Below are 57,671 nucleotides of genomic sequence, written 5' to 3'. Positions count from 1 at the left end.
GCTATGACTGGTGTATTTTGCCAATTATCGCCGCAAAATATTACGTTTGTTGCTACTGACGCACATAAGTTGGTACGTTACAGAAGAAATGATGCAAAAGCAGAGAAGGCATCTTCATTTATCCTTCCTAAAAAAGCTTTAACACTTTTAAAAGCGGCGCTGCCTAGTAGCGATGTCAATGTATCTTTAGATTACAACGCTACAAGTGCTTTCTTCAAGTTTGAAAATATCAATTTGATTTGTAGATTAATTGACGAACGTTATCCTGATTATGAAGCGGTTATTCCTGCGAATAATCCTAATAAATTGATTATTGATAGAGCTTTATTCTTAAATACACTGCGTAGAGTGGTAATTTTTGCTAATAAAACCACGCATCAAGTACGCTTAAAAATAAGTGGAAGTGAGTTGAATATTTCTTCGGAAGACCTAGATTTTGCAAACGAAGCTCACGAACGTTTGAGTTGTCAATACGATGGGGAAGATTTAGAGATTGGATTTAATGCTCGTTTCTTAATTGAGATGTTGAATAACCTAAGTGGCGAGGAAGTAACATTAGAACTTTCAACACCTAATAGGGCAGGTTTATTGATCCCTCAAACTAATGATGAAAACGAAGATGTTTTGATGTTAGTGATGCCTGTAATGTTAAACAATAGCTATTAATTTCAAATTCAAGTATACGATATAGCCTAAAGCCTGAGTTTAATTACTTAGGCTTTATTTTTATGATTGATATTAATTAGCTTCGCTAAAGTTTTTTCAGTATAAACTTTACACAAACAAAACAACAATTTAACAAATTAAAACTTAAGTGTTTGTTTGTTTCCTTATTTTAGCGCCAAATTTAAATACATTGGAAATACTAGATTTATTTGTAAGATTACTTACTGATACCAAAGATACCTTAGTTACGATTATCCAAAATTACAAGACTTGGACTTACCTGATTTTGTTTATCATCATTTTCGCCGAAACTGGTTTCGTAGTAACGCCATTCTTGCCTGGAGATTCAATGCTGTTTGCAGTTGGCGCTTTAATTGCAGGTGGAAATACAGGATTAAGTATCTGGTTGATGTGCTTGCTTTTAACGGCTGCGGCAATTCTTGGAAACACCTTAAATTATCGTTTGGGTAAGTTTTTTGGTATCAAAGTTTTTAAAGAAGAGAATAAAATTTTAAAATTAAAATACTACCATCAATCACACGAGTACTTCGAAAAACATGGCTCAAAAGCTATTGTATTTAGCAGGTTTTTGCCAATTTTTAGAACTGTGGCTCCCTTTGTAGCTGGTGCAGCTCGAATGTCGTTTGGAAAGTTTACCGCCTATAATATTATTGGCGGAGCCGCTTGGATATTTAGTTTGTCTTTTGCTGGTTTCCTGTTAGGAAAAATCCCTTTTGTCGAAAAGAATTTCGAAGTAATAATTGTGATTATTGCTGTAGGAACTTTTGCTCCAGTAGTAATGGCCGCAATTAAATCGATGTTCAAAAAGAAACCTATCGAGCAACAGCTAGATGAGGAAATCAAAAAAGATTAAACTGACAGGACATATTTTATCCGTGGTGCGGATTTTTTAATATAGTTTGGTTTAAAGTTCCCTGCCAATAACCTGGCCTTCCTGGTACTTTTTGTTGATCTTTTCTGCCTGCTGTTTATCTTCAATGGTGGCCTCAATCTTGATCATATTTCTTAAATCTGGTTGTCCAGCATCTACCCAAGCGGAGAACCAAAACGAGCCAACTTTGATAATGGATGACTTCATCTGACGTTCCACCATTCCATTCATCATATCTTGATAAGCCTTTGTATAAGCCACAGAGTACTGCTTAATGATGTTTTTACCCCTCATTGAAAAATCATACTTACGGTCGGCAGGGAATGAGGCATTAAGCTTTGCTTCGAAGGTTAATACGGTGTCTACCATAGTGTGGGATTTCTTTACAATTTTCCAAGCTTCTTTTAAAGGATCGTCTATGTAAGCGGCTTTTCCAACTAGTAAGTTGTAGTCTTTCGCAAAAAGCTCTGGTATCCTGCTTTCCCAAAAGCCGTGTATTCCAGTTTGATTGGTGAGCTGCCCATTGTGGTTGGCTGTTGTGTGTAGCGGCACATGTGCATCGGCAACATAGTGTCCAAGATCTGCTGAATATCTCAGGATTTTTGAAGAGTCACGTTCTTTGAAAGCTCTCACTAAATTGTTGTAGGTTCGTTGGATTTGCCAAGGCACCATTCCGTCACTTGCAATTTTCTTGGCACCGTACTTGTTTACAGCGTCGTTCCACTTTTGAGGGATACTATCTATATGTTGCTCATAATTTTCTACGTCAAGATAGTGCCGCGGGGCTTCGGCCGTATCTGCATATCTGCGCTTGTCGGGGTCAATCGCATGTTCTGTGATATATTTGTGATTATTTTTATAAAATCCAATCATGCCTTCGGGCAAGGTAAATATTGCCAGTTGGTTGATTCGCTGATGGGCAAAAAATCCCCATGAAGTAAATAAAATAACTAAACCAATAAGTAGTGGGTATAGGGCTAATTTTTTCATCTTTACGTATTAACGCACTAATTTACGTAAAAAATAAAGAATTGAATGAAACAGTGCTAGTAAGCCCTAATCATCTTTTTGATATCAGTGAACAGACCCGATTTAGCTCTAATTTTGTAGATGTAAATTCCTGGAGGTTGTCTGCTAAGGTCTATTTTTAATATGTGTTTTCCGATTTTTAATTGTGCGGTAGTAATGGTAGATACCATTTTTCCTTGCAAGTCAAAAATATCTAAAATGAATTCGTCGGCTTGTGGAGTTACGATATCGATAGAGGCGAAACCATTCTTCGTAGGATTTGGATACGTCTGAGAAGCAGAATAGGTTGGGAATTCAGCTCGCAAATCTGTAGCACCAGTATTTTGGTCTGGCATAGTCACGAATTTTTCCGAAATGATTCTATTGATAACTGCGTATAAAGTGGTAGCAATTAGCTTGTTGCCCTTTTCATTAGGATGGACTATGTCTTGATATAGGCTAAAATCTCTTTTGATTACTGCATTAAGGTCCGCTAAATCAATATCATATTCTTTAGCAAGCTTCTTGTAAACGGTATTGATTTTTATAACCTGACGGTTGAGTTGTTTAACATTATCATTATTTCTGTCATCAAAAAACTGAATTGTGCAGATAATAGGAGTGAGTTGTTGGTTCAATGCGGCAACTATAATTTGCCTCATATTGGTTTCTGTTTCTTTCAGTGTTTGCTTTCCAGCTTCAATTTTAAGTGCATCATTAGCACCTGCTAAAATCACAATAAAGCCAGTTTTATTTGTAATTACCCCTGAAATTCGATTTAAGCACTCGCCTGTGGTTTGTCCGCCAATGCCATGATTTTCAACGTTAATCACTTCTTTTTTATAACAATTAAGGAACATTTTGGTTAAGGGTATTTGGAAATTGGTTCCATTTATTCCCTGAACGGTGCTTGCTCCAAAAGTGATGATGTTGATACTATCCTTTGCGTAATACTTTGCAAATTCCGGGCAGCTGCTTCGTATCGTTTGCGCATAGCCCATCCCCAAGCAAAGACTAACTTGCAGAAAAATTAATAGGCTAAATAGTTTGTTCATTAAATAGGAAACGGCTGTAAGTTGTTATACGACAAATATATAATAAAAAGATATTACTAATGTAACGAAAATGTAGAAATTAAATTATAGTTATTTTAACAAATTTCAGTCATCCCAAAATCCCTATATTTGTTGGCAAAATATAACCTTATGCAAGAAATAAAGAAATATGTTGAGGAGAATAAGCAGCGCTTTTTAGATGAACTTTTTGAGTTGTTGCGTTTTCCATCTGTAAGTGCAGATCCTAAATATAAAAATGATGTGCTACAAACGGCTGATTTTGTTGCGCAAAAATTAAAAGATGCTGGGGCTGATAACGTTGAAGTATGCGCCACCGCTGGTTATCCTATTGTTTATGGTGAAAAAATAATTGATGCAAGTTTACCTACAGTGCTCATATACGGGCACTACGACGTTCAGCCGCCTGATCCATTGGAGCTTTGGAAAACGCCTCCTTTTGAGCCAACAGTACGCGATGGTAAAATTTATGCCCGTGGTGCCTGCGATGATAAAGGTCAGTTTTATATGCACGTTAAGGCATTTGAACTAATGATGCAAACCAACTCCTTAGCCTGTAACGTAAAATTCATGATTGAAGGCGAAGAGGAAGTTGGTTCTTCCAATTTATCTACTTTCGTAAAGGAAAATAAAGAACGCTTGAAAGCTGATGTAGTGCTGATTTCCGATACTTCTATGATCAGTATGGAAAATCCTTCTATTGAAACTGGCTTGCGAGGATTGGCTTACATGGAGGTTGAGGTAGTTGGTCCTAATAGAGATTTGCACTCGGGAGTTTACGGCGGTGCGGTTGCAAATCCTGCTACCATTCTTTGTAAGATGATTGCTTCATTACATGATGAAAACAATCATATCACTATTCCAGGGTTTTACGATAAAGTGGCGGAGTTAACGCAAGCTCAACGCGATGCATTAAATAGTGCACCATTTGACTTAGAGGATTATAAAAAAGACTTAGATATTGCTGAGGAATGGGGCGAAAACGGCTATTCTACGCTAGAACGCACCGGCACTCGCCCTACGTTAGAAGTAAATGGCATTTGGAGTGGATATATTGGTGAAGGGGCAAAAACTGTGTTGCCGAGCAAGGCTAATGCAAAAATATCAATGCGTTTAGTTCCTGATCAACGCTGGAGTGAAATTAGTGATTTATTCACTAAACATTTCGAAAGTATTGCGCCAAAGGGCGTAAAGGTAACTGTTACACCACATCACGGAGGAGAACCAGTAGTTACGCCAACTGATGGAGTGGCGTATTTAGCGGCCGAGAAAGCAATTGAAGAAAGTTTCGGTAAAAAACCTATTCCAACAAGGGGGGGTGGTAGTATCCCGATCGTAGCTTTATTTGAAGATGTTTTAAGTATTAAAACCGTATTATTTGGTTTTGGTTTAGACAGTGATGCTTTGCATTCACCAAATGAGAAATATGATATTTATAACTACTACAAGGGAATTGAAACATTGCCTTTATTCCATAAGTACTTTGCTGAATTAAGTAAATAGTTCAGTTTAAAATTATTTATTAGCCTTTCTGTATTTTACAGAAAGGCTTTTTTTTTGATTTATGTATTGTAGCATTTTATCCTAATTAAAATTAATTTTTATTTCAAAAATCATTTATTTAAATTTCCATTTCTTAAATAAAGTTTCAAATGATAAGTAGTTTGTTTTTATCTGGAAGCCTGAGAACAAAGAAGGTTTTCATTGTGCCAGTACTAGCCTTTTCCATTTTAATAGGCTTAAACACCAAGCGTTTTATAGGTGCATTCTCGAATACGGCAAGTACTTCGGTTGTAAGCGTTGAAGATCGTTATTTTCAGATTGCAGTTTTAGGTGATACACAGTACTACACGGCCGAAAGGCATAACGGTAAGATGGAGATGTTTTACAATCAAATTGATTGGATTACTGCCAATGCCGAAAAGGAGAAAATTGCATACGTAGTGCATGTGGGAGATATTACTGATCATGGAGATAATAAACCTTTAGAATGGGAGCGAGCCAAAGATGCAATGTATCGTTTGGAGCAGCCTAGACCAGGTTTGCCGTTTGGTATTCCTTATGGTGTGGCCGTTGGGAATCACGATGTAAATCCAAATGGTAATCCAAACGGTACTAAAGTGGGCTATACAAAATATTTTGGTCGTAAACACTTTCAAGGCAGACCATATTATGGCGGTGCATATAACAATGATGATGCTAACGACAGTCACTTTGACTTGTTTGAAGCTAATGGTGAGAAATTTATTGTATTGTATTTGGTGTTTAATGATCCAGCGAGGAAAGAGTTTTATGATGTGGCGTTGGAAGAAAAAGTGTACAGTTGGGGCGCTACGGTATTGGCAAATAATGCCGATAGAAAAGCAATTATAGTAAGCCATAGTATGTTGAAGCCAGACACATCTAGCACAAGTAATTACGTGGCTGGCGACGGGGCTAAACCCAAATCAGGAGCGTTTACTAAACAAGGTAAGCGTATTTATGATAAGTTCAAGTATTCTCCCAATGTGTTTATGATGCTTTGCGGTCACGTTAGTGGCGAAGCACTCAAACAGATGACTTTTGAAGGGAGAAAAATCAAAATATTATTAACCGACTATCAGGGAAGAAGAAATCCAAATTATACCGATAAGGACAGGAATGGCGGCAACGGTATCCTTAGGTTAATGCGGTTTAACCAAGACAAACAGGTGCTTAGTGTTAGAACTTTTATTCCAAACCCGAGTGGGATTGTAGAAGAAAACGATGACGATAGTAACTTCAGTATTCCATTGTACCAATAAGCCTTAATTCCAGCAGCCTTATCTATTTGAATTAATAGGCATATGGATGGCTGCTAAGCTTTGTTTTGTAAAAGTTAATATCAAATATGAAAGGTTTTTTTAGAAAAACGATAATTGTCGCCGTCCAAGTGTTTCCTTTGTTGAGTTTTGCTCAGAGCAATGAAATACACGTGCTCAAATTTAAAGATGTTAAAGACGTAAGTACATTTTTTAAGCACAGTACTGTTAACTTTCCAATTGTTAGTGGCCATCGCGGTGGAATGACAAAAGGTTTTCCCGAAAATTCTATGGAAACTTTTTCGAATACGTTAAAATATATGCCTTCGTTTTTTGAGATAGATCCGAGGTTAACTAAGGATAGCGTGGCGGTACTAATGCATGATGCAACCTTAGAGCGTACAACTAATGGTTCTGGGAAGTTGTCCGATTATACCTATGCTCAATTGCAAGATCTTCGATTAAAAGATCCAGAAGGCAATTTAACTAGTGCCAAAATTCCAACTTTAAAAGAAGCTATCTTATGGAGTAAAGGCCGCACCGTGCTAAACTTAGATAAAAAGGATGTTCCATTGGAAATGACTGCACGTATTTTAAAAGAATGCAATAATGAGGCAGTGATGCTTACAGTGCACAATGCGAAGCAGGCGAAATTTTATTTTGATCAAAATCCGAATTGGATGCTTTCTGTTCATATTAAGACAAAAAAGGCCTACGATGAATATGTGAATGCTAACATTAATTGGAAAAATATTATCGCCTATATCGGTCCGGAATTCACTACCGAAAATAAAGAACTGATGCGACTACTTCAAGCAAAGGGAGTGATGGTGATGATTTCGGCTGCACCAACATATGATAAGTTGCTTACTCCAGAAGAAAGGGCTAAAGCGTATGTAGAAATTTTCAAGCAAGGGGCCGATATTTTAGAATCAGATTTGCCAGTAGAGGTAGCAGAGGCCATTAAAGATTTAGTGCCTTTGAAGACGCCTCAGCATAAATATTTAGGAAAATCCAGCTTATAATTTTAAAACGTGATAAGATGTGCTGCTGCATTAGCTTTAGGCAATAATAACCTTTACTCCTTTTTCTTCTAGTTGCTGCACAAATATTTCGGGGGCTTTATCGTCTGTAATAACATAAGATACTTGTTCAAAGCCACAAACCTTTCCGAGGCCACGCTTATCGAATTTTGTACTATCAGCAAGTATTACTACAGTTTGGGCTGTTTCAATCATTTTTTGATCCAAGGCGGCTTCTGTAAGATTTGTAATTGAAAAACCAAAGTCTAAATCAATTCCATCTACTCCTAAAAACAATATACCACAAGAAATTTCTTCTAAAATTTTTTCTGCAAAGTTACCTGCAACCGACGAAGAGTTTGCTCTTATCATGCCACCCAGCTGCAACACTTCTACATTATTTCTATTGCTCAATTCCAGTCCAACCTTTAAAGCAGGGGTAATCACTGTAATATGTTCTGATGGATTTAAAAATCTTGCAATTTCAAAAACTGTAGAGCCAGAGCCAATAGTAATCGAATCTGTATTTTTAATTAGCTTAAGTGCAACCTTCGCAATTCGTTGCTTTTCGTCAGCATTAATCAGTTCTTTTTCGTAAATACTTCTGTCGCTGGCGTAAGGATTTTTAATTGAACCGCCACCCCTTGTTCTAAAAAGAAGATTTTTATCTTCTAGCATTTTTAAATCTTTTCTGATAGTAACGCCTGAAACCTTCATTAAATCTACCAGTTCAATAATGCTCACCTTACCATCTTCCTTTAGCTTTTTGAGGATATACTCGTGTCTATCAGTTATATTTTTCATTTTAATAATAAGTTGTGGCGCTAATATATAGATTTATCATTGCATAAAAAAAGCGCTATACCTAACCTGATATAGCGCTTACATTTGTGTGTGAATCTCTATTTTACTTTGGCATAATCAGCCGAATTTCTTTTCTCAATTTCAGTTTTTGCTGCTCTGAAATTTTTAGTGTTTATAGATGCTAACTCATTAGTAGAGATGGCGTGTAATTGTGTAGCACCATTTAATTTTAATGCTGTTTCGTTGCTCAGTTTGGTGTATAAACTCTCTGTTCTAGAGGTGATATCAGCTTTGGCATCATCTTGTAATATGATTTGTAGATGTTGTGCATTTAGTGTGTTTTTGGTGTTTACTACTGCATTTCCAGAAACATCAATTCTATAAATGTTGGCTACATAAACAGTAACTTTCGCAGTTTCTCCGCTTTTTTTGCCAGACACATAAATGGCGTCATCTGTACTGTAAACTTTGGCTTTTGAAGTGCCTTCGTTAGCGTATAACTTTCTGCTTTCGTAATCTTGTACTAAGGTAACTTCAACATTACCTGTTACGATTAATTTCTTTGGTGCCTGCTGCTCTTCAATTTTTTTATACTTGTAAGAAGAAGCGATAGGGTTTGTTGCATCTTTTGCATTAACTGATGTACTGATGGCTAAGGCTAAAATTCCGATAGCGAATAGCGAAGTGGCTCTTTGTTTCATAATTGATTTGTGTTTTTAGATAAGACGCAAACCTTTCCAAAACGTTGCAAGCATCAACATCAATTTCGACAAACAGTCGTTTTTTTTCGACAAACTCCGAAATATTTCGTAGATAATCTTGTTACATCGTCCAGCTCTCACATTTTTCTAAAAAGAATTCATCTGCCTCTGCACCAATACCAGGTGTGTCTGGCACATCCAACATAAAACCCTCGTAAGTAAGTCCGCCAACTACCGGATCAACTAAGTGTCCCAAAAGGCAGGTATCTAAGTCGAAATAAACGACATTAGGACTTGCTAACGCAAAATGTAAATTGGCAGTTAAGGCTAAACGGCTTTCTAGCATACTGCCGATCATACACTTTACGCCACTTTGTAGCGCTAATTCGTGTATTTTTTGAGCTTCTAAAATACCGCCAGATTTTGCAAATTTGATATTCAAAAAAGTGGTGGATTTAGAGTTGATCAATCTCCTTGCATCATGGTGGTTGTAACAACTTTCGTCAGCCATTAATTTGATAGGCGAATTGGTGTTTAATTCCGGTAGTTTGTCATCAAACCAAGTACGCATAGGTTGTTCGCAAAATTCAATGTCGAATTTTTTGAGTTCTGTTAAAGCAAATAAGGCATCATCAAAACTCCAGCCTTGGTTAGCATCTAAACGCAGTGTAACCTGATTGCCAACTGCTTTTCTAATAGCCGCTACTCTATCAATATCTTCATGTACTTTTTTGCCCAGTTTAATTTTAATAATGTTACAGCCGTTGGCTACATGTTCCTTTGCTTTGCTGGCCATAGCTTCAGGCGTTCCTATGCCTAAAGTCATATCCGTTTCTATGGTGCGTTTTTGACCGCCTAAAAACTGATAGAGCGGCTGGCCAGCGTTTTTTGAAGCAATATCGAATAAAGCCATATCAAAAGCACTTTTTATAGTAGGGTTATGAGCTGCATAACCTAATAAATCATCCATTCTTGCCGGAATATCCAAAGGATCCTTACCTTTTAAAATTTGAGCAAAATCTTTAGCCATTGCTAAACAGGTCTCTTGAGTTTCGCCAACAATCATTGGAAAGGCAGAACATTCACCACTACCATGGATTCCAGCATCCGTAAAAATTCTTACTAATACATTTTGTGCGAAGTGCATAGTACCTGTAGCAATCACAAAAGGTTCCATAGGAATACTAAATCTGTAAATTTCGGTGTGGGTAATGATCATGATATTGCGCTTATATATTTAATGGGTGATATTTACTTGCAAATTTATTTTTCCAGTTCAAACCTGATCTTGCGATAAATCCATGTGTTGAACATTTGCAACTAAAGTATAAAAAACAAAAACTAAATAGAAGCAGCTTTGTAGATAATTTATAATTTTACGAGCTTAAGCTTCGGTTTAAATCTTCTCTTTTATTCAAAAAACAACATCATGCAACAAGCCAATAACCTTATAAATGCTTCGTCTCCGTACCTTTTGCAGCACGCCTACAATCCGGTAGAATGGCATGAGTGGAATGAATCATCACTACAAAAAGCTAAAGCAGAAAATAAGCTGATTATTGTAAGCGTGGGATATTCAGCCTGCCATTGGTGCCATGTAATGGAACATGAGAGTTTCGAAAGTCACGAGGTGGCCGAAGTAATGAATAAGCATTTTGTTTGCATTAAAGTAGATAGGGAAGAACGTCCTGATATTGATCAGATTTACATGATGGCTGTGCAGTTGATGAATGGCAATGGGGGTTGGCCGTTAAATGCCATTTGTTTGCCTGATCAGCGTCCGGTTTACGGTGGTACATATTTTAGGAAGGCAGATTGGATAAATATCCTACTTAACTTAGCGAATTTGTGGGAAAAGGAGCCAGAAAAAGCGGTAAGATATGCGGATAGGCTTACTGAAGGATTGCAGCAAGCAGAGCTAATAGAAGTCGCCAACACTGACCTTACTTTTAATCAACAACAATTAGAGGAAATAGTACAACCTTGGAAACGGAATTTCGACGCTATTGAAGGTGGCTACAATAGAGCGCCTAAATTTCCTCTTCCAAATAATTGGACTTTTTTGCTTAGATACGGTCATTTAAGCAATGATCAATCAGTGATGATGCAGGTAATGACTACTCTAGAAGCGATGGCTACCGGCGGTATTTACGATCAAATTGGAGGTGGTTTTGCGAGATATTCGGTAGATAACCGGTGGCATGTACCGCATTTTGAGAAGATGCTTTACGATAATGCACAATTAGTGAGTTTATACGCTGAAGCCTACCAGTGCTTAAAATTAGAACCGTATGCCCAAGTCATTAGAGAAACTATTGGATGGATTGATAGAGAAATGACGTCGCCGGAAGGGTTGTTTTATGCTGCACTGGATGCCGACAGCGAAGGCGTAGAAGGCAAGTTTTACGTTTGGAGTGCAGAAGAATTTGACAATGTGGTGGGTGAACACCAAGAATTGCTCAGGGCATATTTTGACGTAACCGAAGAGGGTAATTGGGAAGAAGAAAAAGTAAACGTACTAAGACGTTTGCATAATGATGAAGCATTGATAACCGAGCATAAGTTAACTAAAACCACCTTCGACGATATTATCGAAACAGCAAAAAATAAGTTGCTTGCTGTAAGAAATAAGAGAGTTAGACCAGGATTGGATGATAAGTGCCTTACCGCTTGGAATGCTCAAATGATTAAAGGTCTTGTGGATGCTGCACAAGCTTTAGCTGACGATACTTATTACGAAAGAGCCAAAAAAGCAGCGAACTTTATCCTAAATCACTTAGTGGATGAAGATGGAGGTCTGTATCGTAACTACAAAAATGGTAAAGTAAGTATTAACAGCTTTTTGGACGATTATGCCTTTTTGATCGAAGCATTGTTAGCACTTTATGAAGTAGATTTTAATGAAGCTTGGCTAAATGAAGCAAAAGAACTTACCGAATATGTATTGGCAAATTTTGTGGATGAACAAAATAACATGCTGTTCTATACTTCTAACAAAGGAGAGCGTTTAATTGCTCAAAAGCATGAAGTGATGGACAATGTAATTCCTGCATCTAATTCAGTAATGGCGCAAAATCTGCATCGCTTAGGTTTGCTATTTGATTATGAACGCTATTTGCAAACAGCTTCTATAATGTTAAAAGCGGTGCAACCTAGAATTAAGTCGTACGGTTCCGCCTATTCTAATTGGAGCATACAGTTACTTAATGAGGTATATGGCATCAATGAAATTGCTATTGCCGGAAAAGATTTTAGATCGGTAAAACGAGATTTTGATCAGCACTACATCCCTAATAAAATTTACTTGGCTGGATTGAAAAGTAATTTGCCTTTGCTGCAACATAAGCAAAGCAAAGAGACTAAAATTTATGTATGTAAGAATAAAACTTGTCAGCTTCCCGTTGCCACCATTGACGAAGCTTTTGCACATATTTCTTGATTTAGTATTAAAATTTCCAGCTTAAATAAGTAGCCATGTTACTGGCGTTGGTTTTGGGGTCGTAAAGGTATCGAACACCAATAGCTGGTCCCACTCGTACTAAACCCAGTTGGATATCGCCAAAAAAGGAAGTTCTTATTTCCGAAAAGCTTTCCTTTACTTGTTCTAAATCTTTGTTAAAGTCGATATCGGTAATAACGCCGTTTGCACTAACCGTTCTAAGCTTATAGCGCAGTTCGGGAATGGATCTGCGATAAATATCTACGCCTATTAAAGCGCCAATTCCCAAACCAATGTATTTATTGACGTTATAGCGTATTTGCGCTGGAACAGCGTTGATAGTTGTAACTTTAACCCTTTTATAGGCTTGTTTATCTAAAATCTGATAAGCATTATTGTTAATAAGGGTGTCTTTTCTAATTGATGTTTCTGCTGGCAATAAAAAGGTAGCTTCCTTAAATGAATTTAAGTACAATTCTGCTTGCCAATAGTATCTATGAGAGGCATATGGTGATAATGTAGCGCCTAAAACCACATTTTTTTGATTGGTATAATTGGCATTATCTGTTTCAAATGGAAAACCATATCCGATAATTATTCCAGGGGATAGCCCCATTTTAAATTTGCCAGTCGCTCGGTTAGTGTAAATTGGCTCATTCTTGTCAAAAACAATCGCTGCGCCACTTTTTATAGGCAGTTTAGGTGGTTTTTCCTTAAATCTTATTTTGTACTCCACAAAGCCTTGTGTCGAGTCTGCATCGTTAACACCTTTTTGTTGTGTGCCAGGTAAGTAAATATTTGAGAACACAAAATGGACACTATCGCCTTTCATAAAAGTTTTTAAGCAGCTTTGATTGTTATAGGCTGAATCGCAGCTTAAAACTTCGGGCTTTGTTTTAATCACTTTTATCGTGTTTGCGTCAAATACTTCTGCTACGTTTACCCCTACATCTATTTTTTTTGCAGGACCTTTTCCGGTATTTTGAAAGCGCACTTTGTAGGTTAATTCTCGATTCTTCCCAGTTAGCCTATAGTTCATCCTAGTTTTTCGGAGTACCATTTTATTGGGATCATGTGAAGCAACTATTTGTAACTCCAAGGTGAAAAGTTCAGTTTCCACCAAAGGATTGTCTGGAATGAACGCTCCCGAAATTCTGACCACGGCGTTTGTATCTTTTAGCATTTCAGGAGTGGTTTTAAACTGCATGAAAACAAATCGCTCTTCATTTTGCTGCAAGTCATTAAACTTCCAACTTTGTTGATTTTTAAACGCTTTTGCCTGATCTTTCAACAGTACTTTTTCAATTGGCGTTGCAATTCCACCCTCCAAAGAGGCATAATAAATAGGGTCTTTACTTTTGCGGTAAAAGGCATTACCAAGAATTGGTTTTGAGTCGGTTATTTTTTCGTTATTGTAGGTTCTTACCGCCGCAAGTTCAAAGTTTTTTTGATTAAATTCTACATCATTGTACATGATGGATATGGTGCCATTTAAACTTTGCTGGCCATTTTCCCGTTTGTTTCTGTAGCCAAAAACCAACATCATCTCATCTCCGGGTTTAGGCATACAATTAGTTTTCATCTCTAAATTGCCGCCCATTTTAAATAAATTGTAATTGGAAGCGAGCATTGGTTTGGTTACGGCAGGCTTAGGCAAGGCTGGTGGTCTAATAATTGGTTTTGGCCTTGTAGGAGGTCGTTTACCATCATCGTAATTATTCGTTGCAAAAAGTCGTACCAATATGGAATCTCGGCGAGTGTTGTAAATATGATCAGGGCTTTCTTCGAAGCTGAAAGTCCCATCGCCAAACTCCCAAAAATAAGTATAAAAAGGAGCGGGTGCGCCTGCAATTGGGCGTAAAGGCCTTAACTCGCTAGTAAATTTGGTTACGCCATTTTCTGTTTTATGATGGATAACTGCGGGCACGGTATCGCTGGGCAAAACCTGGGCATTCAATTGAATGAATGAATAGCAGCATATTAAAAAAGTACAGATTTTTTTCATGGCTGAATAAATATACTAATAATTATAGGTGTTTGCGCTAGTGATGTTGTAAATTAAAACCTCCTAAAACTTCGCACTCGTGGCACTGAATTTAATACCACGAGTTAGCGAAGCTTTTGTTAAAATTGGGATATTTTAATAATTATTCAAAGATGTAATTACTTGTTGTATGCCCGCTTCGGTGGTTTCAGCAAGTGTTAATGTAACTTGTTGATTAGCGGTAATCGTTGTCTCTTGTTCGGCGTAGTAATATTTACCATCTTTAATTGAAAAAGAGATGTATTTTCCTTGCACTCCAACAGGCATCATGTTCTCATAACTTTTCACTGTATTTGGACCATCAGTGTTATAAAGTTGCGCTACAACATTGCTGCCTTTTGCACAGAAGAATACGAAGGTTTCTCCAGTAAAGCCCATAAATGTGGCAAAGCTCCCCGGATTATTGGCTACAGTAACTTTGGTGGTGGTTTTAGGATTGCTATAGCTGTAAAAAACGTCACAGTTAATCCAGCCTAAATTACCCATTTCGAAATTGTAGAATCCTGCCACTGGATTGCTCTCTCTTTTGATCCCTGCTCCATTCGCATTTTGAGCAGGCGCTTGCCATGCCATTTGATTTACGTTGTCTACTTTTTCTACACCTTCCCAAATTTGGGTTGAGCGGCTGTTAGTTGTTGGTAGTGCTATCTGAATATTTACAGCCAATTGTTTATCTACACTTACGCCGTTAACTGCAGCATTAAGAAAAATGAAACCATCCGACTCCAAAGGGGCGCCGCTGATGTGGTTGGTGTTGGTGCCGCTGAATAATACCTGACTTCTTTTCAAGAACTCACCAGCGGTAATTACTACATTCCCAGTTACTACATTTCCGTTCATTTTAAATGCCCCAGCTGGGATAGAAATTTTTGTTCCTCCTTTTAAAGTGATGTTGTTGGCAACGCTAGCATTAATTTCCAAGCGTTCAGCCTGAGGGCCATAAAGTGCAGTAAACTCCTTTGCGCTATACGCTAGGTTTCTACTGTTTCCATCTTTTTTGCAAGCTTGGAATATGGCACTAAAGGTTAACACCATTGCCAAACCAAATAGTGGTTTAATTAATTTACTTGCTAAGGTATTTTTTAAGTTTAAGGTTTTCATAACATTTGTTTTTAGTTGAGCTTACTCTATTCTGGCTTTTCAGCATTCGCCATTTAATTGCTTTTGCTGATATATAAAGTACGCTTTGAAAATGTTACCCCTCTTTTTGAAAAAAAATTAAATGAACCTGTTTTGGCCAAAGGAATGAGTTAAATGGAGGTAAGTGTGGTGCAGCTGTTGCTTTATGTGGTTCTAAATGGAATCAACTTAACAACTTTCGATTTAATTATTAAAACCAAAGCTTTTAATTTTCCGCAATAAGTTTTAATTTTAAATAAAGCAAATTTAATGACCAAAGGAGTTCATGAAGATCAACGTTATGTAACAGCACTTTTGACTAACGATGTGAGTTTAATTAACGACATTTACAAGAAATGTGCTTCTAAGGTGAAATCGTTTGTGGTTTTTAATAGTGGTAGCGCTGCAGATGCTGCAGACATATTTCAGGAAGCATTGGTAGATATTTATAATCAGGCGAAATATAAAAATTTGCAGCTAAGTTGCCCGTTTGAGCCGTATTTACTTCTGATTTGCAAAAGGAAATGGCTTAATGAATTGAAAAAAAGAGCTGCTAGCCCGGTAACAAAAGTGGACGATAGTTTATTACATATTGGCGAAGATACATTTGCTGAGGCCGAGGCACTTGAACTACAAAAAGAACAGGCTAAAATATTTTTAGCCGCATTTGAAAAATTAGGTGAACGTTGTCAAGAAATTATTAGATGGAGTATGAAAGGCGATGCTCAGGAAAAAGTTGCAGAAGCATTGGGCGTTACCTACGGATATTTAAGGAAAAAGAAGTCGGAATGTATGGCGAGCTTGGTTAAATTAATTGATAAGAAAAATGACTGAGGACAAAATTTTATGGACTGCCAGATACGCTGAAGGTGATTTAAGCGAGGAGGAGACTTTGCAATATGAAGACTTGTTAAGGCACGACCAAGAGTTGAAAGAACATTTGCTTGATTACCATGACGCTCATGGAAGTTTGCGTATGTTCATGGCTTATGACAATGAGCGCAATGCACTTGTTGCAGGTATCAAAGAGCTAAATGATAAGTATTTTATAAGTGAAGCGGAAACCGAGCCTGCTCCAGTTGAAGTAAAAAAAATAAAAACTGTAAAGTTAAGTGGTTATTTACGGTGGGTATCTGGCGTAGCTGCGGTATTAGTGGTTGGTTTGTTGGTATGGTCGCCTTGGAAAGCTGATTTATACGAGCAATACTATGGTACACCAAGTATGTCTGTTACTGAAAGAGGAACTTCAAAAACCGATTTAGATGAAGCGGCAGCGCTTTTCAATGCAAAAAAATATAACGAAGCGAAATTTCTATTAGCAAAACTTCATGCCTCAAATTCATCTAACGCAATAATAACCTATTATTTCGCTATTAGCTTACTAGAAACAGATGAAGTTGCAAAAAGTAGGTTGTTACTGGAAGATTTGTTTCAAGGAGAATCAGTTTATAAAAATGATGCTGCTTATGTAATGGCGATGAGCTACTTAAAGGAAGGTAAAGAGTCAGACGCTAAATTTTGGCTAGAAAAGGTAGCTAACGGCACCGTCCAGTACGAAAAAGCGCAAGAACTTTTAAAGAAGTTGTAGTAAAAAAGGGCAGCCTAAAACGTTAGCATTTGAGGCGTTTTGAGACTTACCCTTTTAACTTATTAATTAATCCTAAATTTACCAGCTACATCCATAGCTGAGTTTCTTTTATCTAGAAGCGGCGTTTAAGCCTGCTTCCATTTCCTGATAAGGCATTTCATATTTTTTTGCTCGGTTAATGGCTAATTGCATCATTTTTTTATAGCCTGAATTATTACCGAGTTGTTTGTTCAAGGAGGCTGCATTTTTGATGATTTCCATGCTGCTGTTTTCATTGATAATAGCATCAGCCCATTGCAATAGCAACTTTCCCATAGTGCCATTTAATTGTTTTTTTGCTGCCATATTATTTGCCAATGCGGTGAAGTGATATTGGTACAGTACTGGATTTTTAATGGCGAACTCAAGATAAGCTGCGGTATCTTTTTTCATCTCTAAATAAAACTTACTACCTAAAGTTTGTAGGTTAATTTTCCATCTATCGGCAGGGAATTTTACTTTGTAACCAGACAGAAATGTTTCAAAATCATTGTCGGAACTAGATGAATTGAGGTTTGCTTGCAACTTCGACAGTAGCGCTTTATCCACCACAGGTTGTAAAACTTCTTCGCCGTACAAGCTGGAGTAAGTGCTATAATCGTTTAAAATTTCTTCAGAAACCTTTTCGTTGGTGCTGCGAGAAATTAGAAATGGCAACAAGCTATTGGTAGCTTTAAAATCTTTAAGTGCATCGCTGTATTCTTTCAAGTTGGTTGCATTGATACCTTTACGTGTTTTGGCAAATTCTAGGTAAAAACCAGGATAGTTTTTTTCATTATATGTAGCGGAATAGCCTGCGTGTATCAAACCTTTATCGCCTTTTGATTTAGCATCGTGTAAAAAAGTGATGAGGTCGCCCGGATCTTTAAATCCAGATACTGAAGCAACTAGATTTCCTTTACTATTCAATACTAAAAAAGTAGGAAAACCATTGAGTATATGCTGCGCTTTGATGGTGTCGCCAAGCTTTTCTGTAAACACATTCACTTTTAGCATTACAAAATTTTTTGTCATTTCTTTACTCACGGCAGTGTTTGGAAACACATCCTTGTCCATTTGTTCGCATGGGATACAGCCAGTAAAATAGGTGTCGATGAAAACCAATTTGTTTTCCTTTTTGGCTTTATTTAATGCTTGATCTAATTCGCTTTGCGCAAAGCTTGATAGGCTTGTAATAAGCGCAATTAATATAATGGTTAGCCTTTTCATTTTTGATAATTAAGGGATTGACTTTAAGGGTTAATGATTTTGAACGAAACTTTATCTTTTGGAAGTTTTTTTAACTCTTCGATTTTTTTCGGGTTTTGAAGCAGCTGCTGGCTGTCAATGCCGTTAATGCTAGTTATTCTTGCACCTTTTGGTATGATGCTCTCGGTATTTGCGCTGTTGACAGTGCCCTGTACTTCCAATTCGCCTTTTAGATTAAACCCTAGCACATAGTTGTGTAGCGAAAAATTCATCGGATAGTTGTAAGTATGATTGGGAACCAAATGGATTTCATTTTTTTTACGGTTGATGGTAAAATTGTAGCGAGAAATGATACCCATGCCGATGGAACCATCAAAGCCGGGGTTCCAGTTTTCATTTTGTCCGCCACCGGCCATTAAGGTAATAGGCATATTTTTGATGGCTGCGGTGTTAGCAAACGAAAAGCTACTGGCGTTACCATTAAAAGTAGGAGAGGCTACACCCATGCTCACCGTTGAGGCTTGGTATGCTGACTGAAAGCCACTGACTAGCAACTTATTCTGTCTTACAAATGGCCTGAAGCAAATTAGATTATAAGATGCTCCAGTATCGAATACGAAGTTTCCAGTATAGGTTTTACCGGCAACAATTTCTACATTACCCGGAATAATAAACAAGCCTGCCGGAACAGTGATTGGCACAATAGTGCCGCCTTTTTCGTAAGTGTATCCATCAAATTCGTACAGGGAAAGTTGATAGTTGTTGAAATCGATCTTGGTAATGTAGCGCTTTGTCATGGTGTTACCAATAATGCCATCCAAGCCTTTATCCATTTGGGGGAAAATAGCAATGCCTTGATTTTGGAGTGCAAAGCCGTTTTCAAAATGCACTTCGTTACCATCAGAAACGTTGATTTGCATGGCACCACCAACTACAGAAGCGTTGTTGCTCCTAGTTACCTTCAGTCCAATGGTATCTGCAAGTTGCTTGCTCAGTGCCATTCCATCAGCTCCGGTATCAAAAAGTAACTTTAATGTTTTACTGCTGCTGTTGATTTTTATTTTTAATACAATAGCGCCGTGTACCATTTCAAATGGGATGGTGGTGACAGCGTTTTGAGCATTTGAATTAACGAAAAATAAGAGCAAAGCAATGGCTAGGTGCGTTGTTTTTAGCACTTTAATCATGAGAAAAAGTTTTGCAAAAGAGTTGATTTAAGCCCTACGAATTTCGTAAGGCTTTGGGGTAAAATGTTTATTTAGCGGCTTCGGCTAGTAAAAGTTCCTTTAATTTAGGGTTAGATGGACGAGGCGCATCAACATTAACTATCTTGCCATTTTTATCGAACACTAAAAAGCGAGGAATGGTATTTACTTTGTAGTATTTCGAAAATTCGTTGTTTTGCCCAGCGTAAAGTTGCATGCCTCCCAAACCTTCATCTTTGATCATTTTTAGCCACTTCTCTTTGTCTTTATCTGCATCTGTAGATATACTTACAATTTGAACCGGCTGGCCTTCCATATCTTTTTCCAACTGTTTTAAGTGAGGGAACTCAGCTCTGCAAGGACCACACCAAGTAGCCCAGACATCAACTAAAACAACTTTGCCCTTTAAACTAGCAAAAGAAACCTCCTTTCCATCCTTATCAGCATAGGCAAATTGTAAGCCATCGGTTCCGGGTTTGTAAGTTAACAGTGGTGATAGAAGGGAATTTTCTTTTTCTTGTTGAGATTTAGTTACGATGTACTTTCCAAATTGATTTGTAATAGCCTTAAAATCATCATAGCTTTTGTACCGCGTTAGATTTTCCAGCACCAAATCTCCTTTTAGTGTATCATTGGGTACATAAGATGCAAATAACGCTAAACCGTCAGCACCTGGCTTGTAGGCTTTTTTATCCTGGCGCATATTGATGCTGATTAGCGCCGTAAGTGTGCGCAATCCGTAAGGGTAACTGTAAACTTTTTGGGTGGTTTTCGCTATTTCATTTGCTTTAATTGTGCCGTAAAAATCACTGTACTCGTCTAAACTTGGATGTGCAGAGCGTGGCGTATTGATGAAATTGGTTGCATAGCTGATCAAATCCAATTGCATAATGTCTTTGATCTGTTTATCAAACTTAGGATTGCCAGTGGCTTTTCCGTTTAAAAAGGTTTTCGATTTAGCTACAATGCTTTCCTGTTGCGGGAAATAATCCATAAATGTGCTTTGTACCTTCATGAAATTAATCGCCTTTTGATATAGCGGACTAGTCAAATCTTTCCATTGTTTCAGCACAATATTTTCTTTTGAATTGAGCTTTCCATTTAAGGTATAAGAGGTGTCGCTTAAAGTAATGTCAAGTTGCTCGCCGCCCTTAAAATAAAACAGGTGATTATCATTTGGGGAAAGTTCATTGCCAGTTCCAACTACGTAAATGCCCTCATATTCTGGATAAAACAGAAAACCGAATTTCTTTTTTTGTGGCGATGCATTGGCAATTTCTACTGTTTTACCTTCCACCACTTTAAACAGTTTTACCTGCTTTGGATAGCTTGTGTTTAGCGCTCCTTTGATTTCTACCGGCGCTTGAGCGTGTAAAGTACCTGCAAAAGCAAAAGCTAATGCGGTATTTAAAATAAGTTTAAAATTCATTTGTGTGGTGTTTATTACCTGCTAGGCATGCTAGCAGGTAAGGTGATTTGATTATCTTTCTCTGTAAGTTAGGCTCTTGATTCTTCCAAAACCTGTGTACGATTTATCTAAAACTAGATCTCCGTTTACGCTAGGCACTACGTAAATGTTTAAGCTGCCTTCAGTTCCATCATTTTTTGCTGGATCGTATAGTCCCACCATTAACTTGTTGCCGTCTTTATATTTAGTGGTACTTTTGAATTCATGGAAATTGAGGTACGATATTTTTTTACTGCCAAAATCAACCATTAGTTTAGTGGTTTTATACACCATATCGTATTGATACAATTTTGATCCTACGGTATAAAAAATATAACCAAACTCTGGGCTTACCGCATAAAACTCTGCGTTGGTGAAATCGGTTGCCGTAATTTCTGCATAATAAGATTGTGCGTTGTTAGCAGGATTAAATCGAGCTAAGTACCTCTTTCCATTAGCTGGATCTTTCAACACAGCGAACACTTCCCCTCCATTGAACGAAACCCAACGCATGTAAACCAAATCCATTCCTGTGCTAAAGCTGAATAGTTTCTGCGCACCTGTAGGGTCGGGTAGGGTAGTGCTGGTAGCCGCAGTTCCGCTGTGCCTAACAAAGCGTCTGTTGGTTTTATCGTAAAATATGGTTACTCCCGTTGATGAGGTATGGTTGCCAGCAATAAATGGAGCTACATCGAAGCCTCTTTGCTCTGCATTGATATAGTTAATCGGTGCCGAATAGTAGATGTTCTGTACCCTTTCGTAATAGTAAGCGTTGTTTTTTCCAATCATGTACGAGGCATTACCACTCCTTTGTTGAATTACATCAGCATAGAAGCCCTGCGGCACATCGCCAAACATTTCATAGGATAGTCCCATGGTTTTAGTCCATTTGAAGCTATTAGGATCAACCTTGGTAGTACCTTGGTCTGTTCCAAAATATAAGCCGTAGCTAATGGCGTCAGGTCCTATCAATAAACCAGTACTATAAGTGTAGGTCATTACGGGTTTGCCTTCCAGTTTCAATGCAGAGCCAGTGGTGGCTAATAAATCAATTATCAAATCGAAACCATTGTTAGCGTTTAAGGATAACATATCCACACGAGCTTTGCCATTAGCCTCGTTCATCATGATCCAGCCTTCATTAATCTCGTTTACTACTTTTAGCGTGAATTTGTTGGAATATTTCACTCCAGTAGCTTTATCCGTAATGGCGTAAAACGCTTGGTAAGTTCCCGCCACCACTTGCATTACCATATCAAGGTTTTTTGTATTGGCAAGTGTAAAAAGCTTTTGTCCACCCAAACCATTTGACCCAATATAGGTCCATTCGTAAGTGTATTTATTTTCGTCGAAATTCGGATCTAGCGTAAACTTAACCTCGGGTACAACTTTTATAGCTTTGCCGTATACTGCAGATATTTCGGCGGGTAAGCCGTTGATTTCTTGAAGCTGGTTTATTGCTACATATTCGTAGTTGCCAATGTCTTTCTTGCAGGATATTACTGCAAAAACGCAAAGCATCAATAAAAGCGAATGATTTATTTTCAGTTTCATAACTTTAATTGTAAGGTTTGACTTATTGTACTGATGCTCCCATGATCATTTCAGAGCCATCATCTTCATATACTGTTTTACCTGCGGCTTTTTGATCATTTAGGTAACGCTGCATGAATTTGCCATAAGCTGTACTTTCAGCTATGGATACAGACGTATCCAAATAAGCCGGTTCTATGCCTAAAATCTCGGCCATTAAAAGCAGCTTTTTACGTGTAAAGACTCCGAAATAAGTATCCAGCCATCTGCCTGGTTTTTTAATGATGTCGTTTACAAACCATCGGTAATTAATTAGCGATATTTTTTTATTGCTGGAAGTAAGAATTTTATATCTCATTTCTGTCGAAAAATGCTCGTTTTCCTTTAAATCAAAGCTTAATAAAAATGTTTTTGCTTGCAAATCTGCTGTTCTAAAGAATTTGATTTTAACGGTATCTGCCAATTTATTTTTCTTGATCGCAAAGTTGGAGTTGAGGATTTGATAATGTGTGCCGGCGATGGCATCTGAACTAGGGTTTACTACCAGTGTGTAAGGCCTATCTATTTCCGATTTAGCACCTACAGCAGTTACTATCATATTTACAATGGAGTCTTTAGCCTTGGCTAAACTAAAAGACATGATAGTGGAGTCTCTTAATACTTCTCCTGTAAATGCCGGTAGTCTTCCAGCTTCATTAAAGTAAACTGTAGGTTTGCCTTCGTATTTCTGTAGTTCTTTTTCGCAGCTTACAAACGTGGTTAGTGCTGCTAATCCCAAAATATTTAAAATTAGTTTTCTCATTATTTTAAGGTTTTTGGTTAACGATATAGTGCTTCTGACTGAGGCATGGGAACTGCATAATTCACGGTAACATTTCCACTTGAGGCAGCTCCATTAGGTATCGAAGTAATATTTCTTCGTTTGTAATAGTAGAATAGCTGTCCTTCGCCAAAAAATTCCTTTTGATATTCTTTTTGTAATTCGGTATTTACATTGACTGTGGTTGTTAAAGCCGTTAACCCGCGGTTAGCTCGAACTATGTTTAGGTATGCGATACCATCGGCAGCAATAGGTTCTGCTTCGGCAGCTATCAAATAAACTTCGCTAATTTTCACCAACGGTATTGTAAACCTAAAAAGCTTGTCCTTATCTATCACATCCGCATATTTGTAAAAAGTTTTATAAGCTTTTACACCAGTTGTTGGAATCTGCCAATTCAAGTTAAAACGATAATCGTTCTCATTACTTTCGTAAACCGTATTCAATCTGGCAGTAATTGGCGCTAAAATGTTCGCATCAGAAACCCCTGGATCAAAAAGCGCCAAATAACGGGCATACAGCTGCGTGTTCGTAATGCCAAACATCATTTCTGTAGTAAATACGCGGTCTGGATTTTGTTTTTCGCTTAGTGCATTGGTTGCAGTGGTCCAAGGAAAAACGTTAGCAACGGCAATTACATCTTTGGCGTATTTTAAGGCATTAACTTTGTCGCCGCGGTATAAAAATACCCTCGCTTTAAGTGCTTTTACAGCATAGTAATTTAGCCTATAGTTTCTGTTGTTCTTTAGAAAATCAACTGATGCATTTAGTGGTGCGGTATTTACTCCGGCAGTTACAATTTCATCTTCGGTTAACAAGCTTTCAGCTGTATTTAAATCATTAATCACTTTTTGTAAAAAATCATTAGCGGGCAGCAATGGATTAACACTTGATTTGGAACTTTCGTAATAGGGCAAGCTTAGCTTTACAGAATCGGCGGTGCTATATCTTGGTCCGTACAAACGCATGATGTCGAAATGTAGAAATGCCCTCATAGCAGTAGCCTCGCCTTTGTATATTTTTTCGGTTTTGGCGTCCAGCACTCCAGGGTATTTGGCTAAATTTTCTAAAAATGTATTGACGTTCAGAATGGTAGCATAGGAATTAGTCCAAATATTTTCCAATCTCGATTGAGTAGGATTATCCGTGTAAGCATAGCTAGCTATTTTGGTAAGGCTATGTGTGGATGATATATTGTAGCGCTGTGCTAAAATTTCGATGGTAGATAAGGTTAAGTTATCACCATAGAGGTTATTGTTTGATAAGTTGATGTATAGCCCATTTAGTACTGTTTTAATTCCTTGTTTAGTGGAAAAGAGCTGCGTTTCCAAAACCTTGTCTTCCGGTTGTACATCTAAAAATTTCTTACAAGAGGATAAGATGCCAATGGTAGCAATTAGTAAGGCCATTATTTTAATAAAATTTCTTTTCATGTTTGTAATGGTTTAAAATGATGCTCGCAATGAAAAAGATACTGTTCGTGCAAATGGATAATCGATACCACGTTCTCTTCTAATGGTTGATAAGTAAAGGAAATCGTTGGCAAGTGCGTTGATCATTAACGATTGCATACCCATTTTTTTCAACCAAGGCTGTTTGTCGAAAGTGTAGCCAATGTTTAATGATTCGCTGCTAAGCGTATTTTCTTTTTGCACAAAACGTGATGATATTGGAGTGGTTGCAGTTTGCGATATGCCTTTAAACTGGGAAATGTCTCCGGGGCTTTTCCATCTGTCATAAAGTGCTCGCTTGTCTTGATTGTTAGCGATGCTGGTGAAGCTGATATTTTCTACTTTGTTGAATAAGGCATTATTGAAAACATCACCACCTAAGCGATAACGGAAACCAACAGCGAAGTTGAAACCTTTATAGCGTACACCAGTTGAAATTACACCCTCTGCAAAAGGCACAGTATTGCCTACATTTGAGATGTTTGCGGTGGTATAATCATAACTGTATTGGCCATCTTTCGTTAAAAACACTTCTCGGCCGTTGGCAGGGTCAATCCCTAGCGATTTGATAGCCCAAATGGCTTCGGCACTGTTTCCATCAATATAACGTACCAAAGTTTTGTCGTTTTCCTGCTGTTTATTCAGCGTGCTTAGAATGTTTCCAAAACCTGCATATCTGCTTTTATAACTTGAAGCGGTTAAACCAATGTTCCAAGTGATACCTTTCGCTAAATTATAGATAGGAAAGAAGGTCAATTTAGTCTCCATCCCTTGATAAGTTAAACTGCCGATATTATAGGGATACTTGAATACACCCGTTGAGGACGGTAGATCTACCGGTACAATAAGTGGATTGGTTTTTTTATCATAAGCGTTGATGTAACCTACGAATCTGCCTTTAAATAAGTTGAAATCTAGCGATGTACTAATCTGTCGGGTTTTTTGTGGCGCCAGATTTGGGTTGCCTAAAATGTCTAAACTTACGCCCTGGCCAAATTGATTGTAGTTGGTATTACTGTTGTAACTGTAAATAGAAACAGAGCTGATGTTGGCAAAATTTTGATTTCCGGTAATGCCGATATTTCCGGTAAGCCTAAGTGAATTGATCCAGCTTTTATTCTTAATAAAGTTTTCGTTGTGCAAATTCCAACCCAAACCGAACGAATAATATGGAGAAAACTGCTTGTTGCGGCCATACGCTGTTGAACCATCAATACGGTAAACAAAATCAAAAAGATATTTATTTTCGAAAGAATAGTTAGCGGAAACTGCGGAGTTTAGCGAGCGATAAATACCGCTTGATGCAATTGGCGCACCATTTAATAAGTACGAGTAGGCAAATCTCGGATTACCTAAGCTTCCTTCTGGAAAACCTTCAGCCACAGTTCTGTATGCGCTAGCGTTATTTTCTGAGATGGTATTACGCCAATTGGCCGTAATGCTGTGCTTTTTAATTGTTTTGGAAAAGGTCAACATTAAATTGCCCTGGTATGAGAAGTTATCAGTTCTATCGTCTGTATATTTTCCTTTTCTTAATACTGGAACATCTAAAAACATGCCCATTTCTGGAGAATTATACACCTTAGCTATCGTGCTACCCTTGGTAATTTGGAGTGCTCCCGTTAGTCTAAAAAGTTTGCTAATGTCGTAATTGGCATTTAGGTTATTTTGCACCTCAACATTTTTTGAATTGTTGTATTGGGCTTGCATCGCATCAAACAACGGATTGGTCACGTACAGATTAGAGCCTATGCTATTTGCTTGCCTACTTACTTCCAAATAGCGGTTATCATAATTTTTTTCGAAATAAGGGTTCGCATTAACATAGTTAGAAAACGAACCATAGTTTGACTCTGAAGTTTTGTTTCCTCTAATGTAAGTGATGTTGTTAATGTTGATTTTGTTTTTGCGGTAAGATAAATTGATGCTACCACTGTAGCTGTCTCTTCCCGAACCAATCATGGCACCTTTACCTGTGCGGTAGTTCATCCCAACATTGTAGGTAAAGTTATTGTCGCCACCAGAAGCGTTGATAGATGAGTTGGTAGAATATCCATTTTGCAATGGTTCGCTCAGCCAATAGCTGTCAACACCACGCTTAACAGCCGCTAAATGGGAGGAGTAAAGGTTGTCTAAATAAACAACCAAAGCTGGGTTGGATTCATCACCTTTATACCTGCCTGATAAACGCTCAAACTCCAGTTTTTCAGCGGCGTTCATCATGTTGTAAGCCGTTAGATCGGGCATTTCTAATCTGAAATCTTGGGTATAGGTAAATCTTAATTCGCCAGGTTTCGGTTTTACTGTTTCAATTACAATTACACCGTTAGATGCTTGCGAGCCGTATAAGGCTGTGGATGCGGCATCTTTTAATATGGTAACCGATGCTACGCGGTTCATGTCCAAATCTACAATGGTTTGTAAAGAGGTTGGGAAGCCGTCCAATACAAATAGTGGTTGGTTAGGATCGTTACCAAACTGATCTCGTAAAGTTGCGCTTGGAATGCTACTTTTTCCGCGTACTTCAATCACCGGCATTACATTGGGATTGGAACCAGCCAGGTTATTCTCAATTACTAAAAAAGCTGGATCAACGGTACGTAAAGCTTGGATCACGTTGTTGTTGCTGATTGCTTTCAGGTCGTCGCCGCTAAAAGTTGCCGTAGTACCGGTAAAGCTATCTTTATTTCTGTTGATGCCGGTACCCGTAATTACCACATCTTTCATGGTGGTTTCTTTCTCTTTTAGTTTGATGAGTAGCGGCATTTTTTTGTCTTTCAGTAGCACTTCTTGGGTTTCATAGCCAATGAAGCTTACAATCAATGTTTGATCATCAGCTGCCGAAATCATGAAATTACCATTGCCGTCGCTGATGGCGATAGGTGCGGTGGGCATACCTTTAACCCTAATGGATGCGCCCGGGATAGCACCGCCTTTCTCGTCGGTAACTTTGCCGGTAACAGTTTTTTGCTGCACTAAGACAGTGTTGGGCTGACTGTTGTATCTCAAAACAATTGCTTTTTGATCGATAGTATAGCTTAGCGGCTGATCTTTAAAGGCAATTTTTAATACTTCTTCTACCGGTACATTTTTTACGCTGATAGATACTGGTTTGGTATTCTTCAACATTATGTTACTGTAAAAAAAATCATAGCCGCTTTGTTTTCTGATTTTGTGCAGAATGCTTTCAAGCGAAGCAGATTTTTCATTGATGGTAATTTGAGCAAAGCTAGCCGCACTGCTTTGTAGAATTACCGTTGTTAAGATGATTAAGGTCAGTTTCAATTTTAACAGAATTCTGGCATGTAAACGACCATCACGACCGTTTTTAAATGTCATGTGAAAATTCATACATTTGTTTGTGTTTAGGTGTTGTTAGTTAGTTAAGTCAAAATTTCAGACAGTAGCCTAAATTCAGTTGTCCAGAGGTGTTGCGACCATCTCTGGATTTTTTTTGGACTACCGTATTATATCAAATGATTATTGCATCACGGTGATCCTCCTTCCTTCAACTTTAAAGTTAACCACTCCAGTTAATTCCATTATTTTTAGCACTTGTGTGATGTTTTTAGATCGCGAAATAGAACCTGTAAATTCCAGTTTGGCTAAGTTTTGAGGGTACGAAACCTCTACGTTATACCATCTAGACAGCTTACGCATGATGGTTTCTAGCGGATCGCTATCAAAAATGAAATCATTATTTACCCAGTCTACCGCATTTTCAGCATTGCAGTTAGCGATATCGATTCTATTATCTTTAAGTTTGGCTTGTTGGTTTGGCGTTAGCAGCTTTTGTTGACCGGCAGCAAGTACTTTTACGCTGCCCTCCAATAAGGTGGTTGTGGTAAAAGCTTCATCAGTGTAGGCGTTAATGTTGAAATGTGTACCTAAAACTTCTACCGTTTGCGTGGCCGTGGTAACTTTAAAAGGCTTGTTTGGATTATGTGCAACTTCAAAATAGCCTTCGCCATCTAACGCTACTATTCTTTCTTTACCTGCGAAATCGGTTGGGTATGTCAAGCTGGATTTGGCGTTAAGCCAAACTTTGGTGCCGTCACTTAAAGTTACGTTGTAATAGCCTCCAGCTGGGATACTTAAGGTATTCCAAACTACTTTTTTATCGCTGCTTTTATCATCACCATAAACAATATTGCCTTCGTTGGTTTTAACAATACTAGTGCCATGGTCATTTCCTAAAACCCCGCTGTTAATATTCGTTAAATCAATTTCTGTCCCATCAGCTAAGGTTAATACGGCTTTGTTACTGCCCGGTACAATCATTTCTTGCTTGGCTAACTGAGTATTGCTGCTGCTTTTGTGGTTGATGTAATGATATCCCAAAATGATGCACAACAAAATACTTGCGGCAACGGCAATGTGCCTAAGCCAGCGCATTGGATTTAGTTTGATTGTTGTTTTTTCTCTATCCTGGTGCACAGGTAGTGTTTGCCATACGTTGTTTTTGATCTCTTCTACTTCCGCTGCTGTCAGGTTAACCTCGCCTAGTTCTCCGTCCAAATACCAGGTATGCAACTGCTCAAGCTCTTGCTCGGTGCAATTTCCCAAGGCATATTTATTAAGTAGTTCTTCCGCTTCAGTGCTATTCATCATATGTTAAGGAGTTACCTTATTATAATACAAGACGGAGAGCGCTAGCTTAGGGGGTATAAAAAAATAAAATAAATTAAATGGCAAGGAAAAGCATGGTGCCTAATTTGCTTCGGAGGATTCTTAAAGCATTGTTAACCTGTTTTTTAACTGTTTGTTCAGAAAGGTTGAGCTGCTGGGCAATTTGTTTATGAGTTAGCGATTTTTTTCGGCTGAGTTCAAATACTTCACGCATTTTTTCTGGTAATTGTGCAATCCCTTTTTCAATTAGCTCAGCTAGTTGTTTTTCTCTAATTCGATGGTCGGTAACATTGTAATTGCTGTTTAAAAAACCTTGCAACGAGTTTACATATTTGTCTCGTACGTGTTGTTTGGCAATATGATCTAGTATTTTATTTCTAACACTGCTGTAGAGATAAGCTGTTAAATTGGTATGGATTTGAAGTTCGCCACGTTTATTCCATAGTTGAGCAAATAGCTCATGAACAATATCCTGTGCTTCTTCTTTGTCGTTTAACTTCTGTAACGCATGAATAAAAAGTGGGTGGAAGTACCGATTATAAATTACAGTATAAGCTGCGGTATCTTCATTCTTTAGCAATTCCAAAAGTTCTACGTCCGAAAACGAGCTGTAGGATAACATGGTTAGCAATAAAAATTACGGATACCGAAGCATCCATGCCTTATAAAGTAGTTAAATAGTTTTGAGCGTGGTTGTTAGCCAAAGGTAACATAAAAGTTGTATTAAATCATCAAAATTTGAAATGTGATATTGCACCATTGGATGTTGATGTGAAATAGTAGTAGAAAGTTTAAAAGAGGTATATATCCTTTAAAGCTCACCATTATAGCTTAAAATAAAGATTTCACGGTAAATGTCTACTCTATCGCCTACATCAAGCTTTGCCATTAATTTCATGTTGAGATAATACTCAATAATCTATATCTCCCTATAATCTTAACTTGCTTTTACCCGAATTTTAGACTACTCCAAAATTTTATAATTATGTATTAAAGTATGCAGTAATAAAACTTAAAGTGTGCCGATATTGAATGATTTTACAAGTTGTACGTTAATTATGTTGTTGAAGTCAAGTTTTTCAAATTGAGATTTAAACTTTAGCAATGAATTTGTGTTTGGTAAATAGATTTTTTGAAACCGAATATGATAAGTAACAAAAATGTTATATTGAATTTCCAATAATCATTTCTTAATCTTATTTTGGCTTAAAATGATAATTGCCATTTTTTGTTCATACTCAAAAAGTTAAGTTTGCACCAATCTAATAAAGTAACCTCTAAATGATTGTTCGACAAAAGCCTATAAAAATTAACTGGTTTGTTCTAAATCCCAAACTTACCGCATCATTTTTTTTCATTGTCCTTATTGGGATCATTTGCTTAATAGGCCAACAACGTTATGCTACTATAAAAGAAAGTCGCGAACGGGAGGCTAGAGCTATGCTCGAAAGTGTAGAGCTACGGCTAGGGCAATTACTGAAAGGCAGCCAAAACATCACGTTAACGTTAGCGCTTACCGTAGATCGAAAAGGAAATCCTCAAAATTTCGAGCAAATAGCTGCTGAAATTTATAAAGGAAATCCCTATTTGCAGGGAGTGCAGCTGGCGCCCAATGGTGTAATTAAATACATGTACCCCTTAAAAGGTAATGAACGAGCCATCGGACTAAATGTGCTTGAAACTGGGATACAAAATAAACTTGCTGCAAAAAAAGCAATTGCCAAACGTAAAATTTACTTTCAAGGGCCTGTAAATTTAGTGCAGGGTGGTCAGGGCGTAGTGGGGCGGCTTCCTGTTTTCATAAATAATAAATTTTGGGGCTTTGCCGCAGTGGTCATTAAACTGAAAGAACTTTTAAAAGCCGCCGGGATAGATAATAGTAAGTATCCATATTATCAATTTCAATTTTCGAAGATCGATCCGTTAGATGGAAAAGAAGAATTTTTTCTGGAAGGTGCCGATCAAACCGATAACACCATTGAAACACGTACGTTTGAAGAAGGAGATTGGAAGATTTACTTGACTGATATACGGAGTATTTATACCGATTATTCCCTAATCGCTCTTCTGACATTCGGTATAATCCTAACTTTTTTATCTAGCTACCTTTTATTGCGTTTGTTAAATAAACAGGCTCAACTATATTTAACCTTGGCTAAGCAAAGCGATATGCTTATTGATGCTGAGAATAAGTACAAAACAATTTTTGACAATGCCGCTATTGGAATTGGTAAAGTAAACTCGATAACCGGTGAATTTTTAGAGGCAAATGCGTTTTTGTGCAACCTACTTGGTTATTCTCTTGAAGAGCTAAACAAAACCAAAATAAAAACGCTCATTTACGAAGATGATTTAGCTGCCGATGCACAAAATTTTAAACGCCTTCGCAATGGAGAAATCAGGCAATTCTCCTCGGTGAGAAGGTATGTGAATAAAGACAATCAGCTGATTTGGGCAAATGCCATCATAAGCCCACTTTGGCAAGCTGGCGACAGTCCGGATAATCATATCATCATTGTTGACGACATCACGCAGCAAATTGTATATGAAGAACAGCTCATTGCATCGCAAAAACACATAGAAGATTTAGTAAATTCAATTGAGGGTATCGTTTGGGAAGCGTCTGTCGACGAGCAATTCACTAATACTTTTATCAGCAATAAAATAGTTGATATTTTGGGCTATACGCCTGAGGAATGGTCGGCTGAGCCAGGTTTCTTCTTCGAAAAAATGTATCCTGAAGATAGAAAAGGAATAGAAGCCTATTTAAAAAAGGAGCTTTTCGAAAAAATGCATCATGAGCACGAGTACAGAATGATTGCGAAAGATGGATCTTTAGTTTGGATTAGAGATAGTGTAAACATCGTACCAAATTTGGAGTCACCACAAAAGCTTCGTGGAATTATGATGGATATCACGGAAATTAAGGAAGCAGAGGAAACACTTCACAAGTCCTATGAGCTGGTGAATGAGCAAAATAAGCGTTTACTTAATTTCTCCTACATCGTTTCACATAATTTGCGTTCGCATGCAAGCAATATCGATGGAATCAGCGCCCTGATTAGTAATGCTGAAACTAATGAAGAAAGGGACGAAATGATTAAATTACTGCGTAAGGTGGTAATTAATTTAAACGATACTTTATACAATCTAAATGCAATTATAAATATTCAAACCAGCATTAATTTAGTTAAAGAACCACTTAATTTGCTTGATTACATAAATAATGCTATTCATACGCAAGAGGCTCAAATTTTAAGTAAAGGAGCCACGATTATTAATCAAGTGTCGGATGATATTTTTGTTTATTTTAACAAAGCTTATCTGGAGAGCGTTTTGCTTAACTTGGTTTCTAATGCATTGCGCTATAGCCATGCCTTGCGTACACCAATAATCACAATTAGTGGCCAGTCTATCGGAACTGGATACATATTAAGTATTAGCGATAATGGTGTTGGAATTGATCTTGCTAAAAATGGCGAAAAGTTGTTTGGTTTGAACCAAACTTTCCATGGTAATAGTGATGCCCGTGGATTTGGACTTTTCATTACTAAAAACCAAATTGAAGCAATGGGGGATAGTATCGAAGTGGATAGTGTATTAGGTGAAGGCACTACTTTTCGTATCATCTTCAAATAGTTGTAACAGATTGTTCATGCCATGGGCATAGTTTTTTCAGGCAAATTACTTGCGTATCTTCGAATAATTTGATAAAGCTTGTTAACTTGTAGTTAATCAAAACTATTGAATATGTTGCAACAGCAGTTGTTTGAGAAGGAATTATCTGTTTCAGGTAGGATAAAGGCCATTATTGGTGGATCAATTGGTAATTTGGTAGAATGGTACGATTGGTATGCTTATGCCGCATTTGCCATTTACTTTTCAGGATCTTTTTTCCCAAATGGTGATCAAACCGCTCAGTTGTTAAATACAGCGGGTATTTTTGCGGTAGGCTTTTTAATGCGTCCTGTAGGCGGATGGCTTTTTGGATCCTTAGCAGATCGCATAGGTCGCAAAAAAGCAATGACCTTGTCGGTGTTGTTGATGTCTTTCGGATCATTGCTAATAGCCCTAACGCCAACTTATCAAAAAATAGGAGTAATCGCACCGGTCATTTTATTGATTGCTAGGTTGCTACAAGGATTAAGTGTAGGCGGAGAATATGGCGTTTCGGCAACCTACCTGAGCGAAATGGCTACAAGTAATAGGAGAGGATTTTATTCTAGTTTCCAGTATGTTACGCTAATTGGCGGGCAACTTTCTGCACTCGGTGTACAGCTAATCTTGCAAAAATTTATTCTGTCTGAAGATGCGCTACATGCGTGGGGTTGGCGTATTCCTTTTGTAATAGGTGCTGCATTGGCTATTGTGGCGTTATATCTGCGAAAAAGCCTGCATGAAACTGATGCATTTCAACAAAGTCAACCAACTGCCACTGAACCGTTGAAAAAGAACGGGTCGTTAAAGGAACTACTTAAGTATCCAAAATCATTGTTAGTTGTAGTAGGTTTAACTTTGGGAGGAACTCTGGCATTTTATACGTATACCACTTACATGCAGAAATTTTTGGTTAATACAGTGAATCTAACCAAACAAGAATCAACCTTACTATCCTTTGTTTCGCTTTTTATCTTCGCTTGTTTACAGCCGCTTTTTGGATTGCTTTCTGATAAAATTGGTAGAAAACCTTTACTGATAGGTTTTGGCATCGCTGGAACCGTGGCTACCGTACCACTGTTACAAGGTTTAAGTAAAGCAAATAATTTATGGGAAGCTTTTATATACCTTATAGTCGCATTGATTATCGTTTCCGGGTACACCTCAATTAATGCCGTGGTAAAAGCAGAGTTATTTCCAACGCACATTAGAGCTTTAGGTGTGGGTTTGCCTTACGCAGTTACTGTTGCAGTATTTGGTGGATCGGCTGAATACGTAGCCTTATGGTTTAAACAACAGCAGGTGGAGGAATATTATTATTGGTACATCACAGGATGTATTGCTTTTTCTTTGATTGTTTACGTTTTTATGAAAGATACCAGCAAAAATTCGATGTTAAAAGATGCAGCATAAAAAAAGCGGCTTAAAGCCGCTTCTCTTATTTTTGTACCACAATGTGGTATTTTGCTTTCGTGGTGCTCGAGCTGTCAAACCAAATCGTATAAACTTTTCCGGCCTGCAATTCTGAACCAGCAATGGTAGTTACCTCCAATGAACCCGACATGGTAACGTTTAAGTTGGTGTTGGCATCAATAGTTTGATAAGCCGACGCAACCCTAAATGCAAGTGCCGAAATTAAATTGGTGCCTGTAGTAGTAGCTACATTAATAGTGCTGCTCAACATTGGCGCAACGTTAATAAATCGTACCCTCACTTTTCCGCTAGTAGTAGTATTATCATTTGCATAAGTACTTACTGCTAAATTACCATTAGCTTGCTTCACTAGGAAAGCAGTTTGCGATGAATTAGCATTTGCTTCCACATTTGCCGATGCAGTAACGGTGGCAGATCCAGTGTTTTTGAAAGAAATAGTTTTGCTGCCCGACGAAGTGGAAATGTCAGTTAGTGCACTTCCGTATGCTACCGCAGAAGTGTTCACTTTTAAGTCGTTAATGTAAACGTCTTGTGCTGCCGAGCCTTCAACAGTATTTACAAACGACAATTGGGTGTTCATCATCATATCGTCGTTGTCGTCTTTTTTACAAGAGGTAATAGATAGTACCACGGCAGCTGCTACAGCCAAGCGGGTGGTTAAAAAGTTAGTGTTTATTTTCATGACTCATTTTTAGTTTAATGATATGAATGAGCCAAAAAAAATGCCGCATTAAGCATGTAAATAAATTATCAACTTAATGCCACTAAAAAAGCGTATTTGTCGCAGCGTAACTAAGTATTTTTACTTGCTTTAGTTGCTTTTAATTGTAACAAAAACCATACACTATGTTGGTTAAATTTTGTTAGAATTAAATTCCACCTATTCTTTTTTGTATTTTTAGAAGCAATGCTTTTAAAAGTTTTACAATATATCGGTTTAGTTTTGCTAATTCAAAGTAACAGTTTTGTATTTGCGCAAAACAGTGATCGCTCCGCTAAATTGGAAAGCTTAAAAGCTAAAAATGATTTGACCAACTGGATTTACGAGCAGCTTGACGAGGCGAATAGCCATCCACAACTCGCTTCCGATTTAATTGCCAAAGCGCAAAAGCAGGTGTGGAGGCAAACCCAAAATGCTGAAGAGCATTTCGCTTGGCTGAATTTGTTAAGTACATTAGGCTATTATCAGTTGCTTGACGGAAAAATTCTACAGTCGATACATTCTTATGAAAGTGCGCTTGTTTTTTTTAGGAAGTATCAGGTCCTCAGCTATAACATAGCAGCTTATGTAATTAAGCCCTTAAGTAACAATTACACTCGTTTGGGCGATTACGAGCGTGCCCTTTATCTTCAAAGGCAGGCCTTGGAATTTAGTATTGATAACGATGAGGTCGCTGCAACGTACGCGAACATGGCTATTTCTTATCGATCAATGGCTCGTTTTACGGATGCCTATTCGATAATTTCCAAAGGCTTGGCCTTAAAACCAAGCCAATTTGTTCGTATTATGCTCAATAACATACTGGCCGATGTATTGTACGATGATGGAAAATATAACGATGCAGCCGCAGTGATAGCCGAAAATATAAAACGACAAAAAGCTACAGACGCTGAAACTGCATATTGGCTGATTGGATCCTATACAACAGCGGGAAATATTTTTCAAAAGCAACTCAATTTAGCAAAAGCTAATCAACATTACTTTAAAGCGCTTCATCTCCTGAACCAATACTTTGTTAAATCAAGGTTGAGGGAAAGAGCCAATTTGTATACAAAAATTGCTAACGTTTACTTAGGGCAGTCAGCTATTTTAAAGGCTAATGACTATGCTAAGAGAACACTGTTGACCCTCGGGATTATTGATGAAAATGGACAGATTGTAAAATCTCGTATTTATGGCGATAATATGCTCGTTGACGCCTTTATGCTACTTTCAAAAACACATCTGCAATTAAATAAAGCGAATTTAGCATTAAGTTATGTTGATTTAAGTCTATTGTCTGCTAATGGTATGAGGGAGGAATTTGCTGCAGACCTGACTAAGGAACGCTTGCAAAACAATCTTAAAAAAATTGTAGAGCAAGGTATCGATATAAGCTATCAGTTGTATAAAAATACAAATGAAATTAAGTATTTACACCATATTTTAGAACTTGCAGAGCAAGGCAAAGCTAGAACATTATTAGATCAAATCCGAAGGAACCGACAATTGAATAGTCATGATGGTAACGAAGTTGAACTACGCAAAAAACAAAGTCTAGAAAAGCAAATCATCTATTTGGAAAAGCAGCTACAAGAAACCAATGACAAAAACTTAGCTAAGGAAATTGAAAGCCTAAAGTTTGATTTGGCTTTGTTGGATAAAACGTTAGCCAAAAGATATAAACACTATGATGAATCAGCACAAAATGGCATTGATTTAAACAACCTGCCTTCCCATCGATTTATTGAATATTTTATTGGCGAGAACAATACGTACATCATCAATATCAATAGAAATAAAATAGTTAAAGTGTTAAAGCTGCCCAACGCAGAGCAAACCAAATTGGCTATAGGTAATTTCGTAAAAAATTATTTTCATCAAGGTCCGTCGGCGATGATGAACAATCCTAAAGACTTCTTTAACGCTTCTTATCGTATTTATCAGCTTATTTTAGCTCCACTGAATTTAAAAGGCAACGAGAAAATAACCGTTATTCCAGATGGGGTGCTAGGTTATCTGTCCTTTGATGGACTGATTTGTAAACCTAACTATTCGGATAATATTTCGGGTTGGCCTTTTTTAATTAACAATTATTTGATTGACTACGGATTTTCGCTAAAAACCGTTCAAGCTAAAACCCAACATCAGTCAAATAATGCTTTTTCAGGCATGTTTTTAACCCATTCTAAAGGCGATAAGGCTAATTTAACTTACATGGCAAAAGAAGCAGAGTTGATTGGTAAGCAGGTTGCTGGAACCTTTTTATTAGATAGCCGGGTAAATGTAAATGCCTTTAATAAGCTTTTTGCCAAAAGTAATGTGCTTCACATTGGCACACATGCTTATCTTTCCGGAGCTAATGCTGAGCCCACCTTAGATTTTGGAAAGCAAAAATTTTATCTATTTGAGCTCTCAAATGCAGTAAAAGCGCCTAACTTGGTAGTGCTGAGTGCCTGCCAAACGGCTGACGGTGTATTGGCTAATGGAGAGGGAATTATAAGTATGGCAAGGGGATTTAATGCTGTTGGAAGCTTAGCTACAATAGCTAGTTTGTGGAATGTTAATGACGAAGCAGCTGCCACTATCACCGCTAGTTTTTATGAACACTTAGGCAATAGTGGCAATCCCGTTAACGCACTGCATGAAGCAAAGTTAAGCTGGATTAGGACTATTAAATCAAGCAATTCGCTCCTTTTACCTTACTATTGGGATAGCTTAATTTACATGGGTAAAAATCAGGAAATAGCAATCAAAAAGCCTCAGTATTTGAAATTGCCATTAATCATCCTGCTGGGGTTAATTGCTGCTACTGCAGGTTTGATCTTTTTAAAACCGAAGGTAATTAATTGGCGCTAATAACTTAACTATTGGTAAAGGGTTTGATTTTAGCGATTAACTGTTGCGCCTGATCATATCGAAAATTATTTTTCGAAATTTTTTTAAGCCAGTATTTGCAATAAATATAGTTTTCTTCTTTTAAAAAAGTAATGGCCATTGTATATGCCGTTTCTTGTTTTTGTTGATCATTCGCCTTTAAAAAAATGGTGTTAAGTACCAGCTTACTAACGTCAAAGTAGCCTTCCGAAGTTAGCATTTGCGCATAAATCAACCCTAGTTCAATGTTTCTTGGATTTAATCGGTAATATTGAGCAATAATTTCAGTAGCTCGTGCTTTATTACCTTTTGCGTAATATTCTGCCGCTACAGTGAACTCTTTCGCTCTCATTTTTTTAAGAGAGTACATGATACTTTGGCTGTTAAAATCGTAATCCTTGTACAGATTTGATCTCCAAGTGTCCCAAGAGATAAATGCCACTCCGGACAATAGCACAGCCATAGTGATTTTAAAAAAGCCAGCATGATTAGTGACTTTTGAGCGTAATTTGTGCAAAAATAAGTACGGCGGTACAAACCTTTGCTTAGGAACATCAGTTTTTGATAAAGAAAATACTTCCATAGGTGGTTGGTAAACTACCTACGGTGTATCAAATATCATAGCAATTTTAAATTGTCGAGCTTATTTTTTACTCAATCCCACAATTCGCTTTAATTTAGCATGATTTGATTGATATGCCATCATCACGTCTCAAAATAATAACGCGGCCAAGTGAACATATTTACACATCTCGCGAAAAACTTTACTCGATTTTGATTGTCGGCATTAGAGGGGTCTATTTGTTTTTTTAAAAATACTCACACCTAAAGGAGGTATATTAATGATAACGGATTGTTTGTGCCGCTGAGCATCGATATCTTCTGTGTTTTTAACTTCATTAAGTTGGTTGCTACCATCAAAATCCTGCGCATCTGAGTTAAAAATCTCTCTCCATTTTCCTTTTGTTGGTACACCAAGTCTATAGTTTTCTCGATACACGGGTGTCAGGTTGATAACTACAATTAATGTATCTTTTGCCTTTTTACCTTTTCGTTGGTATACATACACAGATTGTTCCACATCGTCGGCTTCCTGCCACTCAAATCCTTCATACGAAAAGTTATGTTCGTAGAGTGCTGGTTCATTAACATAAAGTTCATTTAACTTTTTAATCAGCCTTTGCATACCTTGATGTGGCGCATATTGCAATAAATCCCAGTTGAGTGATTCGAAGCAATTCCATTCGGATGTTTGTGCGAATTCATTGCCCATAAAAAGTAACTTAGCACCCGGATGTGTCCACATATAACTATACAGGGCACGCAAATTGGCGAATTTCTGCCATTCGTCGCCCGGCATTTTATAAATCATGGGTGATTTTCCATGCACTACTTCATCGTGTGACAGCGGCAACATGAAATTTTCGGTAAAGGCATAAGTCAAACTAAATGTAAGCTGATGATGGTGGTATTTTCGGCTGATTGGATTAAGTTTGAAGTATTTTAAGGTGTCGTTCATCCAGCCCATCATCCATTTCATTCCAAAACCTAAGCCACCAGCGTAAACTGGTCTCGTCACGCCATCGTACGTGCTGCTTTCTTCAGCAATGGTTTGAACGCCCTTAAAGTTCCCATAAATTGCTTCGTTCATATCCTGAAGAAATTTTATAGCGCCTAAGTTTTCAGTTCCGCCGTATTCATTCAATCCGTATTCTCCCTCAGTCCTGCTAAAATCGAAGTACAACATTGACGCAACGGCATCTACCCGAAGTCCATCCAAATGATATTTATCCAACCAAAACATGGCATTGCTGATCAAAAATGAGCGTACTTCATTTCTATCATAGTTAAAAATGTACGATTTCCAGTCGGGGTGGAAACCCTTTCGCATATCGGAGTGTTCATATAAATGCGTACCGTCGAAATGATATAAGCCATTGGCGTCACCCGGGAAATGCGAAGGAACCCAATCTAAAATCACGGCGATGCCATTTTTATGGAACTCCTCGATAAGTAACATTAAATCTTGTGGAGAACCGTGCCTAGAGCTTGCAGCATAATAGCCCGTTACTTGATAGCCCCACGAAGGATAGTACGGGTATTCCATTACAGGCAGAAATTCCACATGTGTGAAGCCCATGTTTACCACATAAGGCACTAGCGTTTTCGCAATTTCACCGTAGCTTAACACTCGTTCTGTATTTGCTGGATCTCTTTGCCAAGAACCTAAATGCACTTCGTAAACTGAGATAGGTTGGTTAAGCGCATTAAGTTTCTCACGCTTGTTCATCCAAGCCTTGTCCTTCCATTGATAGTCTGTATCCCAAACTATAGAAGCTTTATGTGGAGGGTGTTCAGCATGAAAGGCATACGGATCACTCTTTTCTAGGTCAGTACCATCAAAACCTTTGATGAAATATTTATAGATTTCTCCTTTTTTAACATGAGGAATGAACCCTTCCCAAATTCCAGACTGATCCCAACGGTTATAGAGCAGGTGACTTTCCTTGTTCCATCCGTTAAAATTGGCCATTACACATACTTTTTGTGCATTGGGCGCCCAAACTGCAAAATAAACTCCAGATACACCATTAACTTCACACAGATGTGCACCCATTTTTTCGTAAAGCCTAAAATGTTTTCCCAGAAGAAATAAGGAAATGTCAAAATCGGTAAAAAGAGTATGTTGCCAAACCGGTGTTTGAAATTGCTGCAAAGCAACTTGATCTGTCACTTTTTTAGCACGTTTCACAGGTGTTTTGCTTATTTTTTCCGCAGTTGTGGTTTTTTTACTTGGCATGTTTAAAACTAATAAAATTTAACGGTTGGGCAGGTAACCGTGAAGAATTAAATCATCGATTGTATTAATATGATAATTACAGCCATGGTTAATCAAGGTTATTTTGGATGAAATATCCACGATTTGTTGATAGTAATGATCTGTAACTATAAAACCTTTGTGAGGTTGCATAACGTTGATATGGACTTTCAGTTCATCGATAAGTTGAGGCGACAGTTGCGAAAATGGCTCATCGAGCAGTACAAACTTGGCATCACTATAAATCAACAACAAAGCTTCAACAAAACGTCTATATCCTCCGGAAAGTTTACCGATAGGTTGATTAATATTACTATTGATCAGCTCTAAATTCATCAACTTTGTTTGATGCAGGTTGGTGTAGAGCGCTACGGCAACACTTAGTTTGAGGTAATGAGGGATGAAAAATGCTTGTGATAAATAGGCAACTTTCCCCGTTAGATAAGCTTTGTCGATAATTTGTTCATCTATTTTCAAATTCTTAAAATTGGGTTTGATAGTGCCAAATATGATCTTTAGCAAGGTAGATTTGCCACAGCCGTTGCGACCCAAAACACCAATGATTTCTCCAATATCGCATTGCAAGTAAACGTTATTCAGTACGTTTTTACTCCCGAAACTGTGTTGTACGCTATCTATATAAAGCTGATCCATAACGCACAAAGAAGTATAAAACACACAAAAATGATAAAGTCTATCAGAAAGAATATGCCTAAAAGTCTTCGATAGCTAATGCCCAAATTGTAATAGTAAAAAATTCGCCGATTGAAAAATAGCTTCTCAATGGCAGCTGTAGCGGTGTAACCTAGAAGTTTAAATGCGATAGCTAAATTATATAGGCCTACCTTATCGAAACCTTTGAGATAAAATAAATTAACGAAGTATAAGCTTAGGGCAAAGTTTAGTGCAAATACTAATTTGAAATGATGCAGGTAGAGCGTTTTAAATTTCTGATACATTTCGGGTTAATTTATGCCGTCACTTCTAATTGAATTTAATTTTCAAATGAAGTGACGGCGATTGGGATTGCTATCCTTTTACGATATTAATCCTAGAGAAATTTTTATTTGACTTGAAACGTAAAATACCACGCTCATTGATAATAAAATCAACCACTTCTTTATCATCAACAAAAACTTTCGCTACTTTAAATGGTAACGCTATAATGCGGAAATCATAAAGTTCATATGTTGGCGTGTACAAGCCTTCTATGGTTTGTTCGATGTTGAAACTGTTAGCATCGCCTTTTACGTTGAATTTTTTTTCCAAATAGATGTCTTGTTCGTAAGCAAAAGTGTCTCCGTGATCTTCATACATAAACGAATTCACTTCATAATCGGCATAGTATACATTCAACCAAACTTCGTCGATGTGTTTTTCACCAACGTATTGCATCACTGGATATTCTGGCATTACAGACCCAGCCCTTACAAAAAGTGGCATGGTATCCAGCGGAGTATCCACCACGTATTCATTTTCGCCATTAAGCAGTTCCAAGGTCCAATAGTTATACCATTTTCCTTTTGGCAAATACACTCTTCTAGAAGAAGCACCTTGTTCCAGTACAGGGCAAACTAAAATTTTATCGCCGAAAGTAAATTCATCTTGGCGGTAGTGGTTAGCAATATTTTCTTGTTCTAACATCGCCAGCGGCCTCAAAATTGGGAATCCATATCGGTGATGCTCCCAGAATACCGAGTAAATGTAAGGCATCAATTTATAGCGTAGCTCAATGAACTTGCGATTAATTGAGGTAAATGGCTCGCCGAAGCTCCAAGGTTCACGCTCACGTGTGTCGCCTGCAGAGTGGGCCCGCATAAAAGGGGAGAATACGCCAAGTTGTATCCAGCGTGTAAATAACTCTCCATCTGGCTCTCCACTAAAGCCGCCAATATCAGTACCGCAAAACGGAACGCCAGAAATTGACATTCGTTGACACTGGATGTTGGCAATTTTTAAGTGCTCCCAAGTTGCCACGTTATCGCCAGTCCAAACGGAAGCATAACGTTGCATGCCGGCATAGCCTGCTCTTGTAATGGTAAACGGGCGTTTGTTGCGTTGTAGTTTTTTGAGGCCTTCATAGGTTGAACGAACCATTTGCATACCGTAAACATTGTGCGCTTTACGGTGCGAGCCGCGGTAGCCATCGTAATTGTGGCGTACATCATTAGGGAAAGTTCCCGAACCAAAAACTGCTGGTTCGTTCATATCGTTCCAAAATCCGGCAACGCCCATATCTACTAGTTCCTTATACAGGCCGCCCCACCATTCTCGAACCGTAGGGTTAGTGAAGTCGGGAAATTGGCAACGGCCTGGCCAAACGTGCCCTTCCATGAAATAATCATCGCTTCTGCGGCAGAAATAATTGTTTTCCTTACCTTCTTTAAATACCCAATAATTATCGTCAACCTTAATTCCGGGGTCAATCATTACCACAGTTTTCATGCCCACGTCGGCCAGTTCCTTGATCATCTTTTTAGGATCAGGGAAGTATTTCTTGTTCCAAGTGAAGCACCTGTAGCCATCCATGTAATCAATGTCCAAGTAAATGGCATCACAAGGAATGTTTTGAGATCTGAATCCATCTACAATCTCACGTACTTTGCTTTCTGGATAATAGCTCCAGCGGCATTGGTGATAGCCGATCGCCCATTTCGGCGGTAATTGATGGGTGCCCGTTAGTGATTGATATCGTTTTACCACATCCATCATGTGTGGACCATGAATATAATAGTATTGAAGTTCTCCGCCATCCGCCCAAAAACTGGTTTTACTATTATCTTCCATTCCAAAGTCGAAGTATGATTTGAAGGTATTATCGAAGAATACTCCATAAGTTTCGCCTTGGTTAATACCCATGTAAAAAGGAATGGTACGATACAAAGGATCTTGGTCCCAACCGTAGGAATAGGCATCAGTATTCCAATTTTGGAATTTCCGGCCACGTAAATTCATGTTGCCAGATTTGTCGCCCAAACCAAAAAAGTTTTCCTCTGCTTGGCATTGTTTGGTTGCATACACATAGTAGCCACCAAACTCGGCATTTTCCTCCCAGTGCATCGGAGAAGCATCAGCACTTGTTACCAAACCGGTAATATTATCCACAAAAGAGATTAAAAAATCAGCTTTGCTTACTTTACAAGTTATGGTGTTGGTTGATATCAAATAAGCATCCGTAGTATCTTCTAGTTTAAAAGTTGATACTTTTTTGTCCACTTGTTCAACAGCATAAGAGAAGTCGGCTAAGAAAACGCCATGAGGTGCTAAACGCACTCTTATAATTTCGTCGCTAACTATACGTACTTCTACGGTAGCTTCACCATCAGAAAAATAAAACTTATTTCCTTCTTTTTTTACGCTCTTAACAGAGGTTAGATATTCCTTAACAATAGGTTTTAAATCGGTAACAGGATTATTTAAATGCTGTACTACCTCTTCCTCAAATTGTTCCTTATTGTGTATTTCTGTGACTTCTATCTCGTTGTTCAGTTCCTCTGCCATAATAAATTGTACTATCGTTCGGTTAAACAACCGTCCGTTTAATCATTTGTTTGTTATTAATTTTATAGATGTAAAAAGATATTGTAAATATATAATAAATGAGATACAAGGCAAATTAATTGTAGTGTATACTTTACACGAAGTAGTTTTGATAATATTAAAAGCTTTTGATTTGGAAGCGCCTATTTCTTTCCTTTGCGTTTAAATTAAGGATGATTTTAACCGCAAAGATTTTGGAGAGTTGCGCAGGGTACGCAAGGTCGGAAGCTTGGTGGCCTTAGCGGTTTTTTTCTTTTCGTTAAATTAAGGACGATTTTAACCGCAAAGATTTCGGAGAGTTGCGCAGCGTACGCAAAGTTGGAAGCTTGGCGGCCTTAGCGGTTTCTTCCTCCCTTTGCGTTTAAATTAAGGATGTTTTTAACCGCGAAGATTTTAGAGAGTTGCGCAGGGTACGCAAAGTCGGAAGCTTGGCGGCCTTAGCGGTTTCTTCTTTCCTTTGCGTTTAAATTAAGGATGATTTTAACCGCAAAGATTTTGGAGAGTTGCGCAGCGTACGCAAAGTCGGGAGCTTGGCACCCTTAGCGATTTCTTTTTTCCTTTGCGTTAAATTAAGGATGTTTTTAACCGCGAAGATTTTAGAGAGTTGCGCAGGTACGCAAGGTCGGAAGCTTGGTGGCCTTCGCGTTTTTTCCTTTGCGTTTAAATTAAGGATGATTTTAACCGCAAAGATTTTGGAGAGTTGCGCAGAGCACACAAAGTCGGAAGCTTGGCGGCCTTGGCGATTTCTTCCTCCCTTTGCGTTTAAATTAAGGATGATTTTAACCGCGAAGATTTTAGAGAGTTGCGCAGGGTACGCAAGGTCGGAAGCTTGGCGGCCTTAGCAGTTTTTTTCTTTTCGTTAAATTAAGGACGATTTTAACCGCAAAGATTTTATAAGTTGCGCAGAGCACGCAAAGTTGGAAGCTTGGCGGCCTTAGCGATTTCTTTTTCCTTTGCGTTTAAATTAAGGATGACTTTAACTGCAAAGATTTTAGAGAGTTGCGCAGCGTACGCAAAGTCGGAAGCTTGGCGGCCTTAGCGATTTCTTCTTTCCTTTGCGTTTAAATTAAGGATGATTTTAACCGCAAAGATTTCGGCGAGTTGCGCAGGGTACGCAAAGTCGGAAACTTTGGCGGCATTAGCGATTTCTTTTTCCTTTGCGTTTAAATTAAACTGCAACGTTTATTAAGCTTTTGGATTTCGAAAAATAGTTTGCAAAAACTAACGTCAACTATAAAATCAATCCGTTGATCGATAGTCGCAAATACTTTACACATTCATCCCTTACTATCCAAACGCTTATGTTATTTTTGTGGCAAACAGCAATTGATCGTATGATTTCTATAACATCTATTTCACATCAATATGGCAGCGCTCCAGCATTAACATTTGCGGATTGGACGGTTAAGGATGCTGAACAGTGGTTGCTGTTGGGGCAATCCGGAAGCGGAAAAACTACACTACTGCACATTTTAACTGGCTTGTTAAAACCTTCTAGTGGTAACGTGAGTATTAATAACACTAACTTATATGAATTAACGTCGAAAAAACTAGATGCTTTCAGAGGGCAGCACATCGGTATTATATTCCAAAAGCCACATTTGATTAAAAGTTTAAGTGTAGTTGAAAACCTCCTGTTGGCACAAAGTTTTGCTGGGCTAACTACTGATCAGCAACGCATCGATGATGTTTTAGCTTCTTTGGACATGCTGCATAAAAAAAATGCGTATCCTCAGCAATTGAGCCAAGGTCAGTTGCAAAGGGTTACTATTGCTCGAGCTGTAATCAACAAACCGACGTTGCTTATTGCGGACGAACCTACTTCAAGTTTAGACGATAAAAATGCTGAAGCGGTATTAGCTTTGTTAAAACAGCAATCGGAAATTAATCAGGCTACTTTGGTAGTTGCCACACATGATAAAAGAGTTAAAGATGCATTTAATCTAACCTATAGTTTAGCATGAGCCCGTTTAGAATAAGTTGGAAAAACATTTGGTCAAAGCCATTAAATGCTGTGCTTAACATTTTGTTAGTCGCCTTTGGTACTGCAATTTTAACTGTTTTATTATTAGCTTCAACACAGATAGAAGATAAGCTTACAAAGAATTCAAAAGATATTGATTTGGTAGTTGGTGCAAAAGGCAGTCCGCTGCAATTGATTTTGAGTAGCATTTATTACATTGATTTTCCAACGGGAAATATTCCGATGAACGAAGCTAAAAAGCTAATGCGCAATCCTTTTGTGAAACGAGCTGTCCCGTTGGCTTTAGGCGATAATTACAATGGTGTACGCATTGTTGGAACTGATAGCAATTACATCAGCCTTTATGGCTTAAAATTACAGCAGGGTAAATTTTGGCAGGCTGATATGGAAGCTACTATTGGCGCCGCAGTAGCAAATGAACAGCAGCTGAAGGTTGGTGATACCTTCTTTGGCGGGCATGGTTTAACAGAAATGAATGATCAGCATAAGGATCATGCTTATAAAGTGGTGGGTATTTTATCGCCGCAGCAAAACGTAACCGACAACTTAATTTTAACGGGTATAGGAAGTGTTTGGAAAATGCATGGCGATGAAGGGCACGACGAAGAAGCGCAAAATCACGATGAAGACCGTGAATATACCTCGCTGTTAATTCAGTACCGTTCGCCAATGGCAGTGGCCATGTTTCCGATGATGGTAAATCAAACCACCAATATGCAGGCTGCTAGTCCGGCGCAGGAAAGTACGCGTTTGTTCTCTTTGATTGGCGTTGGGGTTGATACTTTACAATGGTTTGCAGTACTGATTATGTTAGTGGCTGCCATCAGTGTATTTGTAAATCTTTATAATTCGTTAAAAGAAAGAAGGTACGATTTAGCTATCATGCGAACTTTAGGGGCATCAAAAGCCAAACTTTTTTCGTTAATCATTTTAGAAGGTTTAATTTTGACGATGATAGGGGCAATTGTAGGCGTAGCTTTGGGGCATGGCATATTGCAACTGGTTAGTAGTTATCAGGAGAGTAGTCAGGCAAAAATGAATGGACTTCTTTTTATTAAAGAAGAGCTCTATTTGTTAGGAGCGGGATTGTTGATCGGCGTTTTAGCAGCAATTATTCCGGCCATCCAGGCATACCGTTCCAACATAGCTAAAATTTTGGCGGAAAATTAATGAAGTCATTACAGTGGCATAAAGCAATTTCACACAATTAAAATTAATTACTTCGTTTAGGATTGCTTTGTGCCTAACGATGGGGGAAATACAAGAAAACACACATGAAAAAACTAACTTTATTATTACTGCTATTAGCTGGCTTGGGGCTCAATAAAGCCAATGCGCAACATGATCCAAGCGATCAAATTGTATCTGCAAATTGGGATGTAATTGGAGATGTAGAGTTTAAAATGGCTAAAGACGATAGTGAAATGTACGCCATTTTTAATAACGATATTAAAAAACGGGCAGGTAAGCCTTTTGAATTGGAAGGATATATTGTTCCTATTAAGGATGGCATGAAGCAAACAAAATTTATGCTTTCTACTTTACCAATTAACCAGTGCTTTTATTGTGGCAAAAATGGTGTGCCTATAATGGTAGAGGTTCAATTGGCCGAACCAACGAAGTTTACTTACCAAACGATAAAGGTACGTGGTACGCTAAAGTTAAGCACCGCCAACGCTTTAGATGCATCTCCGATATCGCTAATTAACGGTAAGGTAATTAAGTAATTGTACAGAAATAAAAAATCCCGAAGTTCGACTTCAGGATTTTTTATTTGTAACGAACATTCGATGTTCGAAATTATTCAATTAGTGGCCAGAGTGTCCATCAGCTCCGTGAGCGTGACCATGAGCAAGCTCATCTGCAGTTGCTTCTCTCACCGTTAAAATTTTACCTGCAAAAATTAGGTTTTTACCAGCCATTGGGTGGTTTAAGTCTACCGAAACCACTTCCTCGCCAACTGCAGTTACACCAGCACGAAATTGGTTGCCTTGGTTATCTTGCAAAGGAATTACATCACCAACGTTTGGAAGGTCAGCTCCGCCATCTTTAAACATAGAAGTAGGCAAATCAACATGCGCTCCTGGATCAATTTCGCCGTACCCATCAGCTGGAGCAAGTTCAAAACCATAGTCATCACCAACAGTTAAACCTGCTAAGTGCTCTTCAAATTTTGGCAACATCATACCCACACCGTATAAAAATACGAGCGGATTTTCTTCAGTAGCTTTCTCTACAAAAACTTGGTTATCTTCTGGAGTGGTGGTATGTAGCTCGTAAGTTAGAGAAACTACCGTGTTAGGTGCAATTTTCATTTATTTTATTATTTGTATTTATTGAAATGAAGCTTTTTACTCTTTTGCTTCAATTATTAACATGTTGATGGGATGCAAAACTATCTGCCTGCCATTTAATAATGCTGGGCAAATATAACTTAATTATTATGCTAACAAAAAAACAGTGATATTGTTGGGATTTAACGCCGATTAACAAAGTAAAAGCATAATGCCTTAATTATTTCCCGATTAAAACCGGCGCAGCTTCTTGTTGGTTTAAGCATTTAAATTTTTGGTATAGATAGTCGTTTTTTTTCTCCGTATTGCCAATTGCACCGTAAAGCTCCGATAGAAGCTCGTAAACGCCAACTTCTATAAGTCGTAATTGGTTGCGACTAAAAATTTCCAAACAACGCTCGGCAAAATTAATTGCGTGCTCTATGTTGCCCGATCTTTGGTTTTGGTATGCTTTTGAAAGTTTATAAATACTTTCTGAAAACTTGGTAGAATAGTGCTGACGCTTTATTTGCTTAATCTTGATTTTAATTTTCGAGCTTAATCTTTCATTTACAGCCTGATTACTTCTATTGAATGATAAATCCATGATAGCAAGAAAATAAGCGGAAAACGGGCTATTCGATACGAGGATTTGCGGAAAATAAGAAATCATCGCATCTATCATACTTGAAACTCCTTTCGGATTTTGAATATTTTCTCTTATAATCATTAGCACAAAAACTAGCATTTCTAAATCACTTGGCAATTTCTCACTGTTAGGTTCGATACTAAGTTTAACTTGCTTAAATTGTTCTATTTGCCAAGAAAGTTCAGGGTTGGTACTCAATCTGCCTGAAATCAGTTGGCTGATATTTTGGAGTAATTTAATTGGCGATAATGAAAATACGGTTTCATTAAATTGTAGCATCTCAATCTCTTTCAATCGTTTTGCAAGTCGGCATTTGTTTATCGAGAGACAATCATAAACTGATAGCACCAATAAATAAAAAAACGATTGCTTGTTGGACGAGGAAAAACCTCGGAGGGCGCAAACAGTATCTAAATATCTTGAATCTACAAAATCTAAAGGAGCCAGATGGCTGCAAATCATTTCATGTAATTCTTGCTGTTGTAGCTGCGGGGGCAATAGCCCTCTAGATTTTAGATATTTTAAACTTTCGGCGATGAAATGGATCAGTGCTTTTTTTTCGTAATCGTTAAGCGACTGTGAAATTAGCAGCTCTAATTCCTCAAAATTGCCTTTGGTAATAATAATTTTAGCAGCCCATTGCATTAACTGGAAGCGGGTCGAATTACCTGAATAAAGCATGTTAATGTCCTTGAAAAATCGCTGGTTAACTTTCTTGCCAGCAGCGTGATAGCGTTCCAAAAATATAAAGTACTCAGATACGTGAGGGTGTACAAAACGTACATACTCAGCAATAATTCCATCTTCTTCTTGCTTTTCTTCCATCAAAATTCCATCAGCCAGCAATTCTCGATAGGCATTTTTAAAATGGGCTAAATCTTCAATAAGTAATAGCTTAGGAACTGATTTGTGCCCCTGCATCAGTACAGTTAATTTCCTGCAAAAGATGGTTTTCTCTGTGGCATAGCTGGTATGGTGTATTTTTTCAGCGATGAATCTATCAACAATTTCGAAAAACAAAAGATCAGAAGTGGGTTCGAAATTTGGAAATTCATCTTTAAGCAAATAATACCATTGGATGAAAAATGGATATTTAAGCTTCAATTTTAGATCTTTTGTTAAATGCTGAGCTTTTTCAGGATCTATTTTGGATAAGATGGTTTCTATTTCTTCGAGCGCCAAAGGCGGAATATTAGACTGATCGCGAATATCAAAGCATAGGCCAGGAAACCATTTTTCTACTACAAGTGGCATGTTTCTTATGCGATCAAAAAACCTATTCCACATATTAGATCGCATGGTGAAGACAACTTTTATCCCATCTGATTGGCCGATGGTACAAATCAAATTGATGAGCTTATCAAAAATTACCGGCTTAGAGATGTTGTTAATCAACAGTTCCGAAAAACTGTCGATAAAGATCAGCAATTTAGTTCCGTTTTGTTGGTGTTGTTCAGAGAAATAGCTGGTTAAATCATTGTGTTTTTCCAAGCCAATCTTCGATTTTATTCTTTGTTCAAGGTTAGTATATTCAAATTGGTCGTCAAAAATGTCCCTTGCTGATACAAATAAGATCGCATCTTTTTCTTGTTGTTCATTTTGTTCGTCGAGAAGTTGCTGTACCAAATGACACATAATTGTACTTTTACCATAGCCTGCCCGTGATACAATAGCCATAAAACTGTAGCTGCTATGGTAAAAATAGTCAAAGTCTAATCGAGGGAATATTCGCGGTACAGTTAAATGATAGGGTATACCACTTCTGTTGCTTAAGTTTTTCCGTGTCGATAAACTTACCGTCCTGCAGTTGTTTTGGATGTGTTTTAGGTTTTGTACATCGTTAAGTGCATTGGCAAAAGTTGGCTCTATTTCTTCGGTATAATCTAATAAAGCACTTAAGGTGTATCTCGAAAAGTTGCTTTTAGTTTCAGCAAAACCAAAAAGCCGTTTAATAGTAGTTTCGCTTATAGATTTCTTAGTGCTTTTACTTACACTTGAAGCAATATGTTTACAGTCGGATGGGCTAATTGAATGGATTCCCGTTTTTAAAAGAATAAGTCGCCGTATTTTATCAAGTACAATAGTTTGGTTCATAGTGAGAGCTATAATCGGTTTATCGTGTATAGCTAATTTAATAAAAAAGCTTTATATAAATCTAAAAACACACTTTTCAGGTAACATTACGTACTCCGAACAAGTATAAATACTCGATTTTGCCTGTCTGTTCAAGCAAGTAAAACCTGAACGAACAAGTAATGTTTGCTTCGAACAAAATTGAACAGCAAAAATTTTGGGTGATTTTCTTTGGATAGTTTGAACAGCAAAAAAGCTTTTAGCCGTAGTTAATATTGTCTCGAATTAACAAAATTACCAGGCTTATGGGACAAACCTCTACTCAGTCCGCAAAGATGAAGCAATGGTTGCTCATTTTTTTGCACTTCTACCTAATAACGTTACTTTCTAGTTCATCGTATGCACAAACAAAGATTTTTGCAAATACAGCTACGGTGGTATCCACAAGGGTTGACGACAAAGACAACGCTACCCGAGACGACAATACCTTCGCCTCGGTGAAATCGTATGGCGGCGCCGTCCTGGGCGTAGGTCGTTACAGTGGCGAGCTACAACTCAGCTATAGTCAGGATGTAGCGGCAAATAGAACTACTTTCATTAAAATCGACTACGATGCAACCATTTTGAACGCGTTGCTAGGTGGCAATTTAGGTTCGTCGCTTGCTAACTTGTTGAACAACGTAGTTTTAGGCGACCACTATTTTGTGGTTGGAGCTAAAAATGCAAGTGGACAAGAAGTGGCTGTGGGTTCTAGCAATGGCTCTTTTTCTACAACTAATATCAAATTAGTTCGAGATGCACAAGGCAGCTTCTATTTAGCAGTTACGCCCAATGCAGCTTATCGAAGTGTTTTTATCAGAGATGTTACCAATGCGCTATTGTTAAGTAGCCCTAATGAAATAAGGGTTTATAACGCATTCCATGTTTCCGGAACAGGTAACTGCGACCCACCCTTCGCTACTGATTACGAGGGCACTGGTGCTACGTTGAGTTTGCTAGGCGCTGGCGGTGCCGGTGTCACTAATATTCAAAATGCCATTGATGGAAATCCCGCTACCAATTCTAATATTAGTTTAGGGTTAATTTCAGCAGTTGGAACCATCAGTCAAAACATCTATTTCAATTCGCCATCTAGAGTTAATGATGAATTCAATATCAGGCTTAGGGTTTCAGCAGCTTTAGCTAATGTAGGTGTATTAAGTAACATCACCGTAGAGGCTTATAATGGCAACAATTTAGTTTACAACAGAACTGGTTTAGCTGGTTTGCTCAATTTAGATTTGTTGGGCCTTCTCAATGGCGGACAGGCAGTCACCATTCCGTTTTCTCCAAATGCCGTTTTTGATCGAGTGAAAATCACCTTATCAGCGCTACTGGGTGTTTCGTTAACCCAATCCATCGATGTTTTTGAAGTCAATCGCTCTGCGCCGCGGCCAACTTTTGCAGCCCCATTGTCTAATGCGCTCAACATTTGTTATAATAGCACTGCAACGTTGGCCGCAACTACGGCTTCAACTAATGAGTTGGTTTGGTATGATGTACAGGACGGGGGAACCGCGTTAGCTACAACTGCGTACAATGCTTCTTTTACAACGCCAGCTTTAACCGCTAATAAAACTTATTATGTAGCGGCTAGGCAACTAGGTTGTACTGCCGAATCGGTTAGGGTACCTGTAACGGTTACCGTTAATCCTCAAATAAACTTCTCGGCCACTACGCTTTCAAACGGCACCATAGGGACAGCTTACAGTAAGCAGTTGACAGCGGCTACTGGAGGCACGGCAACTTACACTTACGCCATAGCTACTGGTAGTGCCTTACCTGCCGGTTTAACATTAAGCAATGCCGGATTACTGGCGGGTATGCCAACCCAAGCTGGAAGCTTTACTTTTTCGATTACAGTAACGGATGCAAAAGGTTGTACGGCAACCACTGCTCACACTTTAACAATTACCAATACCCTTACTTTAGGCAATTTGACATTGCCAGATGGGACAGTTGGTTTAAGTTATCCAGTGCAGGTGGTGCCCGCTGCTAACGGAGGAAGCACGCCTTACACCTACACCGCCATCAATTTACCGGCGGGTTTAACTTTTAACCCAGCTACTAGAGAAATTACCGGTACGCCAACCGTAGCAGGATCTTTTGTTATTACTGTAAATGTAAGTGACGCAGATGGCAATACAGCAAGTATCAATTATCCGATTGTGATTAAAAATGCTTTGGCTTTGGCCAGTACGTCCTTAGCGGTTGGTACGGTTGGCTTAAATTATCCTTCGCAAACCTTGCCCGCCGCTACGGGTGGCACACCGGGCTACACTTATGTGGCTTCCAATGTTCCGCCTGGATTAACTTTTAACCCAATCACTAGAGAAATTACTGGCGTGCCTACTACTGTACTGTGGGGAATTTCACAGTAACTGTGCAAGTAAGTGATGCCGCAGGTGCAACGGTAAGTACCGATTATACCATTAGGGTAATTGCTCCATTGACTTTGGCTAACAAAACGTTGGCTAACGGAACAGTAGGTGCAACATATGCAACAGAAACATTGCCAACAGCAAGTGGAGGCACTGGTCCATATACGTATGTAGCTACAAATGTTCCTGCTGGTTTGAGTTTTAATCCAAGCACTAGGGAAATTACCGGGACGCCAACAGGTGCTGGAAATTTTAGCATCACGCTAACAGTAACCGATGCTGAAGGCAGAACCGCGACTAATACTTACGCCCTGAGCGTAACAGGTGCATTAAATTTGGCAACGGCAACCTTACCTAATGGCACCGTCGGTACGGCTTACCCTATACAAACGTTACCGGCCGTAACTGGAGGTACTGCACCTTATACCTATACGGCAATTAATTTACCTGCCGGATTAACATTTAATCCTACTACTAGGGAACTATCTGGTACGCCAACGTTGGGCGGTAGCTACACGTTCAGCATTAATGCAACAGATGCAGCAAACAATAGTGTAACCACAAACTATCAGGTTAACGTAACAGTACCTGCGCCAACAGTGGCTAGTGCAATTACCTGTAGCGGTACTTCAACTACACTCACCGTAGGAAATACACAAAGTGGTATAACATATAATTGGTATGGCGCCAGTGGTAGCACTGCTTTGGCAACAAATAACAATGGTACGTTTAACACAGGCAACATCACTAGTAGCACTGTATTTTATGTGGAAGCGGTATCTGGCACTGCGGTAAGTGCTAGGGTTGCAGTAAATGTGACTGCTAATCCAGCACCAAATCCAGCAGTTATTACCACTAACAACCAAACCATTAACGCTAATCAAACCACTACGTTAAGAGCTACCGTTGACGCGGGTAATACCGTTAGATGGTATGATGCCCTAACTGGCGGAACACTTTTAGCCACAGGCGAAGAGTTTACAACAGCCAATTTGGCGGCCACTACTACATTCTATGCTGAAGCGGTGAGCGTACAAGGCTGTGCTAGTTTAACCAGAACACCAGCAGTTGTAACCGTAATTAACGGAGGAGCCGGGGCAAATTGTACCGCAGCAAATGCGCAGAGCAGTGGCATAACAGGTTTGTTGTGCGTGCTTTGTAATGTGGCAAATCCTGGTAACGCCGTAGATGCCGATCCAAATAATTACACCCGTATTACCTTAACTGTGGGTGCTGCTTCAACTGGCTTCCAGCGATTGATTTTCCCAACGACAGGGTTAGCCACTGACAGCATTCGTTTAGATTTAGGTACGCCAACAGGCTTACTTGATTTGTCGGCTTTGGGAGGCATTACCGTAAACGTGATGAAAAATAACACTGTAGTACGTACACTACAGTTAAATTCTTCCCTAGTATATCTTCAATTACTAGGAGGAAATAGATTTGAGGCTACATTTGCGGCAGGAGCTGAGTTTGATAGAGTAGAGGTTCGCTTTCAAGCAGTTGTTGCCGCACTAAGTAGCCTCGATATTTATGGTGCGCAAATTGTTTATCCAAATCCAACTGTTGTTGGTAACAATCAAACTATTTGCTATAATACCAGCGCTACCATCAGTGCTGCAGAAAACGGCAGCACTCAAATTGCTTGGTATGATGCCGCTACAGGCGGAAATTTATTGGCTACAACCGCTAGCTTCACTACGTCAAATTTAACAACTTCAACTACTTACTACATTGAAGTTTCCAGAAATGGATGTCCTAACGGAGATAGAGTTCCAGTTTCGGTAAATGTTGTTCCGCTGTTGGACGTACCTACACTTGCTGCTGCTACTCTTACAGCTTGCGAAGGCTCGCCAGTTACTTTAGCGGTTGCTAATCCAAATCCGGCAGTTACCTACAAATGGTATGATGCTGCGGTGGGCGGAACAGAATTATTCGCCGGATCAACTTATACAATCTCCACCATCAGCGCTAGCAAAACTTACTACGTTGAAGCTACGCAACAAGGTTGTGTTAGTGCAGGAAGAGCAGCGGTTGCGGTAACTGTAAATCCTCGCCCTGTTTTACCTCAGGTACAGGCATCAGTTTCAACAATTAACGCCGGACAAACCGTAGTACTTACCGCAAGTTCAACCGATACCGATGTCGATTTTAACTGGTACACTTCTGCCAATGCGGCTACACCAGTATTTACGGGAGCAACATTTGTAACTCCTCCATTAACTACAACAACATCATATTATGTTGAAGCAAGATCTAGTGTTACCGGTTGCGTTTCGCCATCCAGGGTAATGATTACCATCAACGTAAATAATGCAGGAGCCATTCCTACGCCTTGTATTTCACCAATTGCGGAGAGTAATGGCGTAAATGGTATTGCTCTGCTAGCAGGCGTTTCTAACTCGGGTTTAGCTATTGATAACGATACTCAAACAGGGTCTACTTTGTATTTACCTGTAGCTGCGTTAGGTGGTTACGTTTATCAAAGATTTACCTTCCCAGGAGAGAGCGCTGTTGGAGATACCGTTAGAATTGCAGTAAGTTCTCCAGGCAAATTGCTTTCGCTTGGCGTATTAGGTTCAGTTCAGCTAGCCACATTAAAAGCAGGTGTTGCTAATAATGATTTAACCAATTTAAATAGCGCACTCATCAGTCTGGAACTTTTAAGTGGTGGAACACAAGCGTTGTTAACTTTTGTGCCTGCACAAACATTTGATCAGGTGGAATTGCGATTGAATGCTGGCGTGGCATCTGCGTTAAATACCATTAACGTCAATTATGCGCAACATGTAATTGCTGCACCACAGGTAAGCGCTTCCAGCGTTACCGCTTGTAATGGTGCTTCCGCTACGTTAACGGTTCAAAACCCGAGAGTTGGTTTTACCTATAAATGGTACAATGAAGCAGGTGTTTATCAGGCTGATGGTGTAACTTTTACTACACCGAACATCAGCGCAACCACTAAGTTTTATGTAACCGCAAGTTCAGGTTCGGGCTGCGAAAGTTCAAGAACAGCGGTAGAGGTGAGTTTGAAACCTATCCCGGCAGCGCCAGTTTTGTTATCCGATAACATTAGCACCTGTACTGGAAGTAATGTGGTGCTACAGATAAAGGATCCAATTGCTGGCATCACATACCGTTGGTACAATGCTTCTAATGTACAAGTAGCTACTGGAACTAGTTATCAAGTAAATAATGTGACGGCAAATGCCACATTTAGTGTAGAAGCTTTCGATGCAGATTGTAACATCACTTCCGCTACTAAAACCAACGTTCAAATTAACGTGGGAACTTTAGATGCGCCAGTGGTAACTACAACCAACGTGAGTGTAACTTCAGGTGCTAGAGCATTGCTAAACGCAGTGTCTAGCAATCCAGCGGCAATCATTAGATGGTATGATCAGTCGGTAGGGGGAACTCTGCTACAAACCGGAAATTCTTACCTCACTAATCCTATTACCGTAAATACCACTTTTTATGTAGAAGCCTTTGTAAATGGAGGTTGTGCATCAGTGCGTATTCCGGTAACCGTAACCGTAGTTACTGATGGCAACACGGGGCCAGTTCCTTGTTTATCTGCCACGATAGCTGTTGATAAAGGAACAGTTGGTGTTGCTTTATTAAGCGATGTGTTTAATCCACAATTGGCAGTTGACGACAGGGTCGAGACGGCTTCCTCTTTGGTTATTCCTGCGGGCTTAACTAATGCTTATGTTTATCAAAGGGTTGGTTTTGGAAGTTTATCTACCATAGGTGATACCGTAAAAGTGCGCATCACCTCGCCGGGAAAATTACTTT

General features: G+C 38.5%; 39 protein-coding genes (2 of these 39 cut by a window edge). 16 read left to right on the top strand and 23 right to left on the bottom strand.

What is annotated here, in order from left to right:
* Both dnaN and ACY2A0_RS02900 read left to right on the top strand, forming a co-directional pair.
* A protein-coding gene (gene dnaN / locus ACY2A0_RS02905) for a DNA polymerase III subunit beta (RefSeq protein ID WP_461788109.1) crosses the window boundary here: on the top strand, positions 1–666 show its 3' portion. It extends 459 nt beyond the left edge of the window; only the last 666 of its 1,125 coding nucleotides appear in the window; its start codon lies beyond the left edge, outside the window; its stop codon occupies positions 664–666.
* 190 nt (positions 667–856) lie between these two features.
* Complete coding sequence (locus tag ACY2A0_RS02900; protein WP_461788108.1) at positions 857–1,540, top strand: VTT domain-containing protein; 684 nt, start codon at positions 857–859, stop codon at positions 1,538–1,540.
* Between the two features lie 51 nt (positions 1,541–1,591).
* Here the strand turns inward: ACY2A0_RS02900 and ACY2A0_RS02895 are convergent, their stop codons facing one another.
* Positions 1,592–2,548: a zinc dependent phospholipase C family protein gene (locus ACY2A0_RS02895; protein WP_461788107.1), complete on the bottom strand. Its 957-nt coding sequence runs from the start codon at positions 2,546–2,548 to the stop codon at positions 1,592–1,594.
* 56 nt (positions 2,549–2,604) lie between these two features.
* Positions 2,605–3,621 carry a GDSL-type esterase/lipase family protein gene (locus ACY2A0_RS02890; protein ID WP_461788106.1) on the bottom strand — a complete coding sequence of 339 codons (1,017 nt, stop codon included), beginning with the start codon at positions 3,619–3,621 and terminating at the stop codon, positions 2,605–2,607.
* A gap of 150 nt (positions 3,622–3,771) precedes the next feature.
* Between ACY2A0_RS02890 and ACY2A0_RS02885 the strand changes: the two genes are divergently transcribed.
* The 3 genes from ACY2A0_RS02885 to ACY2A0_RS02875 all read left to right on the top strand — a co-directional run bounded on the left by ACY2A0_RS02885 (position 3,772) and on the right by ACY2A0_RS02875 (position 7,444).
* Positions 3,772–5,142: a dipeptidase gene (locus tag ACY2A0_RS02885; protein WP_461788105.1), complete on the top strand. Its 1,371-nt coding sequence runs from the start codon at positions 3,772–3,774 to the stop codon at positions 5,140–5,142.
* 149 nt (positions 5,143–5,291) lie between these two features.
* The gene (locus ACY2A0_RS02880; RefSeq protein WP_461788104.1) at positions 5,292–6,422 is read left to right on the top strand and encodes a metallophosphoesterase; all 1,131 of its coding nucleotides are present in this window, start codon (positions 5,292–5,294) and stop codon (positions 6,420–6,422) included.
* A gap of 86 nt (positions 6,423–6,508) precedes the next feature.
* Positions 6,509–7,444, top strand: coding sequence for a glycerophosphodiester phosphodiesterase family protein (locus ACY2A0_RS02875; protein ID WP_461788103.1), 936 nt, complete (start codon positions 6,509–6,511; stop codon positions 7,442–7,444).
* Positions 7,445–7,480: 36 nt separating this feature from the next.
* On the opposite strand, the gene ACY2A0_RS02870 is transcribed toward ACY2A0_RS02875, so the two are convergent.
* From ACY2A0_RS02870 to ACY2A0_RS02860, 3 genes are all read right to left on the bottom strand, one after another.
* Positions 7,481–8,245, bottom strand: coding sequence for a DeoR/GlpR family DNA-binding transcription regulator (locus tag ACY2A0_RS02870; protein WP_461788102.1), 765 nt, complete (start codon positions 8,243–8,245; stop codon positions 7,481–7,483).
* Between the two features lie 98 nt (positions 8,246–8,343).
* Entirely contained in the window at positions 8,344–8,946 is a 603-nt protein-coding gene (locus ACY2A0_RS02865) for a GIN domain-containing protein (RefSeq protein WP_461788101.1), read from the bottom strand.
* Positions 8,947–9,067: 121 nt separating this feature from the next.
* Positions 9,068–10,165 (bottom strand): mandelate racemase/muconate lactonizing enzyme family protein, encoded by a 1,098-nt coding sequence (locus ACY2A0_RS02860; RefSeq protein WP_461788100.1) that lies wholly within the window; start codon positions 10,163–10,165, stop codon positions 9,068–9,070.
* Positions 10,166–10,375: 210 nt separating this feature from the next.
* On the opposite strand from ACY2A0_RS02860, the gene ACY2A0_RS02855 reads away from it, so the two are divergent.
* Positions 10,376–12,385 carry a thioredoxin domain-containing protein gene (locus ACY2A0_RS02855; protein WP_461788099.1) on the top strand — a complete coding sequence of 670 codons (2,010 nt, stop codon included), beginning with the start codon at positions 10,376–10,378 and terminating at the stop codon, positions 12,383–12,385.
* A gap of 7 nt (positions 12,386–12,392) precedes the next feature.
* Here ACY2A0_RS02855 and ACY2A0_RS02850 read toward each other — a convergent pair whose 3' ends face one another.
* Entirely contained in the window at positions 12,393–14,390 is a 1,998-nt protein-coding gene (locus tag ACY2A0_RS02850) for a DUF7849 domain-containing protein (RefSeq protein WP_461791242.1), read from the bottom strand.
* 135 nt (positions 14,391–14,525) lie between these two features.
* Entirely contained in the window at positions 14,526–15,530 is a 1,005-nt protein-coding gene (locus tag ACY2A0_RS02845; protein WP_461788097.1) for a hypothetical protein, read from the bottom strand.
* Positions 15,531–15,818: 288 nt separating this feature from the next.
* Here ACY2A0_RS02845 and ACY2A0_RS02840 point away from each other — a divergent pair, with 288 nt between their 5' ends.
* Positions 15,819–16,382, top strand: a complete 564-nt coding sequence (locus ACY2A0_RS02840) for an RNA polymerase sigma factor (RefSeq protein WP_461788096.1) — start codon at positions 15,819–15,821, stop codon at positions 16,380–16,382.
* On the top strand, positions 16,375–17,136 hold the full coding sequence (locus ACY2A0_RS02835; protein ID WP_461788095.1) for a hypothetical protein: 762 nt from the start codon (positions 16,375–16,377) through the stop codon (positions 17,134–17,136). Before ACY2A0_RS02840 ends, ACY2A0_RS02835 begins: the two co-directional genes overlap by 8 nt.
* Before the next feature lie 108 nt (positions 17,137–17,244).
* On the opposite strand, the gene ACY2A0_RS02830 is transcribed toward ACY2A0_RS02835, so the two are convergent.
* From ACY2A0_RS02830 to ACY2A0_RS02790, 9 genes are all read right to left on the bottom strand, one after another.
* Positions 17,245–18,384, bottom strand: a complete 1,140-nt coding sequence (locus ACY2A0_RS02830) for a thioredoxin family protein (RefSeq protein ID WP_461791241.1) — start codon at positions 18,382–18,384, stop codon at positions 17,245–17,247.
* A gap of 23 nt (positions 18,385–18,407) precedes the next feature.
* Complete coding sequence (locus ACY2A0_RS02825; RefSeq protein ID WP_461788093.1) at positions 18,408–19,550, bottom strand: retropepsin-like aspartic protease; 1,143 nt, start codon at positions 19,548–19,550, stop codon at positions 18,408–18,410.
* A gap of 67 nt (positions 19,551–19,617) precedes the next feature.
* Positions 19,618–20,997, bottom strand: a complete 1,380-nt coding sequence (locus tag ACY2A0_RS02820) for a TlpA family protein disulfide reductase (RefSeq protein ID WP_461788092.1) — start codon at positions 20,995–20,997, stop codon at positions 19,618–19,620.
* A gap of 51 nt (positions 20,998–21,048) precedes the next feature.
* Complete coding sequence (locus ACY2A0_RS02815) at positions 21,049–22,569, bottom strand: PKD-like family lipoprotein (RefSeq protein ID WP_461788091.1); 1,521 nt, start codon at positions 22,567–22,569, stop codon at positions 21,049–21,051.
* 22 nt (positions 22,570–22,591) lie between these two features.
* A complete protein-coding gene (locus ACY2A0_RS02810; protein WP_461788090.1) occupies positions 22,592–23,350 on the bottom strand; it encodes a DUF4843 domain-containing protein in 759 nt (252 codons plus the stop codon).
* Positions 23,351–23,367: 17 nt separating this feature from the next.
* The gene (locus tag ACY2A0_RS02805; RefSeq protein ID WP_461788089.1) at positions 23,368–24,801 is read right to left on the bottom strand and encodes a RagB/SusD family nutrient uptake outer membrane protein; all 1,434 of its coding nucleotides are present in this window, start codon (positions 24,799–24,801) and stop codon (positions 23,368–23,370) included.
* Positions 24,802–24,813: 12 nt separating this feature from the next.
* On the bottom strand, positions 24,814–28,170 hold the full coding sequence (locus tag ACY2A0_RS02800) for a SusC/RagA family TonB-linked outer membrane protein (RefSeq protein ID WP_461788088.1): 3,357 nt from the start codon (positions 28,168–28,170) through the stop codon (positions 24,814–24,816).
* A 129-nt stretch (positions 28,171–28,299) separates the two neighbouring features.
* The gene (locus ACY2A0_RS02795; RefSeq protein ID WP_461788087.1) at positions 28,300–29,430 is read right to left on the bottom strand and encodes a FecR family protein; all 1,131 of its coding nucleotides are present in this window, start codon (positions 29,428–29,430) and stop codon (positions 28,300–28,302) included.
* A 73-nt stretch (positions 29,431–29,503) separates the two neighbouring features.
* The gene (locus ACY2A0_RS02790; RefSeq protein WP_461788086.1) at positions 29,504–30,070 is read right to left on the bottom strand and encodes an RNA polymerase sigma factor; all 567 of its coding nucleotides are present in this window, start codon (positions 30,068–30,070) and stop codon (positions 29,504–29,506) included.
* A gap of 659 nt (positions 30,071–30,729) precedes the next feature.
* Between ACY2A0_RS02790 and ACY2A0_RS02785 the strand changes: the two genes are divergently transcribed.
* Both ACY2A0_RS02785 and ACY2A0_RS02780 read left to right on the top strand, forming a co-directional pair.
* Positions 30,730–33,087: a PAS domain S-box protein gene (locus ACY2A0_RS02785; protein WP_461791240.1), complete on the top strand. Its 2,358-nt coding sequence runs from the start codon at positions 30,730–30,732 to the stop codon at positions 33,085–33,087.
* 111 nt (positions 33,088–33,198) lie between these two features.
* The gene (locus ACY2A0_RS02780; protein ID WP_461788084.1) at positions 33,199–34,518 is read left to right on the top strand and encodes an MFS transporter; all 1,320 of its coding nucleotides are present in this window, start codon (positions 33,199–33,201) and stop codon (positions 34,516–34,518) included.
* Between the two features lie 25 nt (positions 34,519–34,543).
* Here ACY2A0_RS02780 and ACY2A0_RS02775 read toward each other — a convergent pair whose 3' ends face one another.
* Positions 34,544–35,221 (bottom strand): DUF4397 domain-containing protein, encoded by a 678-nt coding sequence (locus tag ACY2A0_RS02775; protein WP_461788083.1) that lies wholly within the window; start codon positions 35,219–35,221, stop codon positions 34,544–34,546.
* 225 nt (positions 35,222–35,446) lie between these two features.
* Between ACY2A0_RS02775 and ACY2A0_RS02770 the strand changes: the two genes are divergently transcribed.
* On the top strand, positions 35,447–38,098 hold the full coding sequence (locus tag ACY2A0_RS02770; protein WP_461788082.1) for a CHAT domain-containing protein: 2,652 nt from the start codon (positions 35,447–35,449) through the stop codon (positions 38,096–38,098).
* Between the two features lie 4 nt (positions 38,099–38,102).
* On the opposite strand, the gene ACY2A0_RS02765 is transcribed toward ACY2A0_RS02770, so the two are convergent.
* From ACY2A0_RS02765 to ACY2A0_RS02750, 4 genes are all read right to left on the bottom strand, one after another.
* Positions 38,103–38,699, bottom strand: a complete 597-nt coding sequence (locus tag ACY2A0_RS02765; RefSeq protein WP_461788081.1) for a hypothetical protein — start codon at positions 38,697–38,699, stop codon at positions 38,103–38,105.
* A gap of 204 nt (positions 38,700–38,903) precedes the next feature.
* The gene (glgB, locus tag ACY2A0_RS02760; RefSeq protein ID WP_461788080.1) at positions 38,904–40,916 is read right to left on the bottom strand and encodes a 1,4-alpha-glucan branching protein GlgB; all 2,013 of its coding nucleotides are present in this window, start codon (positions 40,914–40,916) and stop codon (positions 38,904–38,906) included.
* Positions 40,917–40,934: 18 nt separating this feature from the next.
* Complete coding sequence (locus ACY2A0_RS02755) at positions 40,935–41,588, bottom strand: ATP-binding cassette domain-containing protein (RefSeq protein ID WP_461788079.1); 654 nt, start codon at positions 41,586–41,588, stop codon at positions 40,935–40,937.
* A 375-nt stretch (positions 41,589–41,963) separates the two neighbouring features.
* Complete coding sequence (locus ACY2A0_RS02750) at positions 41,964–44,435, bottom strand: glycoside hydrolase family 31 protein (RefSeq protein WP_461788078.1); 2,472 nt, start codon at positions 44,433–44,435, stop codon at positions 41,964–41,966.
* Between the two features lie 1,373 nt (positions 44,436–45,808).
* Here ACY2A0_RS02750 and ACY2A0_RS02745 point away from each other — a divergent pair.
* From ACY2A0_RS02745 to ACY2A0_RS02735, 3 genes are all read left to right on the top strand, one after another.
* Entirely contained in the window at positions 45,809–46,438 is a 630-nt protein-coding gene (locus tag ACY2A0_RS02745; RefSeq protein ID WP_461788077.1) for an ABC transporter ATP-binding protein, read from the top strand.
* Positions 46,435–47,628 carry an ABC transporter permease gene (locus ACY2A0_RS02740; RefSeq protein WP_461788076.1) on the top strand — a complete coding sequence of 398 codons (1,194 nt, stop codon included), beginning with the start codon at positions 46,435–46,437 and terminating at the stop codon, positions 47,626–47,628. Before ACY2A0_RS02745 ends, ACY2A0_RS02740 begins: the two co-directional genes overlap by 4 nt.
* A gap of 104 nt (positions 47,629–47,732) precedes the next feature.
* A complete protein-coding gene (locus tag ACY2A0_RS02735) occupies positions 47,733–48,185 on the top strand; it encodes a hypothetical protein (RefSeq protein WP_461788075.1) in 453 nt (150 codons plus the stop codon).
* 81 nt (positions 48,186–48,266) lie between these two features.
* On the opposite strand, the gene ACY2A0_RS02730 is transcribed toward ACY2A0_RS02735, so the two are convergent.
* Together ACY2A0_RS02730 and ACY2A0_RS02725 are read right to left on the bottom strand one after the other, a co-directional pair.
* Positions 48,267–48,773 carry an FKBP-type peptidyl-prolyl cis-trans isomerase gene (locus ACY2A0_RS02730; RefSeq protein ID WP_461788074.1) on the bottom strand — a complete coding sequence of 169 codons (507 nt, stop codon included), beginning with the start codon at positions 48,771–48,773 and terminating at the stop codon, positions 48,267–48,269.
* Positions 48,774–48,972: 199 nt separating this feature from the next.
* Positions 48,973–51,474: an nSTAND1 domain-containing NTPase gene (locus tag ACY2A0_RS02725; protein ID WP_461791239.1), complete on the bottom strand. Its 2,502-nt coding sequence runs from the start codon at positions 51,472–51,474 to the stop codon at positions 48,973–48,975.
* A gap of 284 nt (positions 51,475–51,758) precedes the next feature.
* Between ACY2A0_RS02725 and ACY2A0_RS02720 the strand changes: the two genes are divergently transcribed.
* A complete protein-coding gene (locus ACY2A0_RS02720) occupies positions 51,759–53,873 on the top strand; it encodes a putative Ig domain-containing protein (protein ID WP_461791238.1) in 2,115 nt (704 codons plus the stop codon).
* Positions 53,855–57,671 carry the 5' portion of an Ig-like domain-containing protein gene (locus ACY2A0_RS02715; protein ID WP_461791237.1) on the top strand. Its footprint extends 3,680 nt past the window's final position, so the window shows 3,817 of its 7,497 coding nt (coding positions 1–3,817); the start codon lies at positions 53,855–53,857; its stop codon lies off the right edge, out of view. The genes ACY2A0_RS02720 and ACY2A0_RS02715 overlap by 19 nt, the downstream gene beginning before the upstream one ends.

It is taken from the genome of Pedobacter sp., assembly GCF_965249885.1.
Taxonomy (GTDB): Bacteria; Bacteroidota; Bacteroidia; order Sphingobacteriales; family Sphingobacteriaceae; genus Pedobacter.
Note: the sequence above shows the minus strand (reverse complement) of the source record. Positions and strands in the feature narration are given on the sequence as shown.

Excerpts from the sequence above, each read along its gene's own strand:
- ACY2A0_RS02775 (WP_461788083.1), bottom strand. The coding sequence starts at position 35,221 with ATGAAAATAAACACTAACTTTTTAACCACCCGCTTGGCTGTAGCAGCT.
- ACY2A0_RS02805 (WP_461788089.1), bottom strand. The coding sequence starts at position 24,801 with ATGAAAAGAAATTTTATTAAAATAATGGCCTTACTAATTGCTACCATT.
- glgB (WP_461788080.1), bottom strand. The coding sequence starts at position 40,916 with ATGCCAAGTAAAAAAACCACAACTGCGGAAAAAATAAGCAAAACACCT.
- ACY2A0_RS02840 (WP_461788096.1), top strand. The coding sequence starts at position 15,819 with ATGACCAAAGGAGTTCATGAAGATCAACGTTATGTAACAGCACTTTTG.
- ACY2A0_RS02825 (WP_461788093.1), bottom strand. The coding sequence starts at position 19,550 with ATGATTAAAGTGCTAAAAACAACGCACCTAGCCATTGCTTTGCTCTTA.
- ACY2A0_RS02735 (WP_461788075.1), top strand. The coding sequence starts at position 47,733 with ATGAAAAAACTAACTTTATTATTACTGCTATTAGCTGGCTTGGGGCTC.
- ACY2A0_RS02770 (WP_461788082.1), top strand. The coding sequence starts at position 35,447 with ATGCTTTTAAAAGTTTTACAATATATCGGTTTAGTTTTGCTAATTCAA.
- ACY2A0_RS02820 (WP_461788092.1), bottom strand. The coding sequence starts at position 20,997 with ATGAATTTTAAACTTATTTTAAATACCGCATTAGCTTTTGCTTTTGCA.
- ACY2A0_RS02870 (WP_461788102.1), bottom strand. The coding sequence starts at position 8,245 with ATGAAAAATATAACTGATAGACACGAGTATATCCTCAAAAAGCTAAAG.
- ACY2A0_RS02785 (WP_461791240.1), top strand. The coding sequence starts at position 30,730 with ATGATTGTTCGACAAAAGCCTATAAAAATTAACTGGTTTGTTCTAAAT.
- ACY2A0_RS02750 (WP_461788078.1), bottom strand. The coding sequence starts at position 44,435 with ATGGCAGAGGAACTGAACAACGAGATAGAAGTCACAGAAATACACAAT.
- ACY2A0_RS02755 (WP_461788079.1), bottom strand. The coding sequence starts at position 41,588 with ATGGATCAGCTTTATATAGATAGCGTACAACACAGTTTCGGGAGTAAA.
- ACY2A0_RS02720 (WP_461791238.1), top strand. The coding sequence starts at position 51,759 with ATGGGACAAACCTCTACTCAGTCCGCAAAGATGAAGCAATGGTTGCTC.
- ACY2A0_RS02740 (WP_461788076.1), top strand. The coding sequence starts at position 46,435 with ATGAGCCCGTTTAGAATAAGTTGGAAAAACATTTGGTCAAAGCCATTA.
- ACY2A0_RS02880 (WP_461788104.1), top strand. The coding sequence starts at position 5,292 with ATGATAAGTAGTTTGTTTTTATCTGGAAGCCTGAGAACAAAGAAGGTT.
- ACY2A0_RS02730 (WP_461788074.1), bottom strand. The coding sequence starts at position 48,773 with ATGAAAATTGCACCTAACACGGTAGTTTCTCTAACTTACGAGCTACAT.
- ACY2A0_RS02835 (WP_461788095.1), top strand. The coding sequence starts at position 16,375 with ATGACTGAGGACAAAATTTTATGGACTGCCAGATACGCTGAAGGTGAT.
- ACY2A0_RS02795 (WP_461788087.1), bottom strand. The coding sequence starts at position 29,430 with ATGATGAATAGCACTGAAGCGGAAGAACTACTTAATAAATATGCCTTG.
- ACY2A0_RS02850 (WP_461791242.1), bottom strand. The coding sequence starts at position 14,390 with ATGAAAAAAATCTGTACTTTTTTAATATGCTGCTATTCATTCATTCAA.
- ACY2A0_RS02855 (WP_461788099.1), top strand. The coding sequence starts at position 10,376 with ATGCAACAAGCCAATAACCTTATAAATGCTTCGTCTCCGTACCTTTTG.
- ACY2A0_RS02875 (WP_461788103.1), top strand. The coding sequence starts at position 6,509 with ATGAAAGGTTTTTTTAGAAAAACGATAATTGTCGCCGTCCAAGTGTTT.
- ACY2A0_RS02745 (WP_461788077.1), top strand. The coding sequence starts at position 45,809 with ATGATTTCTATAACATCTATTTCACATCAATATGGCAGCGCTCCAGCA.
- ACY2A0_RS02865 (WP_461788101.1), bottom strand. The coding sequence starts at position 8,946 with ATGAAACAAAGAGCCACTTCGCTATTCGCTATCGGAATTTTAGCCTTA.
- ACY2A0_RS02860 (WP_461788100.1), bottom strand. The coding sequence starts at position 10,165 with ATGATCATTACCCACACCGAAATTTACAGATTTAGTATTCCTATGGAA.
- ACY2A0_RS02890 (WP_461788106.1), bottom strand. The coding sequence starts at position 3,621 with ATGAACAAACTATTTAGCCTATTAATTTTTCTGCAAGTTAGTCTTTGC.
- ACY2A0_RS02810 (WP_461788090.1), bottom strand. The coding sequence starts at position 23,350 with ATGAGAAAACTAATTTTAAATATTTTGGGATTAGCAGCACTAACCACG.
- ACY2A0_RS02845 (WP_461788097.1), bottom strand. The coding sequence starts at position 15,530 with ATGAAAACCTTAAACTTAAAAAATACCTTAGCAAGTAAATTAATTAAA.
- ACY2A0_RS02885 (WP_461788105.1), top strand. The coding sequence starts at position 3,772 with ATGCAAGAAATAAAGAAATATGTTGAGGAGAATAAGCAGCGCTTTTTA.
- ACY2A0_RS02780 (WP_461788084.1), top strand. The coding sequence starts at position 33,199 with ATGTTGCAACAGCAGTTGTTTGAGAAGGAATTATCTGTTTCAGGTAGG.
- ACY2A0_RS02790 (WP_461788086.1), bottom strand. The coding sequence starts at position 30,070 with ATGTTATCCTACAGCTCGTTTTCGGACGTAGAACTTTTGGAATTGCTA.
- ACY2A0_RS02830 (WP_461791241.1), bottom strand. The coding sequence starts at position 18,384 with ATGAAAAGGCTAACCATTATATTAATTGCGCTTATTACAAGCCTATCA.
- ACY2A0_RS02725 (WP_461791239.1), bottom strand. The coding sequence starts at position 51,474 with ATGAACCAAACTATTGTACTTGATAAAATACGGCGACTTATTCTTTTA.
- ACY2A0_RS02800 (WP_461788088.1), bottom strand. The coding sequence starts at position 28,170 with ATGAATTTTCACATGACATTTAAAAACGGTCGTGATGGTCGTTTACAT.
- ACY2A0_RS02765 (WP_461788081.1), bottom strand. The coding sequence starts at position 38,699 with ATGGAAGTATTTTCTTTATCAAAAACTGATGTTCCTAAGCAAAGGTTT.
- ACY2A0_RS02895 (WP_461788107.1), bottom strand. The coding sequence starts at position 2,548 with ATGAAAAAATTAGCCCTATACCCACTACTTATTGGTTTAGTTATTTTA.
- ACY2A0_RS02815 (WP_461788091.1), bottom strand. The coding sequence starts at position 22,569 with ATGAAACTGAAAATAAATCATTCGCTTTTATTGATGCTTTGCGTTTTT.